Here is a 53,991-nt window from a genome sequence, read left to right on the forward strand (position 1 = left end):
GAGCTCAAGGGCTACGGCAATCTCGTGCTGATCCGCCACCCGAACGGCTATGTCTCGGCCTACGCCCACAACGGCGAGCTCAACGTCAAGCGTGGCGAGACGGTCAAGCGCGGCCAGGTCGTCGCCAAGTCCGGTCAGTCCGGCAACGTCAACTCGCCGCAGTTGCACTTCGAGCTGCGCAAGGGTTCGACCCCGGTCGATCCGATGCCCTATCTCAGCAGCAACTAGTCCCGGTCAGATTTCGACCGGCAATTGCGAGACCCCACCGGTCGAAACCAGGCGGGGCGGTCCCAGGAAAGGCCGCCCCGTTTTTCTTTTTTAGATGCGTCATGCTCGGGCTTGACCCGACCATCTCAGGCGGGACGGGCTCTGGTTGGCGCCTTTCTCGTCATGAGGTTCTCGGATCTACACTTCGCTCCGTCCGAGAATGACGCCCTTTCACCCCTCCAGCTTCGTTTCCAGCCGCCCCGCCAGGTCCTGGATGTACTGCCAGGCCGTACGCCCGGAGCGCGAGCCGCGCGTCGTCGCCCATTCCAGCGCCTCGCGCCGCAACTGCTCCGGCTCGATCGTCAGGCCGAAATGGCCGACATAGCCGTCGATCATCGAAAGGTACTCGTCCTGGCTGCACTTGTGGAAGCCGAGCCAGAGGCCGAACCGGTCCGACAGCGAGACCTTTTCTTCCACCGCCTCACCAGGATTGATCGAGGTCGAGCGCTCGTTCTCGACCATCTCGCGCGCCAGCAGATGCCGGCGATTCGAGGTCGCGTAGAACACGACGTTCTCCGGGCGCCCCTCGACGCCGCCGTCCAGGGCCGCCTTCAGCGACTTGTAGGAGGTGTCCTGCCCGTCGAAGGAGAGGTCGTCGCAGAAGACGATGGCGGGATGCGGATCGGCCTTAAGCAGCCCCATCAGCACCGGCAGGCTCTCGATGTCCTCGCGGTGGATCTCGATCAGCTTGAGGGGGAGGGCGCCAGGCGGCAGTCGCTTGTTGGTGTCGGCATGCACCGCCTTGACCAGCGACGATTTGCCCATGCCGCGCGCCCCCCAGAGCAGGACGTTGTTGGCCGGCAGGCCGCGGGCGAAGCGCTCGGTGTTCTCGGCCAGCGTATCGCGCACCCGGTCGACGCCGCGCAGCAGCGACAGCGCGACTCGGTTCACCTTGGCGACCGGAGCAAGTTCATGACCGGCGGCATGCCAGACGAAGGCGTCGGCAGACGAGAGATCGGGCTTGCGCTTGGCGGGCGGTGCGAGGCGCTCCAGCGCGTCGGCGATGCGCAGCAGGGTGGCGAGCGTCTGGTCGGGGGCGGTGTCGGTCATCGCAGCGGGTCCGCTAACATGGCGTACCGAACGGTACGGTACGCTCATAACTCCGCTGTGCTTGTGAAGGCAAGGCCATTGCGCGCAGGGCGGGGAGCGCTTAGCTGGGAGAACGGTCGCAGGACCGGTCGCTTTCGATTGATTTCATGACATCGCTGGCTATAGTCCGCGCGATTTTGCAACCCCCGCGCCGGCCGGCCGTCAATCGGCGGCGACGTGAAGGAGCCTTCCCGTGATCACCCCCGCTTTTGCCCAGGGCCTTGGAGGCGGCGGCACCAACGACGTGCTGATGTCGCTGGTTCCGTTCGTCCTGATCTTCATCATCATGTGGTTCCTGATCATCAGGCCGCAGCAGAAGCGGGTGAAGTCGCATCAGGAGATGATCAAGAACGTGCGCCGCGGCGACACGATCGTCACCTCGGGCGGCATCATCGCCAAGGTCTCGAAGGTGATCGACGACGCCGAGCTCGAGGCCGAGATCGCCGACGGCGTGCGCGTGCGCATCCTCAAGGGCATGGTTTCGGACGTGCGCGCCAAGGGCGAGCCGGTCAAGAGCTGAAGGCCGTGAGGCGCGGCTAGACGCCGCGCCCGCCAACAAGGCTGTTCATACAGATGCTTCGTCTCCAGGCCCGCAAGGTCATTCTCGTTCTGCTCGTGCTGGTCTTCGGCTGCGGGCTCGCCGTGCCGAACCTGTTCTCGCCCGAGACCCGCAAGGCGATCGAGCAAGGCGCTCCGGCCTGGATCCCGCGCTTCCTGCTGCCGATCCATGCGATGACGCTCGGCCTCGATCTGCAGGGCGGCTCGCACGTCCTGCTCGAGATCGACCGCGCCGACCTGATCCGCAGCCAGGTCACTCAGCTGCGCGACGACGTCCGCCGCATCCTGCGCGAGGAGCGCGTCGGCCTGCAGGGCGGCATCGGTCTGACCCCGCGCGGCGTGCAACTGCGGGTTCCCGACGCGGCCGACCGCGCCAAGCTGATGCCGAAGCTGCGCGAGCTCGCCCAGCCGATCGGCACCTTCGGCGCCTTCGGACCCTCCGGCAACCAGTCGATCGAGGTCAACGAGAACCCCGACGGCCTGATCCAGCTTAGCGTCACCGAGGCCGGCGCGAACGAGCGTATCCGCCGCGCCGTCGAGCAGGCGATGGAAGTGCTGCGCCGCCGCGTCGACGCGCTCGGCACCACCGAGCCGAACATCCAGCGCCAGGGCCTCGACCGCATCCTGGTCCAGGTGCCGGGTCTGCAGGACCCGCAGCGCCTGAAGCAGATCCTCGGCGAGACCGCCAAGCTGCAGTTCCGCATGGTCGCGGATGCGAATGCCGGCGATGTCGACATGCTGCCTTCGCAGGACCAGGGCGGCCAGCCGATCCCGATCAGCCGTCAGGTCATCGTCGAGGGCGAGGATCTGATCGACGCCCAGCCGGCGTTCGACCAGCGCACCAGCCAGCCGATCGTCAATTTCCGCTTCAACATCCGCGGGGCCCAGCGCTTCGGCCAGGCGACCACCGAGAATCTCGGCCGCCAGCTCGCCATCGTGCTCGACAACAAGGTGATCTCGGCCCCGGTCATCCAGTCGCCGATCACCGGCGGCTCCGGCCAGATCTCCGGAAACTTCACGGTCGAGGCCGTCAACAACCTCGCCATCCTGCTGCGCGCCGGCGCCCTGCCGGCGAAGATGACGATCGTCGAGGAGCGCACCGTCGGCCCCGGCCTCGGCCAGGACTCGATCCAGGCCGGCAAGATGGCGACGATCATCGCGACCGTGCTGGTCATCCTCTACATGATCGGCAATTACGGGCTGTTCGGCATCATCGCCAGCATCGCGCTGCTCGTGCACGTCTGCCTGATCCTCGGCCTGATGTCGCTGCTGGGCGCCACCATGACTCTGCCTGGCATCGCCGGAATCGTGCTCACCATCGGCACGGCGGTCGATTCGAACGTGCTGATCTACGAACGCATGCGCGAGGAATCGCATCTCGGCAGATCGCTGGTCTCGGCGCTGGAAGCGGGCTTCACGCGCGCCTTCGCGACGATCATCGACTCCAACGTCACCATGCTGATCGCCGCGGTCGCGCTGTTCGCGCTCGGCTCCGGCCCGGTGCGCGGCTTCGCCGTCGTCTTCATCCTGGGCATCCTGACCACGGTCATCACCGCGGTGACGCTGACGCGCATGCTGATTGCGCTCTGGTATCGCTGGGCGCGGCCGAAGGCCCTTCCGTTCTGATCCCGCAGGCCAGGAGATAACAGACCATGCGCCTGCTTCGCATCGTTCCCGACAACACCAAGTTCCGCATCGTCCACTGGCGCCGTCTCGCCTATCCGTTCTCGGCTGCCTATTCGGTGCTGGTGCTGGTGCTGTTCCTGACGGTTGGCCTCAATTTCGGCATCGATTTCCGCGGCGGCACGCTGATGGAGATGCAGGCCAAGAGCGGCAAGCCCGACATCGCCCAGGTCCGCCAGACCGCCAACAGCTTCGGCTTCGGCGAGGTCGAGGTCCAGGAGTTCGGCAATGCCGGTGACCTCTCCATGCGCTTTGCGCTCCAGCCCGGCGGCGAGGTCGCGCAGCAGGCGGTGGTGACCAAGGCGCGGGCAGCCTTCGCCAACGCCTACGAGTTCCGCCGCGTCGAGACCGTCGGTCCGCGCGTCTCGGGCGAACTGGTCCAGGCCGGCACGCTCGGCGTCGTGCTCGCGATCATCGGCGTGCTGGTCTATCTCTGGTTCCGCTTCGAGATGCAGCTCGCCATCGGCGCGATCGTCGGCACCATGCACGACATCGTGCTGACCATGGGCTTCTTCCTGATCACGCAGCTCGAATTCAACCTGACCTCGATCGCGGCGATCCTGACCATCGTCGGCTACTCGCTCAACGAGACCGTCGTGGTGTTCGATCGGACGCGCGAATTGCTGCGCCGCTACAAGACCATGCCGATCCCGGAGCTGCTCGACCTGTCCGTCAACTCGACGCTGTCGCGCACCGCCATCACCTCGACCACCACGATCCTGGCGCTGATCGCGCTGGTCTTCTTCGGTGGCACGGCGATCGAGGGCTTCGCATTGGTCATGCTGTTCGGCGTGATGGTCTGCACCTATTCGGCGATGTTCGTCTCGACACCGGTGCTGCTCTATCTCGACGTGCGCGCCGGCCGCCTCGACCAGAGCGAGGAACTGGCCGAGGCCAAGGCGCGGGTCTGAGGGCCGGTCGTTTATTCGCATATGGCGCAGGTCATCCCGGCCGGGGCGGCGTAGCCGCGGTTCCGGAATGGGTCACGGGTCTCCCTCCGGTCGCCCGGGACAACGCGCTTTGTCGGCAACCGCGAGAGGTAGTCATGGAGCGTCGCTTCGACGGCTTCGTACCCGGCCGCTACCAGCTCGACGCCTTCGGCGCCGGCGGCTTCCGCTTCGCCGGGATGAGCCACCGCGGCTCGATCCTGGCGACGCCGTCCGGCATCCGGATCTGGCCGGTCACATCCTTCGCGCAGGTCACGCTGGAGAGCCTGCAGCCGGTTCTCGACGAGGCCGAAACGATCGATTTCCTGATCCTCGGCATCGGCCATGACATCGCCTTCCTGCCGCCCGCGCTGCGTGATCCGTTCAAGGCCGCCGGCATCACCGTCGAGGCGATGGCGACGCCGGCCGCGGCACGCACCTACAACGTCCTCGTCGGCGAGGAGCGGCGCGTTGCCGCAGCTCTGATTGCGGTCGACTAGTCGGCGATCAAATCCAACCAGCCATGTCGCTCCCGCGTAGCCAAGGCCGCCGCCTGAGCCTAGACTGCCGCCGCTTCGACCCGCGTGACGGCGGGAGCGGGGAGGGCGCATGACCACGAGAACCGAGGACCGTGCCGGCACTGCGCCGGCCCCGCTCTCCCAGGCCTATGGCCATTGCCTGGCGCTGGTTCGGGAGCACGATCCCGACCGCTATATCGCCTCGCTTTATGCGCCCGAGGCGCTGCGGCCCGGCCTGTTCGCGCTCTATGCCTTCAGTCACGAGATCGCCCGCGTGCGCGAGCAGGTCAGCGAGCCGTTGCCGGGCGAGGTCCGCCTGCAATGGTGGCGCGACGTGCTCGAGGCCGGTTCGGACGCGCCCGTGTCGGGCCACCCGGTCGCCCAGGCTCTGCTCGACACCGTCAGGCGCTTTCGCCTGCCGATCGCCCCGCTTTCAGGCCTGGTCGAGGCGCGCGTCTTCGATCTCTATGACGACCCTATGCCCGCGCTCTCCGACCTCGAAGGCTATGCTGGCGAAACCTCGAGTGCGCTGATCCGGCTTGCGTCCCTCGTGCTGGGCCAAGGCCGCGATCCCGGCGGCGCGACAGCCGCCGGCCATGCCGGCGTCGCCTATGCGCTCTGCGGGCTGATGCGCGCCTTCCCCTGGCATGCGGCGCGCGGACAGGTTTATCTCCCGGCCGATCTGCTCGGCCGCAACGGCGTCACCCGCGAGGACATCGTGCGTGGCCGCGGCGGGCCGGGCCTGACCTATTCGCTGAAGGAGATGCGGGCGCTGGCGCGCATCCATCTGCGCAAGCTCAACGACCTCTCCGCCACCGTGCCGGCAGCGATCAGGCCAGCCTTCCTCCCCGTCGCGTTGGTCGAGCCCTATCTCAGGCAAATGGAGCGGCGCAGCTACGATCCCTACCGCACCATCATCGGCCTTTCGCCGCTCCGGCGGCAATGGACGCTGTGGCGGGCGGCACGGGCGTAGCAGAGCAGCGCGTCATGCTCGGGCTTGACCCGAGCCTCTCAGGCAGAAGGAGGCTCTGATCGGTGCCTTCTTGTCATGAGATTCTCGGATCTGCGCTTCGCTCCGCCCGAGAATGACGGCAGTTATTCCGCCGCCTCTACGCTCTTAGCCCCAACCCACCCATCCATCTCGATCTTCGCCCGCGCCGTCAGCGCCTGCTTGCGGGCGAGGCTCTTGGCCGGGCCCTTCAGGCGCTTGCCGTCCGGACCCGTGGTCGCGACACCCTCGATATGCGGGAACAGGCCGAAATTGATGTTCATCGGCTGGAAGGAGCGCGGGCCTTCGTCGATGGTGACGATATGACCCCCGGTGATGTGGTTGACCAGCGCGCCCAGCGCCGTCGTCGCTGGTGGCAGCTCCAGCGGCAGGCCGAGCCGCTCGGCCGCGGCGAGCCTGCCCGTCAGCAGCCCGATCGCGGCGCTCTCGACATAGCCCTCGCAGCCGGTGATCTGCCCGGCGAAGCGCAGGCGCGGATCGGCCTTCAGCCGCAATTGCGGATCGAGCAGTTCCGGCGAGTTGAGATAGGTGTTGCGGTGGATGCCGCCGAGCCGGGCGAACTCGGCATTCTCCAGCCCGGGGACCATCCGGAAGATCGCGGCCTGCTCTCCGTATTTTAGCTTGGTCTGGAAGCCCGTCATGTTGAACAGCGTGCCCAGCGCATTGTCCTGGCGGAGCTGGACGACGGCATAGGCCTTCACTGTCGGATTGTGCTTGTTGGTCAGGCCGACCGGCTTCATCGGCCCCCAGCGCAGCGTCTCGCGGCCGCGCTCGGCCATCACCTCGATCGGCAGGCAGCCGTCGAAATAGGGCGTGCCCTCCCACTCCTTGAACTCGGTCTTCTCCGCCGCGAGCAGCGCGTCGATGAAGGCCTCGTACCGGTCGCGGTCGAGTGGGCAGTTGATGTAGTCGGCGCCGGTGCCGCCTGGGCCCGCCTTGTCATAGCGCGACTGGAACCAGGCGACGTCCATGTCGATCGAATCGAAATGGACGATCGGTGCGATCGCGTCGAAGAAGGCGAGCTCCCCCGTGCCGGTGAGTGAGCGGATGCCCTCCGCTAGCGCCGGCGAGGTCAACGGGCCGGTCGCGACAATGACCTTGTCCCAATCGGCCGGTGGCAGGCCGGCGATCTCGCCACGTTCAATCGTGACATTGGGATGGGCTTCCAGTGCCGCGGTGACGGCCTGCGAGAAACCGTCGCGGTCGACCGCGAGCGCCCCGCCGGCCGGAACCTGGTGGGTGTCACCCTTCGCCATGATCAGCGAGCCGAGCCGGCGCATCTCCCAATGCAGTTGGCCGACGGCGTTGGAGGACGAATCGTCCGAGCGGAAGGAGTTGGAGCAGACCAGTTCGGCGAGCCCTTCCGTCTTGTGGGCGTCGGTGCCGCGCACCGGACGCATTTCGTGCAGGACGACCGGAACGCCGGCCTCAGCGATCTGCCAGGTGGCTTCCGAACCGGCGAGGCCGCCGCCGACGACGTGGATGGGTGCGATTGTCATGGTCGCGATGTGTCCGCGGCAGCGCGGAAGGTCAAGGGCGCTGGGCTGAATCCAGACCCAGAAACGCAAAATGCCCGCTCGGAAGCGGGCATTCGCTCTTCGACCAGACCCCGAGGGGAGGAACGCGGAGTCTAGGAGAAACTACTCGTCTAACCCAGGCGGTCAGAAATCAGGCCGCGTGGGTGCGGGCGACGTACTGGATGTCCGAGCGCGACAGGCCGAGATCGTCGAGCTCACGGTCGGTGAGGCGGGACAGCTCGCGGACGGTCTCGCGATAGCGAAGATAGGCGCGAATCTTGGCAGCGATCATGGTCAGGAACATGGTGATAACCTTTTGGTTTTGCGGGGCTTAGCCCCGACAGCGATGAATTCGTTGTGCACTGCATATAGAGCGATCAGGGTGCCTCTCACAGGTGCGCGGCGTCAGCTCTGTTATGCTTATGACGCATGACAAATTAAGAGATCGTTTGGAAACGGCACCAGACCCGCGCAGAGCGCTTAACGATTTTGTCAGAACAGTGAAAATTTGGCCTAATTCTTAGGCGTTCACTGGCGCGCGCTGGCGTCCGCTCGGAATATGGCGCTGATCTATGCAGAATCGGCGCGATGGGCCATGCAGTTTGCGCTGCAACATCGGTTGCCAAGCCCGGGGGCTGCGTAACGCGCTATTCACCATGGCTGGATTCGAAGAAAATTCCGCCCGGTTCGGCCGGCTCGTGTCATGCGTCGGCATGAGGTCGGTGGCATGATTCGACGATTCGAGCGGGCGCGGGACAGGGCATGCAGGGCGTGGGCTATTGCGAGCGGCTGAGCGGAGCCTTCTGGGCCGAGCCGCTCAATGCGATCAGCAATGCGGCCTTCCTGCTGGCGGCACTGGCTGCATTCCTCATGCTGCGCCGGCAGGGTCGTCGCGACCGGCCGGTCGAAGCGCTGACGATACTGGTCGGGATCATCGGCGTCGGCTCCTTCCTGTTCCACACCATGCCGCAGCGCTGGACGCTGCTGGCCGATGTCGTGCCGATCCAGCTTTTCGCGCTCTGCTATTTCGGGCTGGCGCTCAACCGGTTCCTCGGACTGTCGCCATTGCTGGCGGCGATCGGCGCGCTGCTCTTTCTCGGCGCCCGCTTCGGCCTTGCCTCCGGCGTTGCGCCATTGCTGCCGGCCGGCGTGCGCGGTTCGGCCGGTTATGCCGGCTTCCTCATCGGCCTCTTTGGTGTGGCGCTTGCGGCGAGGGGGCGCGGAGATGCTGCCACGGCTGGGCGCCTGGCCGTCGCCGGCCTCGTCTTCGCTCTATCGCTGACCTTCCGCTCGCTCGATTCCGTCCTGTGTGGTGCGGTTCCCTTCGGCCTGCACTGGGGCTGGCATCTGCTCAACGGGCTGCTGCTCTATCTGCTGCTGCGGGCGGCGATCCGCCATGCGCCGGCGATGGCTTGACCCGCCGCCGGCGTACCCGGAAGCTTCCTCTATAATAAGGAGAGGGGACGCGCGCATGCCGGATCTGGCCAGGGAACTCGATCTCGCCGAGCTGAAGGGCCGGCTCTATGCAGCGGTGCTCTCCGATGTGCTCGACGAGCTCGGCCATCCCGACCAGGCAGTGAAGCCCTTCGTGCGCCCGCTCGACGAGGCCAGCGTGCTCTGCGGCTTTGCCCGTACCGGGCTTTACATGAAACGCTACCATCTCCCCGAGGGCCATAACCCTTACGCCCTCGAGATGGACCTGATCGACAGCCTCAAGCCCGGCGAGATCCCGGTGCTCGCCTGCGACGGGCCGACCGACGGATCGCGCCCTGGGGCGAACTGCTCACCACCGCCTCGATGGTGAGAGGCGCCGCCGGCTGCCTCACCGATGGGCTGGTGCGCGATGTCCGCCGCATCCGCGAACTCGGCTTCCCGGTCTTCCATGGCGGCATCGGCCCGCTCGACACCAAGGGCCGGGCCGAGATGATGGCCGCCGACGAGCCTGTCGAGCTCGGCGGCGCCCGCGTCGCGCCGGGCGATTTCATCTTCGGCGACGTCGACGGCGTCGTCATCGTGCCCCGCGCGATCGCGCCCGAGGCGATCCGGCGGGCGCTGGCCAAGATCGAGGCCGAGGATACGACCCGCGAGGAACTGCTCGCCGGGAACAGTCTGCGCTCGGTCTTCGAGCGCCACGGCGTCCTGTAGCCGCGCGTCAGCCGCAGCGCTCCAGCAGCCGCGACGCCGCGGTCACGCCGTCGAGCGAGAAGGTGTAGCTGGTCTCGTTGCCGCGGGCCGAGCGCGCCGCCAGCACCATCTCGTCGCCGGCCTTCATCGCCGCGAGCAGCTCGCCCTCGCGCTCCAGCCGCTGCAGCCAGGCATTGTTGCCCGAGGTCAGCATGCGGAACGTCTCGTCGCCGATCGTCACGGTGACGGTCGAATCCTTGGCGAAATCATAGCCGGTCTGGAAGCTCGACTCGGTGCGGGCCTGCGCGTTCGGCGCGGTCTGAACGAAGAAGAACACGTCGCCATGACGCAACGTCGCAGGTGTCTCGGCGCTCGGCGAGGAGACGATATAGCAACGCTTGCCATTCGCATTGTCATAGGCCGCCGCATTCCACTGCTTGAACTGGCCGAGCGGCTGCGCCGGGGCGGCGAAAGCCGAAACCGTTGCCGAAAGAAGGCTGAGTGCCGCCAGAGGGGCCAGTCTGATCATCGGGTCATCTCCTGTTTGCATCGCAGGGATGAAAGTGCCGGGTTTAACAAGGCGTAAACAAGACCCTCACAAAGCCGTGCGACGCAAGGGCGCGGCTGGCTCCTCCTGCGGCCCCGCGCCCGCCGCTCCGGCCCGCCTTGCCGGCGCCGACGCGTTCGGCCAGTGTGGCGGGGCTGCTCCGCCGGCATGGGGCGGCTCGCGCTCATTGTCGCAGCCGGGGGCAGCCGTGGACGACGAGGGTCAGGATCTCCGCAGGACGCTGGAATACCGCATGACGACCAGCGTCGCCCGGCTGCTGCCGACCGGCCTGCTGCTGATCGTCATCGGGCTCGCCCTGCTCGTCCTCGCCGATGCCGACGACAAGCCTGCGTCGCGAGGCCACTTTGCCTTCATCGCCCTAGCGCTGGCGCTGGGCCTCGGCGTCATCGTGGTGGCGCTGCGGGCGCGCTACCGCCCCGGCAAGCCGGTCTTCACCCTCTCGCCGGCCGGCATTCAGCACCGCTGGGTCAGGCAGGTCCTGATCCCCTGGCACGAGGTGCAGGCCGTCGAGCGTGCCGATATCGTCACCAGGCTGTTCAATCCCGTCTGGCTGTTCTCCAGCGGCTCGACGCTGATGTACCGGCGCGCGCTCCATGCCGACGTCACCGTGATCGTGGTCTCCCGGCGGTTCTACGACGCCATGCTCCATGTCAAATCGTTCTGGCTGCGCGGCCCCGGCTGGAACGGCAACTTCATTCCCAATGGCGACACCGTGCAGGTCGCGCTCCACCACGAGCTCGTCGCGGCCGATCGCCAGCAGCTGCGCCAGGCGGTGACGCGCCGCTGGCTCGCCTTCCGCGACCGGCCGGCGGGGAAGGCGATCGGCATCGTCCCCGACGGCTCTGACCGCCGCCCCGCGCAGGTCGTCGCCATGGGCGACGATCCGCAGACGCTCCCGCTCTTCCAGCGGCTCCAGATCGCCGTCCTGCTGGCCGGCATCGCCGCTGCCGGCGCCAATCTCGCCGGGCTCTGGCAGCTGGACGGGCAGGGTCAAGCGAGACTGGCCCGTGCCAAGGCTCTCGAAGACCGCCGCGCGCGGGAGGTCGCCCAGAAGCGGGCGCTGGAGGAGGAGACCCGGCGCGCCGACGAGGACAGGAAGCGGCAGGAAGAGAACGAGGCGGTCCTGCGCCGGGCCTTCGGCCGCTGATGCGAAGCCTCTGCCTTCTCCCTTCGGGGGAGAAGGTCCCGGCAGGGGGATGAGGGCGGTACGACCGGGTGAGATGCTTGCCGCTCGCCCTGCATGGAGGCCCTCATCCGTCAGCGCTTCGCGCCGCCACCTTCTCCCCCGAGGGGAGAAGGAAGGCCCGCTCCAACGCCCGCCCGCAGGCCGGCCTGCGGGCGCGTCAAAATACGGGGCTGGCGGAGCGCCGCGAGGCGCGTCGAGTGGCATCCGCTTCCGTTGAGCCAGGAAGCGGCGCGGATGAAGCCTCATCCGCACGCCCCGTGGCGCTCCGCCTTCGGCTATTTCAGTCTCCGGGCCGCGCTTCTGCGGTTGGCCTGCCGGTCGTCCCGCTCCTGCCGGCGCCAGTGCCCCTCAACGGGTGGTCGCGCCGGCATGTGAACAGGGCGGCGCCTGGCGGGCCGTCCATCTAGCGAGCTCCTCGCACAGGGGTCGTATTGCCCCCAGGGCGGTGCCCCGAAGCCTCCCGGGAGCGGGGCGTAACCCCCGCCCGCAGGCGCCGACCCTCACCCAGCCTCTGGCATACCTCCGGACGGCCGCCCCGTATGGGTGATGGGCGAGGGGATTGTACGGGAGGTTTTGGGCGCGGGGATAAGGACCATTTGACTGCACAACGGCTCACTGCATGTTAGCAGGGAAGTGGTCGCTATCGACTAACGGGGGGTGACTGAGGCCTATGGTCGCGTCTGCTTGGAGACTGACGGAATCCTATTCGGATAGTGCCTTGCGTAGTTACAGAGCCGCTGTCCATCTGGCTGGGCACAGCGACCACGCGACCGCCGGCCACTTGTTCGGTATTGCCGCTGAGTGCGCCGCAAAGGCTGTTCTTGAGAGTGCTGGAATCACGATTGACCATCGATCGGGCTTCCGTTGTCACTTTCCTGCGCTTCGTGATGCAATCTTACTATCTGGAAGAACGAGGCACATGCGGGCTCTCTTAATTTGCCTTTCCACCACGCCGGCACCGCTTGCCGAATATATTATTGATACCCGATATGCTGCTGACGCGAGTGTAGACGGCGTAAGGTGCGAAAGTTGGCGTGCCGAGGCAGAGCAAATTCTAACCGCTTGTGGGTTCGCAGCATGATTGCGCAAAGGGTAGATCTCGAAGAGGCGATTTTTATTTTTGCGTCAGAGGTTCATCGGGTAATAGGGCCTGAGATCGAGCACGGACGTTTCGTGCGTGATATATTTGGGCGATTGAGCTTTATTACTCCGCGTCATGCGGACGATGAGCAGCTGGCCACGTTGTCAAAAATTGACTTTCGCCCGATCGAGTCGTTTTTGGATATGGGAAGCTCACCTATAAGGTCAGGATCCAGCCGCATTTCGGAGCAGTTGTTGAGCGAGAGAGGGCAAGTATTAGTCAGTGACGATGGAGCTTATAAGTTTTCGTTGCTTGATAGACGTTTGGCCGGGGATGATTGGCTTCAAGCTCCAAAGGGGCTCCAATCTTCTCCCCGAAGAATCGCTTTCTATGGCTTGAAGGGGGGAGTCGGAAGGTCAACGGCGCTGGCCATCTCTGCGGCAGATTTGGCTGCTTCGGGTAAGAATGTGCTTGTTGTAGATTTAGATCTAGAGGCTCCCGGGTTGGGAAGTATTTTGCTGCGGGAAGATTTTCAGCCCGAATTTGGTGTCTTAGATTGGTTGTCTTTCGCTGCTTCAGGTAGCGACCCAGCATCAATCATTGATGATATGATAGGTGGGAGCACCTTTACAACCGGCTCCGGAGTTGTCGATGTCATCCCCGCTGTTGGTAATGCGACGTTTCGGCGCCCCGCCGGTTATTTTAGCAAACTTGCGCGAGCGTACACGCCTGGTTCAGGATCAGGCAAGTTTGTAGGTTTGAGTTTTACAGATAAAATAGAAGAAATGTTGCGTATGCTTTTGGAGCGTAGGGTTTACGACGCAATTTTAATCGATGTTCGCGCCGGACTTCATGAGACTTCGGCCTCATCATTTTTTGGCCTCGGGGCATCTGTTCTTTTATTTGGGGTGGCGTCTTCGCAGACAATTTCTGATTATTCTATTCTGCTTTCTGGAATAAGACAGTCTATGGTCTCTTGGCGGGAGGCTCCGGACATCAGGCCAAATTTTCGGATGGTTCAGGGGCGGGCTGGAAATACGCTTGGCGATCAAGCCGCGTTCAAGGCTGCCTGCTGGCAACTATGGTTGGACACACTCTACGACGCTGTGGGGGAAGAGGCGGATTTGGATTCCTATAGTTTTGATATAGACGACCATGAAGGCCCCCACTTTCCGTGGGTGATTCCGAATGCCGATTCATTCTTAACTTTCGACCCGAGACGCTCAGCCGAATTTTTAGGTCAAGAGCGCTACGCGCCTGTGTTTGGAAGCTTTTTGGCAAATATCAGGCGTATGGTCGAAGCGGGATCTTTGGTGAAGGACGCGAACTAGAATGACGGCTTCGCTTATGCCGCTTGAGCCGACGCGGGCCGCGTTGCGAGAACTGAAGAACATGGGAGCGGACATCGGGTCTGCCGCCCCGTCCTGGGATCGAATCCTGACAGTTAGGGATCATGAAGGGGCGTTAGATCCCTCTCGGCCTATCGTCATAGGCGATCGTGGGACGGGTAAGAGCTTCTGGACGGCCGCTCTCGTTGATCCTGAGGGGCGTCGAAAGTTGGCAGGCGTGTACGGTCGGCTAGGGCTTACAAGTGTCGATGTCGCAATTGGGTTCGGTGCCGATGAATTCTCGGCTCAGCATCCCGTTGCCAGTGAACTGAAAAGGCTTTTGGACGATGGATATGAGCCAGAGGTAATTTGGCGCGCTGTTCTTTTGGCGCTTTTGCCAGATGGTATCGGTCCAAGTGCTATTCGCAATTTATCCTGGGACGCAAGGGCGAAGTGGGTCGCAGAGGATGCAGCGCTCCGACGTAATGACTTTGTTGCTGCTGATCGGCTCCTGGCTGCTCGTGGGCGGAAGTTCCTTTTTGTCTTTGATGCGCTCGATACGGTAGCTACGAGCTGGGCGGATATATCGCGCTTGGTGCGAGGGTTGCTTCAGATAGGATTGTTTCTGAGGTCGTCTCGTACGCTCAATGTAAAGCTTTTCCTTCGGCCCGACATGGCCGACGATCCGTCCCTGTGGGCTGTGGGTGATTCATCAAAGTTACGGCATGACGAGGTAACTCTTGCATGGACGAGGCGGGATCTTCATGCTCTACTGATCCAATATCTTTCTAACAATAGCGGTACTTTTCAGTTTGTAGATAAATTTTGTAAGAGAATGTACGGCGTTGGCCTGTCTGAGAGTGATGATCGTCGCGAAGCTCCATTTGATCTGATCGATGATGAGGGGGATCAGGAGATTTTTTTCGCCCTTATTGCGGGCAGCTACATGGGGACAAATGCGACCAAGGGAAAGACTTATACTTGGGTTCCAAATCATCTTGCGAACGCAAAGGGGTACGCTGCTCCACGGAGTTTTTTGCTTGCCTTGGCGGTTGCTGCTGAGCATAGCAAGAGCGCGCAATCTGCTCTTGATGTATCTGGTATTCAGGAAGGTGTTCGTCAGGCGTCAAAGCTCAGGATGAATGAGTTGAGGGAAGATTATCGTTGGATCGATGCCGTCTTTAGACCGCTCAAGGATATGCTTGTTCCTGTTGAAAAGGCAGAGGTCATTTCTAGGTGGCGTGATCAGAAGGTTATACGTAGCGTTTCAATTGAAATGACTGCAGATACTTCCGGAAGGTATTTGCCGCCCCCTCGGATATCAAATATGATAGACGACTCAAGTACTCACGCCGCTCTTTTGGAGACTCTGGATCATCTCGCGATTATCGAGACCACTGCAGACGGACGATTTAATATGCCAGATCTGTTTCGGCTCGCTGCGGGAGTTAAGCGGAAAGGCGGGGTTCGACTTAGGCCTTAGCATTTTTGCTGAGTTACCGCATATGAGGTTGCTCATTCCGCCGCCTGCCTCGCCCCCTTGCCCTTCAACGGTCGCCGCTCCAGCACCTCCTTGAGGAAGCGCGCGGTGTGGCCTTTGCCGATCCGGACGACATCCTCCGGCGTGCCTTGCGCCACGACCTCGCCGCCGCCGTCGCCGCCTTCGGGGCCCATGTCGATGATCCAGTCGGCGGTCTTGATCACTTCGAGATTGTGCTCGATCACCACCACGGAATTGCCCTGCTCGACCAATTCGTGCAGCACCTCCATCAGCTTGGCGACGTCGTGGAAGTGCAGGCCGGTGGTCGGCTCGTCGAGGATGTAGAGGGTGCGGCCGGTGGCGCGCTTGGAGAGCTCCTTGGAAAGCTTGACGCGCTGCGCCTCGCCGCCCGAGAGCGTCGTCGCCTGCTGGCCGACCTTGACATAGTCGAGCCCGACGCGGGCGAGCGTCACCATCTTGTCGCGGATCGAGGGCACGGCCTTGAACAGGTCCTTGGCCTCCTCGACCGTCATGTCGAGCACATCGGCGATCGAGCGCTCGCGGTATTTCACCTCGAGCGTCTCGCGGTCATAGCGCTTGCCCTTGCAGACGTCGCAGGTGACGTAGACGTCGGGCAGGAAGTGCATCTCGATCTTGATGACGCCGTCGCCCTGGCAGGCCTCGCAGCGGCCGCCCTTGACGTTGAACGAGAAGCGGCCGGCCTGATAGCCGCGCGCCTTGGCCTCGGGCAGGCCGGCGAACCATTCGCGGATCGGCGTGAAGGCGCCGGTATAGGTCGCCGGGTTCGAGCGCGGGGTGCGGCCGATCGGCGACTGGTCGATGTCGATGACCTTGTCGAGATGCTCCATGCCCTCGATGCGCTCATGCGGGGCAGGGTGCTCGATCGAACCGTTGAGCTTGCGCGCGATCGCCTTGTAGAGCGTGTCGATGACCAGCGTCGACTTGCCGCCGCCCGACACGCCGGTGATGCAGGTGAACAGGCCGAGCGGGATGTCGACCGTGACGTCCTTGAGGTTGTTGCCGCGGGCGCCGACGATCCTGAGGCTCCGGCCCTTCTGCGGCTTGCGGCGCTTCAGCGGCACCGGCACGCTCATCTCGCCGGTGAGGTATTTGCCGGTGAGCGAGTTCGGGTCGGCGAGGATGTCCTGCGGCGTGCCCTTCGAGACGATCTCGCCGCCATGGATGCCGGCGCCGGGGCCGACATCGACGACATAGTCGGCGGTGAGGATCGCGTCCTCGTCATGCTCGACCACGATCACGGTGTTGCCGAGGTCGCGCAGGCGGCGCAGCGTGCCGAGCAGGCGCTCATTGTCGCGCTGGTGCAGGCCGATCGAGGGCTCGTCCAGCACATAGAGCACGCCGGTGAGGCCGGAGCCGATCTGGCTGGCGAGGCGGATGCGCTGGCTCTCGCCGCCTGACAGCGTGCGCGAGCCGCGCGCCAGCGTCAGGTATTCCAGGCCGACATCGAGCAGGAAGGTCAGCCGGTCGCGGATCTCCTTGAGGATGCGCGGGGCGATCTCGTTCTGCTTCGCCGACAGGCGCGAGGGCAGGGCGCTGACCCAGGCGAGCGCGTCCTTGACCGAGAGCTGCGAGATCTCGCCGATATGGCGCATGTCGATCTTGACCGCCAGCGCCTCGGGCTTGAGGCGGAAGCCGTTGCACGCCGCGCAGGGCGTCTCCGACATGAAGCGGCCGATCTCCTCGCGGGCCCAGTCGCTCTCGGTCTCCTTCCAGCGCCGCTCCATATTGGTGATCACGCCCTCGAAGGGCTTCTTCACCTCGTAGGCGCGCAGCCCGTCATTATAGGCCATGCGCACGGCCTCGGTGCCGGTGCCGAACAGGATGGCGTCGCGCGCGCTCTGCGGCAGCTCGCTCCAGGGCTTGGTGGTCGAGAAGCCGAAATGCTTGGCGAGCGCATCGAGCGTCTGGCCGTAATAGGGCGAGGTCGACTTGGCCCAGGGCGCGATGGCGCCCTTCTTCAGCGAGAGCGAATGATCCGGGACGATCATCTCCGGATCGATCCGCATCTCGTGGCCGAGGCCGTCGCAGGCCGGGCAGGCGCCGAACGGGTTGTTGAACGAGAACAGGCGCGGCTCGATCTCGGGGATGGTGAAGCCGGAGACCGGGCAGGCGAATTTCGAGGAGAAGGTGACGCGCCTGGCCTCGCCGTTCTCCTCCTTCTCGTCGGCATATTCGAAGACGGCGATGCCGTCGGCGAGGTCGAGCGCCTGCTCCAGCGAGTCGGCGAGGCGGGCTCCTAAGTCCGGCCGGATCACGATGCGGTCGACGACGACATCGATGTCGTGCTTGAACTTCTTGTCGAGGGCGGGCGCGTCCGGGATCTCGTAGAACTCGCCATTGACCTTGACGCGCTGGAAGCCGCGCTTCAGCCAGTCGGCCATCTCCTTGCGGAACTCGCCCTTGCGGCCGCGCACCACCGGCGCCAGCAGATAGCCGCGCGTCTTTTCCGGCAGCTCGACCAGGCGGTCGACCATCTGCTGCACGGTCTGGCTCTCGATCGGCAGGCCGGTCGCCGGCGAATAGGGGATGCCGGCGCGCGCCCAGAGCAGGCGCATATAGTCGTGGATCTCGGTGACGGTGCCGACGGTCGAGCGCGGATTCTTCGAGGTCGTCTTCTGCTCGATCGAGATCGCCGGCGAGAGCCCGTCGATCTGGTCGACATCGGGCTTCTGCATCATCTCGAGGAACTGGCGGGCATAGGCCGAGAGCGACTCGACATAGCGGCGCTGGCCCTCCGCATAGATCGTGTCGAAGGCGAGCGAGGATTTTCCGGAGCCGGAGAGCCCGGTGAACACCACGAGCTTGTCGCGCGGAATCGCGAGATCGACATTCTTGAGATTGTGTTCGCGCGCGCCGCGCACGGAGATGACGCGGGCGTTCCGATCGGCCGCCGAGTCCTGTGCGGACTTGCGGTCGAACATGTCTTCCAGCGTCGCGGCCTGTTCGGCGAGCGTGGTCTTGCGGGCCATGGTGGTGTCCGGTTCGGGCTAAGCCGTAGAGATAGGGCAATCGCCGGCTCGTGCCAGTGCAGCCGGGCGGGAGGCGGGCATGAGTAGCACGCAGCCGCCGATGTTGCCGCATTGTTCCTGCGAGGTGTGCTGACAGAGATTGTCAGGAGCGTGGCAGGCTGTGGAAGCGCGCTCTGAGCAGGATGGCCGAGACCAGCATGGCCAGCGCCAGCGTCCCCGACAGGATCAGCGCCGCCGCGGCGCCGAAGCGCTCTATCAGCAGGGCATAGGCGAGCGGCGCCGCGGCCGAGAGGAAAAAGCCCGGCGCCAGCAAACGCCCGACAGAGGCGCCATAGCTCTTCGGATCGAACAGCATCAGGGGCAGCGTGCCGCGCGTGATCGTCAGCACACCGTTGCCGGCGCCATAGCAGAAGGCGAAGGCCAGTGCCGCGATGGCGCTCGCCCCGCCGGCGAGGCCGACAACGAAGCAGAGCGGCAGGACCAGGCAGGCGACGAGGTTGAGCTCGAACGGGCTGGTCTTCGCCCCGAACAGGACTTCGCCGAGCCGCGCCAGCGATTGGCCGATGCCGCGGGTCGCGCCGATCCAGACCGCGGCCGCGGCGGGCAGTCCGAGCCCGGCGAGAATGCCGATCATATGGGCGGACATGCCGGCGTTGAGGACGCCGGCGAAGGTGACGATCAGCGCGTAGAGCAGGCCGGCGAAGCGGGTATCGGCCGGGCTGAGCGTGACGACGGGCTTCGCCGCGGCCGCGTCGGAGAGAGGCCGCGCTGACACAGCCGGCAGCGTCAGATGCAGCGGCAAGGTGAGTAGCGCGAAGCCGGCATAGGCGATGAGGGCGCCGCGCCAGCCGAATTGCTCGGCGAGCACATGGCCGAGCGGCCAGAACACGGTCGAGGCCAGGCCCCCGAGCAGGGTGATCTGGGCGATCGGCCGGCGCGCGGCGCTGCCGCCGATCCGGGCCAGCGCCGCAAAGGCGGCGTCATAGAGGCTGAGCCGCATGGCGAGGCCGAGGCAGAGCCAGGCGGCGTAATAGGCCGCGATCGTATGGGCGAAGGCGAGGCCGAGGCAGCCGGCGGCCGTGAGCAGCGAGCCCAGGCACATCACCGTGCGGCCGCCATGGCGGTCGATCAGCCGGCCGATCGCGCCGGAGGTCAGCCCCATCACCAGCAGGCCGGCCGAGAGCCCGCCATGGATGATCGCCTGCGACCAGCCGAGCTCTTTACCGATCAGTTCACCGAAGGCGCCGACGAGATAATAGGACACGCCCCAGGAAATGAGCTGCGCCAGCCCGAGGCAGAAGACCGTGCTGCGGGAGATCACCCGGCCGATCCGGCCGTCCATGGCTGTGGCAACGTCTGGTCTCCCGGCCCGAGGCTGCGCTGCATCAGCACGGTGTCGACCCAGCGGCCGAACTTGAAGCCGGCCGAGCGCAAGGTGCCGACCGGCTCGAAGCCGAAGCGGCGGTGCAGGCCGATCGAGCCTGCATTGCCGCTGTCGCCGATCACCGCCAGCATCTGCCGCCAGGGCCCGGCCTCGCAGCGGGCGATCAGTGCCGCGAGCAGCGCGCCGCCGATGCCGCGCCCGGCCTGTCCCTCGGCGACATAGACCGAATCCTCGATCGTGTGGCGGTAGGCCGGGCGGGGCCGGTAGCTGCTGGCATAACTGTACCCGACGATCCGGCCGCCCTGCTCGGCAGCGAGATAGGGCAGGCCGAGTGCCAGCACCGCCCGCCGGCGCGCCAGCATCTCCTCGACGCTCGGCGGCGTCTCCTCGAAGCTGGCGAGGCCGGTTAGGACATGATGGCTGTAGATCGCCTGGATCGCAGCCATGTCGGCTTCTTCCGCGTCGCGGACGACGACGGGGGGCGTGGAGGGGGAGGAGTCGATTCTTGTCATCACCGCGATCTTGCGCTTTGCCGTGCCATAAATGAAGCTTCTCGAAGTTATGCAGAGTATGAGAAATTCTTTGATATGAGGGACCTCCGCCTCGACCAGCTCAACAGCTTCCGCCAGGTGATCGCGCTCGGCAGTTTCTCGGCGGCGGCCGAGAGACTGGGCCTGAGCCAGCCGGCGGTCAGCCTGCAGATCCGTGAACTGGAGCGCCGGCTCGGTACGGTGCTGATCGAGCGCGTCGGGCGCCGGGCGCAGCCGACCCTGGCGGGCACTGAACTGCTCGACCATGCCGGCCGGATCGAGGCGGCGGTGGCGGCCGCGCAAGAGGCGATGGCGCGCCATGCGACCGGGGCGATGGGCCGCGTGCGGATCGGCACCGGCGCCACCGCCTGCATCTTCCTGCTGCCGCCGGTACTGCGCGAACTGCGCCAGCAACACCCGACACTGGAAATCACGGTCAGCACCGGCAACACCTCCGACATCGTCAAGGCGATCGAGGACAATCAGATCGATATCGGCCTGGTCTCGCTGCCGGCCGCCGGGCGCAGCCTCGACGTCACGCCGCTGCTGGAGGACGAGTTCGCCGTGATCGCGCCGCCCGGCATGGAGTTGCCGGCGCGATTGACGCCCGAGGCGATGGCGCGCCTGCCGGTGCTGCTGTTCGAGCCGGGCGGCATTACCCGCCGCATCGCCGACGAATGGTTCGCCCGCGCCGGCGTGACGCTGAAACCGGTGATGTCGCTCGGCAGCGTCGAGGCGATCAAGCGGCTGGTCGGCGCCGGCCTCGGCTGTGCCATCCTGCCGGGCATGGCAGTGTATGGCGAGAACGACGGGCTGAGCGTTCGGTCGTTGTCGCCCCGGGTGCATCGCACCCTCGGCCTCGTCCTGCGCAAGGACAAGCCGTTGCATCGCGGCCTGCGCGAGACGCTGAAGGCCTTGCGGGCGCTGGGCACGCTTGGTTGAGCCTGCACTGCTGACAGGTCCGGTCAGGACGGCTGATTGCTCCGTATCAGGCCGGAGGGCAGGCTGCGGCCGGACTTAAGGAGATGCCTGCCATGTACGGATTGATCGGGAAGATGCGGGCCACGCCCGGCGAGCGCGAGGCGCTGATCGGCTACATTCTGGAGAGCAGCGGCACCATGCCTGGCTGCCTGAGCTACATCGTCGCTCGCGATCCCGGCGATGCCGACGCGATCTGGGTGACCGAAGTCTGGGACAAGGAAGAGAGCCACAAGGCTTCGCTCGCTCTGCCGGCGGTGCAGGCGGCGATCGCCAAGGCCAGGCCGATCATCGCTGGTTTCGACAGCCATGTCGTCACGCAGCCGGTCGGCGGGCTCGGGCTGGCGAAGGACTGAAGGCCCGCGGACGCGGCTTCCGCTCGGCGGCGGCACGGTCTAAGACCCTCGCGACCGAGCCGCGAGCCTGCCATGACCAACTCCGCCCTGAGCAAACTCACCATCCTGCCGACGACGGCCGCCCTGACCGGCCGCGTGATGCCGCCCGGCTCGAAATCGATCACCAATCGGGCGCTGCTGGTCGCGGCTCTGGCGAAGGGCACCAGCCGGCTCAGCGGCGCGCTCAAGAGCGACGACACCCGCTATATGGCGCAGGCGCTGCGCGACATGGGCGTCACGATCGACGAGCCCGACGCGACCAGCTTCATCGTCACCAGCGACGGACGGCTCAAGGCGCCGGCCGGACCGCTTTTCCTCGGCAATGCCGGCACCGCGACCCGCTTCCTGACCGCGGCGGCGGCTTTGGTCGACGGCACGGTCGTCGTCGATGGCGACGAGCATATGCGCAAGCGGCCGATCCTGCCTTTGGTCGAGGCGTTGACCCGGCTCGGCGTTGCGATCAGCGCGCCGAGCGGCTGCCCGCCGGTCACTATCCAGGGGCAGGGCGGTTTCGAAGGCGGGTTGGTCGAGGTCGATGGCGGGCTCTCCAGTCAATATGTCTCTGCACTGCTGATGGCCGGCGCCTGCGCCCGCAGCCCCGTCGATGTCGTCCTGACCGGCCAGGAGATCGGCGCGCGCGGCTATGTCGACCTAACGCTGGCGACGATGCGCGCCTTCGGCGCCGAAGTCTCCGAGCCTGCGAGCGGCGGCTGGCGGATCCCCCCGACCGGCTACGCTGCGACCGACTACCTGATCGAGCCGGACGCTTCGGCCGCGACCTATCTCTGGGCGGCGGAGGTGCTGACCGGCGGCGCGATCGATCTCGGCGTGCCGGCTTCCGCCTTCACCCAGCCCGACGCCAGGGCGCATGAGCTGATCGCCGCCTTCCCCAACCTGCCGGCTGAGATCGACGGCTCACAGATGCAGGATGCGGTGCCGACGCTCGCCGTGCTCGCCGCGTTCAACCGGAAGCCGGTGCGCTTCACCCGCATCGCCAATCTGCGCGTCAAGGAATGTGACCGGGTCGCGGCGCTGGCGCAGGGCCTGTCGCGGATTCGCGCAGGGCTCGGTGTCGAGGAGGGCGACGATCTCCTCGTCGCCTCCGATCCGGCGCTGGCCGGCCAGACGCTGCCGGCCGAGATCGACACCTTCGCCGACCACCGCATCGCCATGAGCTTCGCGCTGGCCGGGCTGAAGATCGGCGGCGTCACCATCCTCGATCCCGGCTGCGTGGCGAAGACCTATCCGGATTACTGGCGCGCGCTCGGTTCGCTCGGCGTGCGCTTCGAGGGCGATGTGCCGTAGGGCGTCAGGCTGCTTCCTTCGCCGCTGCCGACGAAAGCTCGTTCAGCCGCTGCTCCGCCGCGGCCTTGACGCGTTCCACGGCGGCATCCTTGACCGGGCCATAGCCGCGAATGTCCATCGGCAGGGCGGCGATCGGCGCCAGGGCATCCGGTCCTCGTGTAGTCAGCCGCGCCAGCAACTCTTCGACCAGCCCCTCGTACCAGCCGATCAGCGCGCGCTCCATCTTGCGCTCCGCCGTGTAGCCGAACGGGTCGAAGGCGGTGCCGCGCAGGCCCTTGAAGCGCGCCAGCAGCCGCAGCGGCGTCTGGATCCACTGGCCGAAGCAGCGCTTCAGCGGGCGTCGGCGCGCATCTTTCTCGCCGCCGAGGAAGGGCGGGGCGAGATGGTAGTTCACCGTGAAGTCGCCCTCGAAGCGCTGTTTCAGCTCGTCGAGGAAGCCGGTCTGCATGTGCAGCCGCGCGACCTCGTATTCGTCCTTGTAGGACATCAGCTTGAACAGCGAGCGGGCGACGGCCAGCGTCAGCGCTTCGCTGCCGAACGGCCGCTCGGCGGCGCGGACCTTGTCGACAGCAGCCCGGTAGCGCCGCGCCCAGGCCTCGTCCTGGTAGTCGGCGAGGAAGCGCTCGCGACGGGCGATCACCGCATCGAGGCCTTCCGTCTCGAAGGCGACAGGTGCCGGCGCGAAGGCTGTCGGGTCGGCAGCCGCGAGCCGGCCGGCGGCGAATGCCTGCCGGTTGCGCTCGACCGCGACCCCGTTGAGCGTGATGGCGCGGTGAAGAGCCTCCAGCCCGACCGGAACCAGCCCCTGCTGCCAGGCATGGCCGAGCATGACGATGTTGGCGAAGACGGCATCGCCGAACAGCGTCTCGGCGAGGGCATTGGCATCGATGGCGCGGACGTTGTCGGCGCCCATCGCCGCCTCGATCGCCTTGAGCCGGCGGCGCGTCGCGAGGTCGGCGTCGCGCTGGCGCACGATGTCGCCGGTCGGCATCTCCGCCAGGTTGACGACAGCGCGCATGCCGGCGCGATACGTCGCCGAGGCCTTGGGCGAGGACGACACCACGATATCGCAGCCGATCAGCGCGTCGGCCGCGCCGGCGTCGATGCGGACCTGGTTTATCGCCTCGGGCGTTGCGGCGATCCGCATGAAGGAGAGCACCGGCCCGAATTTCTGGGCGAAGCCGGTGAAGTCGAGGACCGAGCTGCCTTTGCCTTCGAGATGGGCCGCCATTGCGATCAGCGCGCCGATAGTGACGACGCCGGTGCCGCCGACGCCGGTGACGAGCAGGTCATAGGGCCTGTCGAGCGCCGGCAGAGCCGGTTCAGGCAACGCCGCCGCCCGCCCGGCGAAGTCGTCCGCGCTCGCCTGCCGCTTGCGGCGAGTGGCGCCTTCGACCGTCACGAAGCTCGGGCAGAAGCCGTCGAGGCAGGAGAAGTCCTTGTTGCAGTTGGAGAGGTTGATCTGCCGCTTGCGGCCGAAGGGCGTCTCCTTCGGCTCGACGCTGAGGCAGTTCGACGCCACCGAACAGTCGCCGCAGCCCTCGCAGACGAGGTCGTTGATGACCGCGAAGCGCTGGGGATCGACCATCGTGCCGCGCTTGCGCCGGCGGCGCTTTTCGGTGGCGCAGGTCTGCTCGTAGATCAGCACCGAGACGCCCTTGATCTCGCGCAATTCGCGCTGGACCGCATCGAGTTCGCGGCGGTGATGGATTGTCACGCCATGGGGGAGGCTGCTCGGCGCGAACTTCTCAGGCGCGTCCGAAACCAGCGCGATCCGCTCGACACCCTCGGCGCGGACCTCCTGCGCGATGGCGTGTACGCTGATTGGCCCGTCCACGGGCTGGCCGCCGGTCATGGCGACGGCGTCGTTGAACAGGATCTTGTAGGTGATGTTGGCTTTCGCCGCGATCGCCTGGCGGATCGCCATCGAGCCGGAATGGTAATAGGTGCCTTCGCCGAGGTTCTGGAAGATGTGGCCCTTGCCGGTGAACAGCGACGACGCTGCCCAGTTGACGCCTTCGCCGCCCATCTGGATCAGCGAGCTGGTCTCGCGGTCCATCCAGCTCGCCATGAAATGGCAGCCGATCCCGGCCAGCGCCTTCGAGCCCTCCGGCACCTTGGTCGACGAGTTGTGAGGGCAGCCGGAGCAGAAATACGGCGTCCGCGTCGCGCCCGGCACCTGGATCAGCCGGCTGGCTTCGGGCGCGAGCGCCGCGGCCCGCTCGGCAAGGCGCAGATCCGGGAACAGCGCGTCCAGGCGTTTCGCCACGATCGGCGCGAGCAGGCGCGGCGACAGCTCGCCGATCCAGGAAATCAGGCGATGGCCGTCCTCGTCGCGCTTGCCGACCATCGAATGCGGCTTGTGCCCGGGATAGTCGTAGAAATACTCCTTGAGCTGGCTCTCGATGATGCCGCGCTTTTCCTCGACGACGAGGATCTCCGCCTTGCCACGCACGAATTCCAGCGCCGCCCGGCGCGCCAGCGGCCAGACCATGCCGACCTTGTAGATGTCGATGCCGTGGCTGCGGCAGGCCGCCTCGTCGAGGCCGAGCAGGCGCAGCGCCTCCATCAGGTCGAGATGCGCCTTGCCGGTGGTGACGATGCCGAAGGAGGCGTCGGGGATGTCGTAGATGCGCCGGTCGATCGGGTTCGCCTCGGCGAAGGCGAAGACGGCCATCTTCTTGGCCTCCATCCGCTCCTCGATCTGGGGACCCGGCAGATCCGGCCAGCGATAGTGCAGCCCGGTGGCCGGCGGCGTGTAGTCGGGATCGTTGAACTGGCGCGGCGCAGGCAGCTCGACGGACTGGCCGCTCTCGACCGTCTCCGAGATCGCCTTGAAGCCGACCCACATGCCGGAATAGCGCGACAGCGCGTAGCCGTATTCGCCAAAGGCGAGGTATTCGCCGATCGAGGCCGGGTTCAGCGTCGGCATGAACCAGGCCATGAAGGCGACGTCGGACTGATGCGGCATCGACGATGATACGCAGCCGTGATCGTCGCCGGCGACGACCAGCACACCGCCATGCGGCGAGGAGCCATAGGCGTTGCCGTGCTTGAGCGCATCGCCGGCACGATCGACGCCGGGGCCCTTGCCGTACCAGAGGCCGAAGACGCCCTGCACCGTCCGGTCCGGATTGGTCTCGACCTGCTGCGAGCCGAGGACGGCAGTGGCGGCGAGGTCCTCGTTGACGGCCGGCAGGAATTCGATGCCGTGCTGCTTCAGGAGATCGCCGGAGCGCCAGAGTTCGAGGTCGACACCGCCGAGCGGGGAGCCGCGATAGCCTGAGATGAAGCCCGCCGTATCGAGCCCGGCGGCGCGGTCGCGCCGGGCCTGATCGAGCGCGATCCGCACCAGCGCCTGCGTGCCGGTCAGAAAGACACGGCCGCTGCTGCGGGTGTAGCGATCACCCAGCGCGTAGTCGGAGAGTGGGCCGATCGGCGTGATGGCATTCATGGCGCGGACCTCCCGGCAAGTCTCGCGGCGAGTCTAGGCCGCCTGCTCTGGAAAGATCTGTCTCGTTTACCGGAATTGGTTGCTCGATCGGTCGATTCCACCGAAAATGGCCTCCTCACAGGATGATCCTTCCGGAGCCCGGCGGATGCAACTTACCGATCAGGATCGCAAGCTCGTCGCTCTGTTGCAGGGCGACGCCCGCATCTCGAACCAGGATCTGGCCGAGCGCGCCGGCATGTCGGCGTCCGCCTGCTGGCGGCGCGTGCGGGCACTGGAGGAGGCGGGCGTGATCGCGAGTTATCGCGCCATCGTCGATCCGGCTAAAGCCGGGCTCGCCTTCAGCGCGATCGTGCATGTCGGGCTGGTGCGGCACGAGGCCGACCACGTCTCGACCTTCATCTCACGCGTGGCCGAGCGGCCGGAGGTGCTGGAATGTTTCGCGACCACCGGCGAGGCGGATTATCACCTGCATATCGTCTGCCGCGACAAGGACGCCTACAACGAGTTCCTGGATCATTTCCTGTTCAGGCTGCCAGGCATCGCGCATGTCCGCACCAACCTCGTCCTGAAGGAGATCAAGGTGCACGGCGCGGTGCCGGTGTGAGGATCGACCGCGGGTCGGCTCTCAGGCGTGCGCCGCCGCGCCGAGGCGAAGCTCCCGCGCCTTCTGCACGACGCCGCGATTCTCGATCGACAGGCGCCGCTCGAGCTTGCGCAGCAGCCAGCTCAGCGTCGTCGTGATGCAGAAATAGATCGCTCCGGCGGTGAGGAAGACCTCATAGGGTGCGAAGGTGTTCGACACCTCCAGCCGGGCCGCGCCGGTGAGGTCCAGCAGGGTGATGGTGCTCGCCAGCGAGGTCGCCTTCACCGTCAGGATGATCTCGTTCTCATAGGCGGGCAGGGCCAGGCGGGCCGCGAGCGGGATAATGATCTTGCGCTGCGTCTGGAACCAGGACAGGCCGAGCGCCCGCGCCGCTTCGTTGAGCCCCTTCGGCACGAGCCTGAGCGCGCCGGCGATGATCTCGGCGGTATAGGCGGCCGAGTTCAGCCCGAGCGCGATGATCACGCACCAGAACGGGTCGCGGAAGATCGGCCAGAGCGCCGAGGTCCGGATGAATTCGAACTGCCCGAGCCCGTAATAGACCAGGAAGACCTGCAGCAGCGACGGGACGCCGCGAATGACGAAGATGTAGGCGCTCGCCGGCCCATGCAGCCAGGCCGAGTGTGCATTGCGCGCATAGGCCAGCGGGATCGCGATCACCATGCCGAAGATCAGGATGAGGATGGCGAGCCTGCCCGTCAGCCCGACGCCCTGGAGCAGGTTCGGGAAAGCCTCGGCCATGATCTGGAGGTCAAGCATGGGATCGCTCAGGCAAAGCCGCGATTGGAGCGGATACGGGCGCGGTGCAGCCCCCAGGACGCGGTGCTGGTGATGGCGAGATAGAGCAGCGCGGCGACGGCGTAGACGAAGAACGGTTCTCGCGTCGCGCCGGAAACGACGGCGGAGGCCCTGAGCAGTTCCTCCAGCCCGATCACCGAGATGAGCGATGTCTGCTTGATCAGGATGATCGAAAGATTGCCGAAGCCCGGCAGCGCGATCCGCCAGGCCAGCGGCAGCACCACCTTGAAGAAGGTGACGCTCCGCGGCAGGCCGAGCGCATGCGCCGCCTCCGACTGTCCGCGCGGGACCTGCCTGATCGCGCTGCGGAATATGTCGCTGGCATATGCCGCGAAGATGAAGGCCAGCGCCGCCACGCCGGCGGCGAAGCCGTTGATGTCGACATAGTGCCCGGTCAGCCGGGTGAGGGCGATCGTGCCGCCGAAATAGATGAGGTAGATGACGATCAGGTCGGGCACGCCCCTGACGATCGCGGTATAGGCTTCCGCGACATAGCGAAACGGCCTGCTGCCATAGGTCTTGAGCGCGCCGAGCGACAGGCCGAAGGCCGTTCCGAACAGCAGCGCCACCGCTGCGACCGACAACGTCACCCCCGCTCCGTAAAGCAGTTGCAGCCCATAGCCGGAGAGCCAGGCCAGCGTCATGGCAGCGCGGCTCCCGCATCCTCGGCGGCGCGGCTCGCGACCTTCTGGCGGATCAGCTCGCGGACAGGCCCGTCCCGCCAGGCCTGGAGCTTGCCGCCGGAGGTCCGCTCGTCGGCATAGACGATCCAGACATCGTCGGGCGAGCCGAGGATCTCGTCGACGCGGACGCGGTCCGGATACTGCTCGGCATATTCGAGATAGACCAGCGCCGAGTCGTATTTCCCCGCGAGCAGGTTCTGGAAGATGATCGGCAGCGAAGGATCCGAGACGCGCGTCTCCCAGCGGCCGATGTCGATATAGCTCTCGGTCGCCGGCGCCAGCAGGCCGATCGATTTGGGCTGCTCGACCTCCGAGCGCGTCAGCACCGCCAGCTCCTTGCTGCGCGAGATGAAGCTGTCGACGGCGAAGACCTTGTGGAAGTGCGTGCCGAGCGTCGGCGGCGTGTCCGGGTGGACGGCGCATTGGACGACGAAATCATAGTCGCCCCGCATCAGCCCGCTGGTCGCCATGTCGAAATCGGGCACCAGCACGATCTCGCTGTCGGGAATCTCGTGGAACTTGATGTATTCCCTGGTCACGAGTTCATGGTTGGTGCCGCTCGGGCCGAGTGTCGCAAAGGTGATCATCGGGTCGGTCTCGTTCTTCCCAGCCGAAGGCAGGCCAGGCCCGCCTTCGGCACAGCGTGTCGATTCACATCAGCTTGAAGTCGAAGTACTTCCTGGTGATGCTGTCATAGGTGCCGTTGGCGATCAGCGTATCGATGGCGGCATTGACCTCTTCGAGCAGCTTGGCGTCGTCCTTGCGCAGGGCGATGGCGTTGCCTTCGCCCAGCAGGCCGCCGCTGTATTCCGGGCCGACGAGCGCGAAGCTCGCCGCTTCCGGCCGCTTCAGGAAGCCGAGCATCGAGGTCACCTTGTTGGCGAGCAGCAGGTCGACGCGGCCGGCGATGAGGTCGAGCTCGACATCGGTGGTCTTGTCGTAGCGCACGATCTCCGATTTCGGATAGGTCGCGGTCAGATAGGCATCCTGGATGCTGCCGCGCTGGACACCGATCCGCTTGCCCTTGAGCGCGTCGGGGCTGGTGTCGGCGGGCGCATCCTTCTTCCCGACGAACTGGCTCGCCGTGTTCTTGTATTTCTTGGAGAAGGCGACCTGCTGCTTGCGCTTTTCGGTGACGCCCATGCTGGCGACGATCAGGTCGTATTTCCTGGCGTTGAGGCCGGGGATGATGCCGTCCCATTCCTGCGCCATGATCGTGCACTTGGCCCTAATCGCCTCGCACAGGGCGTTGGCGATATCGACGTCCCAACCCGTCAGCTTGCCGCTGGCGTCGACGAAGCTCCACGGCGCATAGGTTCCCTCGGTGGCGATGCGCAGGTCTTTTGCTTGTGGTGCTCCGGCGAACACGCTCGAAAAAGCGGCGCAGAGAAGAATAGTTCTGAATTTGTGCTTATTGAGCATGATCCCCTCACGATGGTTATTATCGCTCGTTGCAGGGATTGTTCTGTCGCACCCGCAGCTTGTCAACGCGCTGGCAAATATTTTCATCTCATGAAAATGTGGCGGCCGAGGCAAGTGCGGATGGCCTGTCCGGATGGCGCCATGCCGGCTCCAAACCGATCCGCGAAGGCTGGGAGGTTCTGCTTTGGTCGATCGCAAACGCGACAGCAAACCGCCGGACGGAAAACGTGTCAGACGTGGCGCGCTCTCGATGATGACGCGAGCCGGCCGCACGGCCACGCGGGAAGAACCGTCGGCCAGCACGGCCGGCGAGCCCGATGGCGGGCAGGGCGGCCAGGCCCTCGCCGCGGCGGTCGGCCAGGAGATCAGGAGCCTGCGATTGAGTCTCAGCATGGCCGCCAACCAGCTGGCCGAAGCGGCGAGGCTGTCGAACGGCATGCTCTCCAAGATCGAGCGCGGTTCGGCCACGCCGTCCTTTACGACGCTGGTCTCGATCGCGGCAGCGCTCAAGGTGCCGGTCGCGCGGCTGTTCGCTTCCTATAACCAGCAGGCCGACTATTCGCTCGTGCGTGCAGGGCAGGGTATCGCCGTGCAGCGCCGCGGCCAGCGCGCCGGCCTGAGCTACGAACTGCTCGGCCACCTGCTCTCGGGCGAGAAATACATCGAGCCCTATCTGGTGACGCTGACCAGCGAGGCGGCGGACCACCCGGGCTTCCAGCACACCGGGATCGAGTTCATGCATATGCTCGAAGGCGCGATGGTGTACCGCTATGCCGACGCGTCGATGGAGCTGCGGCCCGGCGATACGCTCGTCTTCGATGCCAATTTCGTCCATGGCCACGAGCGGCTGCTGACGCCGACCGTCCGCTTCCTGTCGGTCGTGTTCAACCTGCGCACATAAATCATCATCGCGCCCGGCAGGACGCGATGATGATTTATGTGATTGTGATCGCATCGGATCAGGCTTGGGCCTGCCCCGGAAGAGTACGGCACAGCACAGGCCGGATCGCCCGGCTGCCCGCGGGGGCTTAATCTTACAGTTAGAGACGGATTCGCCGACCAGATTGCTTCAATCTGGTCGGATCCGCTCTAGAACGGGATGTCGTCGTCGAGATGGCTCGACGAGCGCGAACCGCCGCTGCTGCCACCACCGCTTGCCATCGCCGGCTGGCGCGAACCGCCACCGACCGGGCTCGACCGGCCGAAGGAGCTGCCACCCGACGATCCCTCGTCGCCATAGCCACCGCTGCCGCCGCCGAACTCGTCGCCGCCCTGGCCGCGGCTGTCGAGGATGGTGAGCTCGCCGCGGAAACGCTGCAGCACGATCTCGGTCGTGTACTTCTCGACGCCCTGCTGGTCCTGCCATTTGCGGGTCTGCAGCTGGCCCTCGATGTAGATCTTCGAGCCCTTCTTCAGATACTGCTCGGCGACCTTGGCGAGGTTCTCGTTGAAGATCACCACGGAGTGCCACTCGGTGCGCTCCTTGCGCTCGCCCGACTGCTTGTCGCGCCAGGTTTCCGAGGTGGCGATCCGCAGATTGACCACCGGCTCGCCGCTGCCGAGGCGCCGCACCTCGGGGTCGCGCCCGAGATTGCCGACCAGAATGACCTTGTTGACGCTACCAGCCATGACAGGCTCCGTTTCCTGCGCACTTCATCACGAACCCGGCCGAATGACCGGATGCGGACCCTAGCGGTCCGTGCCGGCACTATCAATGATGTTCCTGTTTTGTTCAAGGGGCCTTTCGTAGCTTGTCCCCGTTAAAATTTGCGAATGTCGCGAAGGTGCAGAGGCCTGACGGGTGCCGGCGGGGCCAGGTATTGCCGCTACGAGCGGCCTCCGCTGCGCCTCAATACCCGAACTGCTCGCGCAGGATGCGCTCGTCCAGGCTGTGGCCGGGGTCGTGCATCATGACGAGATCGAGCGAGCGGTCGATCGCGATCTGCACCGAGATGACGTTGTCGATCTGGGTATGGTCGGCGACGGCGCTGACCGGCCGCTTTTCGGCCTCCAGAACCGCGATCGTCACCCGGGCATGGTCGGGCAGCAATGCGCCACGCCAGCGCCTGGGCCGGAACGGCGAGAGCGGGGTCAGCGCCAGGAGCGGCGCGTCGAGCGGCAGGATCGGGCCATTGGCGGAGAGATTGTAGGCGGTCGAGCCGGCCGGGGTCGCGAGCAGCACGCCGTCGGCGACGAGCTCGGACAGGCGCACCTGCCCGTCGACGGAAATGCGCAGCTTGGCCGCCTGGTATGAGCGGCGGAACAGCGAGACCTCGTTGATCGCGCGCGCCTCGATGCGCTTGCCGTTGCAGTCGACCGCCGTCATCACCAGCGGATGGACGACGCTTCGATGCGCCGCCTCGAGCTTCTGGCGCAGCCCGCGCTCGCGGAACTCGTTCATCAGGAAGCCGACCGAGCCGCGATTCATGCCGTAGATCGGCTTGGCCGTGCCCATGAAGCGATGGAGCGTCTGCAGCATCAGGCCGTCGCCGCCGAGAGCGACGACGACCTCGGCCTCGGCCGGATCGGCATCGCCATAGCGCTCGACCAGCTTGGCGCGCGCGGCCTCAGCCTCGGGCGTCTCGCTGGCGACGAAGGAGATGGCGGTAAAGCGCTCGGTCATCGCTGGTATCCGGCAGGCATGGCAGCGACCGGTCTAGCATGGCCGCGGACAGGATCGCGAGCCGCCCGGCGAGCACGCCGCAAAAAGAAAGGCCGGGGCGCGTGCCCCGGCCTTTCCCAGCGGAAGCGCGAGGGTCTCAGATCGCGCTGCTCCACTGCACCGGTACGAGCTCGAAGCCGTTGCCCGCCTTGGCGATATGGCCGGTGGCGGGGAAAGGGGCGTGGTAGAAGCAGACCTGCATCTTGTCGGCGACGGCCATGTCGAGCAGCTTGCGGCGGGTGGCGGCGGCCTGCGGCCCGTCCATGTCGAACACCGCCGACCAGTCGGGATTGCGCACGAACAGGGCCGGGTGGTTGGTGGTGTCGGACAGCACCATCAGCTTGCCGCTGCCGGAGGAGACGGCGAAGACGGTATGGCCGGGGGTATGGCCGGGGGCGGCGATCGCGGTCACGCCCGGGACGATCTCCTTGCCCGCCTCGTATTGCTTCACATCCTTGGCGACCGGGCCGAAAACGCGGCGCACGCCGGCGAAGGCACCCTTCATTGCCTCGGGCGCGGCATTCATCTTGGCGTCGTCCATCCAGAAGGCCCATTCGGCCGCTGGCACCATCACTTCGGCGTTCGGGAACACGGCGGTGCCGTCTTTCAGCCGGAAGCCGTTGATGTGGTCGCCGTGGAAATGGCTGAAGACCACGGTCGAGACATTCTTCGGGTCGAGCCCGGCAGCCTGGAAGTTCTTCATCCAGGCGCCCGAGGTCGGCGCGCCGGAATCGCCGTTACCAGTGTCGATCAGGGTGATCTTGTCGCCGATCTGCAGCGCCAGCGTGGTGAAGGTGATCGAGAGGGCGTCGCTCGGCAGATACGCCTGCTCCATCGCCTTCTTGACGTCCGCGAGCTCGGCATTGCGCACGAAGCCTTCGAGCGGGCGCTTGGCGAAGCCGTCGTTCAGGGCGGTGACGGTGATGTCGCCGACCTTGTAGCGGTAGAAACCCGGGTTCTGGTTCACGGACGCTCCTTGCGCGTGGGCCGGCGCGATGCCGGCGGGCAGGTCGAGCGCGGCAGCTGCAGCGAGCGCGCCGGCGCCCGCCATGACAGTGCGGCGCGAGGCTTCGAAACGGGCCATCGATCAGGCTCCAACAACGAGAAGGGCACGACCTCTCCCGGATGGCGCCCCGCCAGCCGGATTCGTGCCCTGGGCATTGCTCGCCCGAGCGTCAAACTAACTGGGCAAACAACGCCTTCAACCGGCGTTTAGTTGCCTCGGGTCAATTGTCCGTGAGTTTGTCGTCGCTGTGCGGCTTCGCCGGGGCGGGTTGATTCGATCTCTTCGCCAGATCGGCCTTGCCCTTGAAATCGGGATGGTTTCAGCGCTCGCCCTGGGTCGGGGGCTGATCGGAGCGGCTGCGCGCGAATGCCTTGAGCAGGGCGGCGCAGAGCGCGAGCGAGGCGAGCGCGCCCTGGCCGGAACAGCCGGCGACCAGCGCCTCATAGGTCTGCTCCTCGGTCGCAACCGACTGCAGGCTCCAGTTCCAGTCCGGGGCCTTCTGCCGGATGACGCCGACCGCGACGTCGATCTCGGCGCTGATCCGGCCGATCGCCTTCCAGAGCGAGCCCTGCTGGTAGATGCCGCCGGGCGGCGTGCGCGGGGCGAGCAGGGTGGTCGGCTTGCGCCGCACGGTGAAGCCAAGCGCCTCGTAGATGTCGGCGTCGAGATTGCGGTCGGGGCGGCCGGTGCGCTCGCAGCGTTGCGCGAGGGCGAGCAAGTGGTCGCGCTGGTCGGCAGAGGTCATCGCTCGGTGGGCTCCGGTCGTCCTCGTCGTCGCGGCGGCATGGCAAGCAAGCGACAGGCCACCGAAGTCGGATGGTGCCGGCGGAGAGGATCGAACTCCCGACCTTCGGTTTACAAAACCGCTGCACTACCGCTGTGCTACGCCGGCCCTTTGCGCTGCGGTATCAGGCCGGGGAGGCGAGGGCAAGGCCGGCGGTGAGCTGGCCGGCTCCGCCATGATCGCCGGCGCATCCCCCAAGGCTATGTTCGCGGCGGCACCGCTCTCGGCCCGACGTACGCCGCCGCCATCGGCGAACGCTCCAGAGACCACGCCCTCAAGGGACGTCGAGATGCGGTTCTGAAGCGCGGCGGAAACTCACGCCCCGGCATTCACCGGCTCGTAACCATCTAAGTCGATGCTTTTGCAAAAGCCTTGTCTGAGATGTGCCCATGCTGAGCCGCCGATCCTTTACCATGTCGTCCCTGTCGCTCCTTGCCCCCGGTCTCGCCGGCTGCGGCGGAGGGGGCAGCATCGTGGCGCTGCCGGAGATCGCCGCTCCGAGAGGACCCAGCCTGACGCGCACGCTGGCACGCCCGAATTATGCGCAAGTCTATGTGGAATATCCGGGCGAGCGCTTTGCGGTACCGGCGATCGACTACCAGAGCATCGAGCCGCGTTATCTGCGCCAGACGGTCGAGTTCCGCCGGCCGGAGCCGCCTGGCTCGATCGTCGTGGATCCCGGCTCCTACCATCTCTATTTCGTCGAATCGCAGGGCGTCGCGACGCGCTATGGTGTCGGCGTCGGCCGTGAGGGCTTCGGCTGGACGGGCCAGGCGAAGATCAACATGAAGCGGGACTGGCCCGACTGGGTGCCGCCGCAGGAGATGATCGATCGCGACCCGCAGATCAGGGCCCAGCTCGAGCCGACGTCGCGCGGCCCCGGCGTCCGCGGCGGGCCGAAGAGCCCGCTCGGAGCCCGCACCCTCTATCTCTTCGGCGAGGGGCGCGATCTCGGCTACCGCATCCACGGCACGACAGAGCCCTATACCGTCGGCACGAATGTCTCCTCGGGCTGCATCCGGATGATCAACCAGGACATCATCCACCTTTACGCCCGCGTCGCGTTGGGAACGCCGGTCACGGTGCTGCCGGTGTGATGGCAGCGTGACGTCCGAGGGGCTCGCGGACCGTTGCCGAGGCTCACGCCGCGGCTGCGATCCTTACGGGTTCCGCAAGCTCGATGCGGTTGCGCCCGAGCAGCTTGGCCTTGTAGAGGGCGCGGTCAGCGGCGGCCAGCAGCTCGGAGAGGTCGACCCGATCGGCGATCGTCTCCACCAGCCCGACGCTGACAGTGGCGGCCATGGCGAGACCGTCGCTGCGCGCCGCCGCCTCCGTGAAGCGCCAGGTGATGGCCTCTGCGATCTTTCGGGCTTCGTCGACGCTTGCGCCTGGCAGCAGCAGCGCGAACTCCTCGCCGCCGAGTCGGGCACAAACGGCCTTGTGGCCCGCCGCGTCTCGTGCGATTCCAGCGAACAGCTTCAGCACCTGATCGCCGACATCGTGCCCATGGGTGTCGTTGATCGCCTTGAAGTGGTCGAGATCGAAGGCGAGCAGTGCATGCGACGCCTTCTCGCCATCGCGGCGCAAACACTCGGGACCGAGCTCGAAGAAGCCTTGCCGGTTGTTGAGGCCGGTCAGAAAGTCGGTGCGCACATTCTTCAGGAGCCGGGCCCGGTCCTCCTCGCGCACGAGGGCGATCAGGGCCATGGGCATCGTCATCGTGAACAGCACGGCCTCGTACATCGTCAGCTTGGCAACGATGGGTAGAACGCTGTCGCCGTGAGCCGAGACGATGACCGGCACGACGAAGCTGCGGACCGCATAGGTCAGGCCGTGGCAGGCGAAGACGACGACCGCGAGCAGACGGGAGCGCAATCCCTGCGCCATCGGACTGCGGAACAAGGCGAGAGCGGTCAGGGCAGACAGAACAGCGATGGGGAATGCGCTTGCATGGTTCCAGAGCAGGTTCGCCCAGCCGGCGCCGGCGGTGAACCATGCCGCGCCGATCGCGACGAGGAAGCCCGCGGCGAGAGCGGGGCGCAGGGATCGGCCATCGAGCAGCAGAACCCCGTGCAGGACCAGAAGGTAGCCGAGGAGCATGACAACATTGGTTAGCGCGGGGCCGGACACACCGGGCAGCAGGGTCCGGGACATGGCGAGGAGGCAGCCCAGGGCGAAGACGACATAGGCAGCCGTCCAGATGCCGAGTTCCCGCGATCGCCGGGCGTGCGCCTGCCGCTCCCACAGGGTCATGGCCGCTGCGACGAGCAGCGTTCCGATCGTCAGGTACCAGAGGGTCGCAAGGTCCATCGCGATCGTCGTCAACGATGCCCGGATTCGGTTTCAGGCATGATCAAGCGCTCCCACCCTGCCTCGCGACAGCAGAAGCTAGCCCAAGTGAGTTAATATCAGATTGTGACGGTCTGCCGTGGCTAGCTCATCTTGCGTTGAGCAATGAGCCGCCGACATTCAGGTGCTCGACAACAGTCGCTTTGCTCTACGTTGATTCGCGACGGGCTCGAAGAATTCGATTCGACTTGACGCGACGGGTTTTCGATATCGGGATCCTCCAGTTAGGGCAGCTGGAAGTATCCGGTTCCAGATCCATCGATGCAGCGCTTGCCGCCCATCCAGGATGATCACTCGGCTCGCGCTGTCCAACGAAAAACCCCGCCCTCGCGGGCGGGGTTCGAAGGTCGATTGGGCCGATCCCAGCTTGGGGGATCAGTCGTTGTCGTGTGTCAGGATGTCGCGATCCTTGGTCTCGGGCACGAAGAGCATGCCGATGACGAAGGTCATCATCGCGATCACGATCGGGTACCAGAGGCCGTAGTAGATGTCGCCGGTGCCGGCCACCATGGCGAACGAGGTCGCCGGGAGGAGGCCGCCGAACCAGCCGTTGCCGATATGGTAGGGCAGCGACATGCCGGTGTAGCGGATGCGGGTCGGGAAGAGCTCGACCAGCGCCGCAGCGATCGGGCCGTAGACCATCGTCACATAGATGACGAGCACGGTCAGGATCGCGATGACCGTCAGCGACTGCGCGCCGAACAGGGCACTCAGGAAGCCGGTCTTGACGATGCGGGCGTCGCCTGCAGCCGGGTAGCCGGCCGCGACCGCCTCCTTGGCGAGGTTCGCTGCGAAGGTCGCATCGATCGCCAGGTCCTTGCCGTTGACCGTAACCTTGGCAGGCGTGCCGGCCGGGGCCGGGGCCTGGGTGTAGACGATCGCCTGCGTGGCCAGCGTGCGGCGAGCGATGTCGCAAGGCTGGGTGAAGGTGCGCACGCCGACCGGATCGAAGACCGAGCCGCAGGTGGCGGGATCGGCGACGACCTGGACCTTGACGTTCTCATGCGCTGCGGCGAGGCCCGGGTTCGCCGCCTTGGTGAGCGCGCCGAACAGCGGGAAATAGGTCAGCGCCGCGATCAGGCAGCCGGCCAGGATGATCGGCTTGCGGCCGATCCTGTCGGACAGCGAGCCGAAGATGACGAAGCCGGCGGTGCCGATGATCAGCGACCAGGCGATCAGCACGTTGGCCGTGTAGAGATCGACCTTGAGGATGCTCTGGATGAAGAACAGGGCGTAGAACTGGCCGGTGTACCAGACGACAGCCTGGCCGGCGGTCAGGCCGAACAGCGCAAGCAGCGCGATCTTGGCGTTCTTCCACTGGCCGAAGGCCTCAGACAGCGGCGCCTTCGACCCCGTGCCTTCTTCCTTCATCTTCTGGAAGGCCGGCGATTCCTGCATCTGGAGCCGGATGTAGACCGAGATGGCGAGGAGGAGGATCGAGGCGAGGAACGGAATGCGCCAGCCCCAGGCGGCGAACTCGGCCTCGCCCATGGTGGTGCGGATGCCCAGGATGACGATCAGCGACAGCAGCAGGCCGAGCGTCGCCGTGGTCTGGATGAAGGAGGTATAGAAGCCGCGCCGCCCCGGGGGAGCGTGCTCGGCGACATAGACCGCCGCGCCGCCATATTCGCCGCCCAGCGCCAGGCCCTGCAGCATGCGCAGCGCGATCAGGATCACCGGCGCGATCCAGCCGATGCTGTTGTAGCTCGGAAGCAGGCCGACCAGAAAGGTCGAGGCGCCCATGATCAGGATGGTGACGAGGAAGGTGTATTTGCGGCCGATCAGGTCACCGAGCCGGCCGAAGAACAGCGCGCCGAACGGGCGCACGAGGAAGCCGGCGGCGAAGGCGAGCAGGGCGAAGATGGCGCGCGTGTTGGCATCGAAGGCCGAGAAGAAATGCGCGCCGATCATCACGGCGAGCGAACCGTAGAGGTAGAAATCGTACCATTCGAAGACCGTGCCCAGCGAGGAGGCCAGAATGACCTTCTTCTCCTCCCTGCTCATCGGCCGTGGCCCTGCGGCCGCCGATGCGTGTGCCATGCTCATGAAGCGCTCCCGTTTTTCGTTCCCCCAGGCGCTACAGACCATCTGCTGCGCCCTCGTGCCGCCTTTCAGGCGGTTCTTCGCTTGGAGTCGGCGCCAACGCCGACTCAGGACAAAAGGCCTTTGAAAAGCCAAGTTTGATCGGCTAGGAATGCGTCCACCCCTGGCAATCTTCAACCGAGCACTTGGTCTTGCACCGAAAGGCGTAAGACGAAGGATTGAGCATTCGGCAGGGGCGGCTCGGCTCCCACCCCATCATGACTCGCCTTGCCGCGCGCAAGCCGCTAACCTTTCGCTGACCATGTCGGCCCGTGTCGGCGATGAACGCAGGAAGGGGAGGTGGCGATGAAACTTCGCCTCGGAATTCCTCTGGGTATCGTGTTCGCGGGGCTATGCGTCGCCGCGTCTTCGGCCGTGGCTGCTCCCGGTTTCGGCGCAGTGCCGGTCAGTGGCGGATTTTCCGCTCCGGCGCCGCGCCTTTCACCGATGCGGCCCGCCGCGAAGTCCGGCTACGGCCGTCACGGCCGCGTGGGCGTCTACGGCGCCGGCTATCCCGGCTTCTACGGCGGATCCGGCGATCAGCGGGTCATCGTCGTGCTGCCGGAGGCAAGCGAGCCGCCCCCGGACAAGGAGCGCTCGATTCCCGTCGCGATCGGCATCGCACGTCCCCCGGCGGCCGATCCGTTGCTGTATCGGATCGAGACGCGGCAGGGGCAGCCGGTGGTCCGGGTCATGCGCTTCAGCAGCGACGGCCGTGTGGCGCGGCGCTGAGGGGCGGATCAACGGCGTCGCAGCCGATTCGTCCGAAAAATGGTTTCAACGTTTCGGTCCAATGCTCTAATTCATTGAGAGACGGATCCGGTTCTAGCGCCGTGTCGCGGCGTAGAGTGCGATCGCGGTCGCGTTCGAGACGTTGAGGCTCTTGATCGCGCCGGGCATGTCGAGCCGGGCGAGATGGTCGCAAAGCTCGCGCGAGCGCTGGCGCAGGCCCTTGCCCTCGGCGCCCATCACCAGTACCAGAGGACGGCGCAGCGGGACCTCGTCGAGCGAGATCTCCCCTTCCGAATCGAAGCCGAGCCGCAGGAAACCGCGCTCGCCCAGCTTGTCGAGCGCATCCCCCAGATTCTTCACCGCGACCAGCGGCACATGCTCCAGGGCGCCGGAGGCCGATTTCGCCAGCACGCCCGTCGCCGCCGGCGAATGGCGGATGGTGACGATCACTGCGGCGACCGCGAAGGCAGCGGCCGAGCGCAGGATCGCCCCGACATTGTGCGGGTCGGTGATCTGGTCGAGCGCCAGGACGATCGCATCGTCCGGCAAGCTGTCGAGATCGGGCGAGGGCAGGGGATCGCAGACGAGATAGAGCCCCTGATGCACCGCGTCGGGCGTCAACAGCCGGTCGATCTGCGACGGCCGGACCATTTCCGGCTCGATCGGCAGTTCGCCGATCTCCTCGCTCAGGCGCTTCAGTGCATTCTCGGTGGCGAGCAGCTTGCGGAAGCGTCGGCGCGGGTTGCGCAGCGCCTCGATCACGGGATGGGCGCCATAGAGGATCGCCTCGTCGATCTCGCCGGGCCGGTGCGGCGGCGGGCCGTCCCGGTCCGGACGGCCGCGGCGATTCTGGAAACGGGGGCGGGGCGGGGCGGACATCATGGCTCCGGAAAGGTGATGCCATGCCCTGCCATGGCGCGGCCGGCTTGGCCAGCCCGAAGGCGGGGAGGCGGGATTTTCAACGCATTCATGTACGGGGAACAATGCCGATGACGAAGACGGATCGACGCCTGTTTGTCCTCACCGGCGGGCCGGGGGCCGGCAAGACCACTCTGCTGACGGCGCTGGCTGCGGCAGGCCACATGATCGCCCCTGAAGCCGGGCGGGCGATCATCCGCGACCAGCTTGCCATCGACGGGCCGGCCTTGCCCTGGCGCGACCGGGCCTTGTTCGCCGAGCTGATGCTGAATTTCGACCTGCGCTCCCATGCCGAAGCGCAGGCGGGGATGGCTCCGGTCTTCTTCGATCGCGGCGTGGCCGACAGCATTGGCTATCTGCGGCTGTGCGGGCTGCCGGTGCCGGAGCATGTCGAGCGCGCGGCCCGTGCCTTCCGCTATGCCCGCATTGTCTTCGTCGCACCGCCCTGGCGCGAGATCTACGCGCAGGATGCCGAGCGCAAGCAGGACTTTGCCGAGGCCGAGCGCACCCATGAGGCGGTCACGGCGGCCTATCGCGACCATGGCTATGAGCTGGTCGAACTGCCGCGCGCCGATGTCGAGACGCGTGCCGCCTTCGTGCTGGAGCGGGTCCGAGGTCTCGCTTCCGACAGGTCATGATCCGCGCTAGATTCGGCCGTTCGTCGCTGCCCGGGAGGCGCGCCATGGCGGAGAGTTCGCAGGCCGGCACGATGCGCTCCGGCCGGACGCTCAACCATCTCGTGCCTGGACGCGATTGCGGCGTCTGCGTCGCCTGCTGCGAGGTGCTGCGCATCGTCGATTCCGCGGTCGGCAAGCCGGCTGGCATCATGTGCCGCCACAACACGGGCAACGGCTGCGGCATCCATGCGACGCGGCCGGAGATCTGCCGGCGCTGGTTCTGCCTGTGGCGGCGCATCGACGCCATGCCGGACGAGGCGCGGCCGGATCGTTGCGGCGTGATCTTCTGCCTGGAGGGCGAGGGGGATCATTCAAATCCGTTCGCGCGCTTCTGCGTGGTGGCGCGGCCCGTCGGCAGTTCGCGGGCGCTGCGCAGCGAGCTGGTCAGGCAGGTCATCGCCATGTTCGCCCGGCAGGGGGAATTGCCGGTTTGGGTGCATCGCCATGGCGTGCGCAGCCTAATTTATCCTCCACCCGATCTCGCCGACGCGATCGAGCGGCCGGAAAAAACGCCGTTCCAGGCCTTCGTGCCTGCTGCGATGGACTGGCGCAGGCGCCATCGTGCTGCTTGGCCGCAGGATTGAGTGGGCGCCGCGACGATTGCTGTCGGCGAATGCTTTTTGGCGTTGACAGGCGGCGGCCCTCTCCTCATAAGTCCGCCCGCGCCTGCCGCCCTTCACAAAAGTGAAACAGGCGGTTGCGGCCAGCTCTCGGGTTGGCCTGCGGCAAGGCGGGGGAATGTCCCGAGCGGCAAAGGGGGCGGACTGTAAATCCGCTGGCTATGCCTTCGCAGGTTCGAGTCCTGCTTCCCCCACCACCTTGCTCTTTGAGGGCTGTCTTCCTTCCATTCTTCATCTTTCTGCCCGCATCCGCCACGCGGTGATGTCTGCAAGGCGAGAGTGCCGGATACTCTGCCTTCCCCGAATCCGGGCGAGCTGATAGCCTCGGCGGATCGGCTATTCGGGTATGACGGTGCAGTGACAGCAAAGACCCAAGGGGGCGGTTCTGTCGCCGCGCTCGGCGCCATCGTTGCAGGCGCATTGATCCTGCAGGTCGCCGGGACGATCGTGAACACGGTCGTGCCGTTGCAGATGGCGATCGCGAAACAGCCGCCGCTGCTGATCGGCCTCGTCGCCTCGGCCTATTCGCTTGGGTTCCTGATCGGCTGCTTCGTCAATCCCTCGCTCGTCCGCCGCGTCGGCCACATCCGTGGCTTTGCCGTGTTTGCCGCGCTCCAGGCGGTCTCGACGCTGAGCTTTCCCTTGCTGCCGGAAGCCTGGTGGGGGATTTCGCGCCTGGTCATGGGCCTGGCAGCGGCCGGCCACGGCATCTGCATCGAGAGCTGGATCAGCGGGCAGGCCAACCGGTCGCAGCGCGGCCGCATCTTCGGCATCTACCAGATCCTCAACCGCGTCGCGCTGATCGGCTCGCAGATCGGCATCGGCTATGTCGCGATCCAGTCGCAGGACGTCTTCCTGTTCGCCAGCATGGCCTTCTCGATCGCGCTGATCCCGGTGGCGCTGACGCGGGCGAGGGGCCCCGAATCGAGCGAGATCGTCTCCGTCGGCCTGCGGACGCTGTGGCAGCAGGCGCCGGCCGCGGTGGTCGGCTGCCTCTATGTCGGCATGGTCGGCGGCCCATTGACCAGCGTCGCCCCCGCCTACGGCATTCTCTCCGGCCTCGACCTGCGGGCCACCATCCTGCTCACCGCCGGCATCCAGATCGGCGCGCTGCTGCTGCAATGGCCGATGAGCCTGCTGGCGGACCGGGTCGCCAGCCGCCTGATCATGCTGGTCGCCACCAGTATCGTCGCGGTGGCCGCGGCCGGGCTGGCGACATTGCTGGAGGTCGACGCCGCCCATGGCCGCATCTGGCTCTTCGGTCTGTTCGCCCTGATCGGCGGCTGCAGCATCCCGCTCTATACGGTCGCGGTCACGCACGCCTATTTCCGCATGGGACGCGACCAGGCCGTCGGGCTTTCGGCCCAGCTCCTCTTCCTCTGGGGCACCGGCTCGGCGATCGGGCCGCTGGCCGCGACCTTGCTGATGCAGCTCAGGGGGCCGCAGGGCATGCTGATCTATCTCGTCACGCTCTCTGTCGCGGTCGCGATCTATATCGCGCTGCGGATCTCGCGGAATCCATCGCCGCCCATCGTGGAAGGCGAGCGTGGCGCCAGCGGACCGACGATCCCCGATATCGAGATGGCCAAACGCTGAAGTTGCGGCAGGGCGGCGCCGGGCATCATGTCGCGGCGGCGGCGAACGCGCGGCGGCGAATCAGAACTCGAGAAATAGCAGGGCCAACATGCCCATGCCGTGGATCAGCATGACCAACGGTCGCGGCATCGCCGAAATAATCTCGGCCCTGAACGGGCAGCAGAGCTCGTCGAGGTTGGACATGAGGTTCCCCTGCGGCTGATGGGTATCAGGCTCGAGGGGCTCCTTCGCCCCCCATTTGGGGGGAATCGACGCTCACTTTTCGTTCAACGGGACTCGAAATCGGCTCTTCCTCCCCCAAATGGGGGCTGCCGTGGGGCGCGGCCTGGCTAATTTTCCGTTGGGGAGAATGACGATGGGAATTGCGCTTTTCAGCACGGCCGTCGCTGCGGCCGGCGCGCTGGCCTTCGGCACGCTCGTCGGTGGGGCGGCGCTCGGCCTGTTCACCGGCGCGGCGATCTGGCTCGGCCAGCGTGCCTTGAGCGATACGTGAGCTTGCGCGCGCACGCCTCAGGTGGATGAGACCATCTTCTTCGCCGGAATGGGTTGACACTGACCGGCCTGATGCGGAATTTGGCGGCCGACGCGGGTGTAGCTCAATGGTAGAGCAGCAGCCTTCCAAGCTGAATACCCGGGTTCGATTCCCGGTACCCGCTCCAATCCCTTCACGACCAGCTTAGGCCATGGCCGGCGCCGCGCTGCGGGGAAGGCATCGACGTCTCGCGAAACCATGGATCCTGGCTCGTGGCCTAATCGTGGCCAGATTGCGGCGTGTTGCGGGTAGCAAAGCCGCAAGCTCATCTGCTATGCCTTCATGGGGGAAGAACGGTGATCTGCCTGCCGATCCGGCTGCTCACCATGGATAAACATGCGGGGCGCGCGCGAAAACCGCACTGACCGACGCAAGCCTCGTCGGCGGTGCTGGACATATTTCCGCCGCAAGACAGGAGAAATGCCATGCTCAAGATCGCCATCGCCGCAGCAGGGTTCGCTGCTCTCAGCCTCGCGGCCGCTCCGGCCTTCGCCCAGGGCAAGAAGGGCAAGGACGAATTCCTTGGCGTCGACCTGGATACCGGCCGGACCTATTACGACGGCCGCAACGACGGCAAGTACTGCCTCTACAAGACGGTGCGGGTGTTCAACCGCTACACCGGCTACTACGAGAACCGGCGCGTGCGCCGCTGCGGCCGCGGCCTCTATATGTGAGCGGCTGCCATGACCCGTACCGCGAAGTTCATCGTCGCCCTCGGCCTTGCGTCCGCAGCAGCGGCCTGCGGCCCGACCGTCGTCGCCGATCCCAACGGCCGACTCATCAACACCGGGCTGGTGCAGGATGGCGACTGCCTGACGCGCACCGTCATGGTCTATGACCGCGAGCTCGGCTACGAGCGTGCGGTCGAGCAGCAGTTCTGCGGCGGACGCCCCCGCATCGCGCGCTGATACTGCAGGCCCTGCTTCCGCCGAGGGGGCGGGGCCTCCGTTTTTTGCTAGGCTCCGGTGAATCGTTCGGTCGTCCCGGAGAGACCCCGTGCCAAAACTCTGCAAGTTCACCTCGCCCAGCGACGGCAAGCCGGTCTACGTCAATCCCGACCAGGTCAGCGTCGTCTACACCTTCAAGGGCCAGCCCCCTGACACGATCATCGCCTTCCGCAAGGACTTCCAACTCGGCGTGAAGGAAAGTTTGGAAGAGACTGTCAGGATTCTCGAAAGCGCTGCCGAGAGGACTGACCGCTGACTCCTCGAGACAGCGCAGCTCTCCCACTATCGGGGCCGGATTGTCGCCCCAAAGCAGCCATGCCGCACTTCCATCCTCGCCAGAATCTCGGCCGGGCTGTTCTGTTGGGCGTATGATCCATCGATCCCAGCTCGTGACGGCGCGTCTCGTCGTGCGCCCCTTCGTCGCCGCAGATGCGCCCTTGCTCGTCGACCTCTTTGCCGACCCGGAGGTTCATCGCTTCGTCGACGATGGCCAGCCGCTTGCGCCTGATGTCGCTGCGCTCTGGATCGAGCGCTCGGCCGCCAATCTCGAACGCTTCGGCTATGGCACCGGCGCGGTGGTCGAGCGCGCTGGTGGCGATTTGATCGGCTGGGCCGGCTTCGCCCGTCCGGGCGATGGTACACAGGAGGTGATATACGGGCTGAGACGCGCCAGCTGGGGCCGGGGTCTAGGCTCGGAGCTGCTCGCTGGCCTCGTCGCCTTCGCCGCGGAGCGCGGCGTCACGCCAGTGAGGGCCACGGTCGATCCGGCCAACGGCGCCTCGGTGCACCTGCTGCGACAAGCCGGGTTCGTGCTGGCCGAAGCGCGCTATCGCGGCGATGTGGCGGCCGATCTTTATCTGCATGGCGGCTGAGCGCCCGGGTTGCCCAAAAAAGCAAGATATTGCTCTTGGTGGCCGGCTTGCAGTTCATTCTTCTCCGCGACGCGGGCGCCATGCGAAGCCCCTTCGTTGCCGGGCGCGCCGCGCCGCCGTCATGCGCCGATCGCAGGCTGGGCCGAAGTCGCGCCGGTTGGGCTTTGCCATGAAGACGGCTACTGATCGCTCGCCGCTATGCGGTTCTTGCCGTTTGCCATGAGGGATTGGGATGATCCTCGACGAGCGCACCTACGCCATCAAGCCCGCCCATGTGCGCGACTATCTCGACCTTTATGTCGCCGAGGGGATGGAGCTGCAGATCTCGCATCTCGGCCATCTGATCGGCTGGTTCACCACCGACACGGGCGTCGTCAACGAGGTCGTGCACATGTGGCGCTTCGAGGATGCCGGCGATCGCGAGCGCCGACGCGCCGCGATGGAGGCCGATCCGCGCTGGCAGGTCTTCCGCGCCAAGGCAGCCCCTTACGTTCTCGAGATGCGCAGCCGGATCCTGCGGCCGACGCATTTCTCGCCCTTGCGCTGATCAAGGTGCCGGGCGCTGCCATGGCCGCTGCGCTGCCCCGATCCTCCGCTCGTCTGATGAGTGAGCGTGGGCTGGCCGTACTCGTCACCCTGCTGGAATGGCTGGGCGCGGCGATACTCGCCGTGCTTTTCCTTGTGGTGATGGCCGCGGTTGCGCGCCGTTATCTGCTCGGAGACGGCCTCGTCTGGTCGGACGAGCTTGCGATCTGGCTCAATGTCGCCCTGGTCGCGGTCGGCGCGCCGCTCGCGGCGACCAGCGCGCTCGCCATGCGGCTCGACGTCGTCGTCAGCCTGTTGCCCGCGGCGGGACGACGCGTCGCCGCCATTCTGGCGGAAGCGATCGCCGTCCATGGCGCGCTGGTGCTGGCGCTGGGCGGCGCCAGCGTCGCGGCGCTCGTCGGCGGCACCTCGACCGTGCTCGGACTGCCCGAAAGCCTGCGCTTTGCGACCTTTGCGGTGGGTGGGGGGCTGACGCTCGTCGTCGTGCTCTGGCGGGCGGCACTGACGCAGTCCTGGCCGGCGGCGCTCGGTGCGCTCGTGATCGGTGCAGGTCTCTATGGGCTGGCGAACAGCGCGACCGACCTTTTCATAGCAACGCCGAGCCTGGTTGCCGGGCTTGCCGCAGCAGCAAGCCTCCTGCTCGGTGCGCCACTGCCCTTTGCCCTCCTCGCTGGCGTCTCACTCTCGGGCGCCTTCGGCGGCCTGCTGCCGGAACCGGCCATCGTCCAGAACACGGTGGCGGGCGTCTCGAAGTTTCTGCTGCTGGCGATCCCGTTCTTCCTGCTCGCGGGTGAACTCTTGACCGCGGGCGGTCTCGCAGAGCGGCTGGTGCGCTTTGCCGCCGCGCTGGTCGGGCATCTTCGGGCCGGGCTGGCCCAGACTGCGCTGGTCGCAAGCGTGTTGTTTTCGGGCGCCTCCGGTTCTTCGGTCGCCAATGCCGCCTTCGGCGCAAAGGTGATGGCGCCGGCTCTGGTGGCGCGCGGCTATCCGCCGGCCAATGCGGCGGCGATCGTCGCGGGCGTCTCGATGCTGGACAACATCATCCCGCCTTCGATCGCGTTCCTGATCCTTGCGGCGGCGACCAATCTCTCGGTCGGCTCCTTGCTGGTCGGCGGCTTCGTCGCTGGCGCGGTCCTGACGGCGGCGCTCGCCATCGGGATCCATCTGAGCGTGCGCGGCGTCGTCGATTCCGCGCCTCGTGCCAGCGGCGCGGAGCGCGCACGGTCCTTTGTCGGGGCGCTGCCGGCGATCGGGCTCGGCATCGTCGTCGTTGTCGGCATCCGCTTCGGCGTGGTCACGGTGACCGAAGCCTCGGCGCTCGCCGTCGCCTATGCGCTCGTCGCCTGCCTGCTGCTGCGCAGCCTGAACGGCGCGACCGTGCTGGCCTCCTTGCGCAAGGCGGCGGGGGAGGCGGCGGCCGTCGGCTTGCTGATCGGTGCCTCCGCGCCCTTCGCCTTCCTTCTCGCAGTCGATCGCGTCTCCGAGCAGATGGCCGGGCTGGTGACCGCGCTGGGCGGTGGGCCGCTCGCGGTGATGCTGCTTTCCAATCTCGTCCTGCTGATCGCCGGCCTGTTCCTCGATATCGGCGCCGCGATCCTGCTGCTGGCACCGCTGCTGCTGCCGGCGGCCATCGCCGCCGGGCTCGATCCGATCCAGTTCGGCGTCGTGCTGGTGGTCAATCTGATGATCCACGGGCTGACGCCGCCGCTCGGCATCCTCGTCTTTGTCGCCAGCGGCATCATGCGCTTGTCGCCGGCCGCGGTGTTCCGCGCAGTGCTGCCCTTGCTGGCGAGCCTGCTCGTCGCGCTCTTCGTCCTCTGTCTTGCGGTGGCGGCCTGGCCGTCGCTACCTCTGCCCTACAAGGAGTTGTTCCGATGGCTTTGACCCGCCGCGCTTTCGCTGCCGCCTCGATCGCGGCACCAGCCATCCTCGCGGGCCGCGCCGTCGCCGCCGGCCGGCCGGTCACGGTCGCCTCGCTGCTCGGCGAGGACAAGCCGGAGACGAAGATCTGGCGCCGTGTCACCGAGAAACTCGCGCAGAGCGCTGCCGGCCGCTTCGACCTGCGCGTCGTCCCCAATGCCGCGCTCGGCGGCGAGAAGGAGGTCGCCGAGGGCTTGCGTCTCGGCTCGGTCCAGGCCTCGCTGTTCACGATCTCGGCGCTGTCATCCTGGGTGCCGGACGGCCAGCTGCTCGATCTGCCTTTCCTGTTCCGTGACCGCGCCCATCTAAAGCGCGTGCTGGCCGGGCCGCTCGGCGAGGAGCTCAAGCGCAAATACGAGGCGCAAGGCTTCGTCGTGCTCGGCTTCATCAATTATGGCGCCCGCCATCTCCTCGCCAGGGAGCCGCTGACCACCCCCGCCAGCGTCAAGGGCAAGCGCATCCGCGTCATCCAGAGCCCGCTGCACACCGAGCTCTGGTCGGGCTTGGGCGCCCATCCGACGCCGATCCCGATCCCGGAGACCTACAACGCCCTGAAGACGGGCGTCGTCGATTGCATGGACCTGACCAAATCGGCCTATGTCGGCTTCAAGCTGCACGAGGTCGTGCCCTATCTGATCGAGACCGGTCACATCTGGGCGACCGGTGTTGTGGCGGTCTCGGCCAGCTTCTGGAAGGGCCTCTCTGCTGAGGACACGACGGCCTTCGCTGCGGCGGCTGGGGAAGCGGCGGGCTATTTCGACGAGCTCATCGTCGCCGACGAGGACGCTTCGATGGCCAAGGCCAAGGCCGAGGGCGGCAGGGTCGTGCAGCCGGAGGACCGCCCCGGCTGGGAGGCCGGCGCACGCAAGGTCTGGGCTTCCTTCGCGCCGAAGCTCGGCGGGATCGAGAAGATCGAGGCGATCGCCAGCAGCGCCTGAGGCTCGGCCTCCATCCAAACCTCGCACTGACTTCACAGGAGAGCCGTCCGCATGTCCGACCGTCCCGTCCTTCTCGTCACCGGCGGCAGCCGCGGCATCGGCGCCGCGATCTGCCGCTTTGCCGCCGAGCGCGGCTATGACGTTGCCGTCAACTATCAGGGCAATGCGCAGGCAGCGGCCGATGTCGTCGCAGCCTGCGGCCGGGCGGGGGCGAGGGCGGTCGCGATCCAGGGCGACATGGGAAACCTCGCCGACATTGCCCGCGTCTTCGCGGAGGCCAAGGCGGCGCTCGGCCCGCTGACTGCGGTCGTCAACAACGCTGCGATTACCGGCAAGAGCAGTCCGCTCGCCAAGTCGGATCCGCAGGTCATCCGCGCCTGCATCGACCTCAACGTCACCGGCGCGATCCTGGTGGCACGCGAGGCGGCACAGGCCCTGCTCGCCAACGATGGCGCGAAGAACCGCGCCATCGTCAACATCTCCTCGATTGCGGCTGGGCTCGGCTCGCCCAACGAATACGTCTGGTACGCCGCGTCGAAGGCGGCGGTCGATTCCATGACGATCGGCCTCGCGATCGAGCTCGCTCCGGCCGGCATCCGTGTCAACGCAGTGGCACCTGGCATGACGCAGACGGATATCCACGCGCTTTCGACCGGCGATGCCGGCCGCGTCGACCGCATCGCCCCCACGATCCCGCTGAAGCGGGTCGCCGAGCCGGAGGAGATCGCCGAAGCCGTGCTGTTCGCGCTCTCCGAGGCTGCGTCCTACATGGTCGGCTCGATCATCCGGGTCGGCGGCGGTCGCTAAGTCAGTTGCAGACTTCGACCTGCCGCATCCGCCCTTCGACGAAGGCCTCGGTGAAATGGCAGGGCATCCGGTTCATCGGCGGCGAGTACCAGGTTGCCGTCGGCGAGTCGTGGTAGACCGGGTAGGCCTGCGTCTGCGGGTCCGCCGGGGGCTGGGTCATGTGCTGGTTCTGCATCGTCCGGTTGCTCGCGGCGGTGGTGATCAGGCCGTGAGTGCCTGAGCCGCCGACGGCAGCCGATGCCGGCGATTGGAGCGCGAAACTCCCGAAGGAGCCGGCCAAAGCGAGTGCTGCGATCAGGGTCTTTGTCATGACAGCCTCCAAAGTCGCGATAGCAAGTGATCAAGGCCATAGGCCGCGCCTGGTGGGCGGCAACCGACTCTGCCGCCTCCAAATCGACCAAGCTGTGGCCTTGTCGTGAGGCCCTAATCACGAAGCCGTGCCGCGGCACTCACGAGGCGGTGAGGCAAGGTCGGGCGGCTCAACGACAGAATCGGCTGCGACAGCAGCCGCAGACGGCTGGAGCTGCAAGCTGGCCGTGCTAAATCGGCTGCCGTCCTGTTCAACCGGAAGCCGCCAACGGAAGCCCCCAATGCGCGCCCTGTTCGTCCTGATCGCCTTCGGCATGGTCGCGGTGCCGGCGTTGCTCGCGCTGGCGCGCAGCGACCTGCCGCGCGGCCGTCGCATCGTCAATGCACTGATCGTCTTCCTGGCGCCGGCCTTCGCGCTCGGCCTGATCCATGGCGTGCCGGAGCTCGACGGCAGGGCGCTGCAATATCCGGTCGCCTGGACGACGCTGCGGCTCGTCCTGACCGGGCTCGCCCTGATCCTGCCCTGGTGCCTCTATGTCTGGCTGAACGGCCGGCGCTGACTTCCCGACGGATTTTTCGAGATGACCGAACCTGCCGAAACCCCGACGATCGACCACGCCTTCACCGGCGACCGCAAGGGGCCGGCCCACGACCCGACCTATGCCGGCGCGCTCTCCTTCATGCGGCGCCGCTACAGCAAGGACGTCGCCGGCTGCGATGCCGTGGTCTGGGGCGTGCCCTTCGATCTTGCGGTCTCGAACCGGCCCGGCACCCGCTTCGGACCGCAGGCTATGCGCCGGGTCAGCGCGATCTTCGACGGCGATGCGCAATACCCCTCGCGGATTGACCCGTTCGAGACGCTCGCCGTGGTCGACTATGGCGACTGCCTGCTGCCGCGCAGCGACCTGCAGGGGTGCGCCCGCGCCATCGAAAACGAAGCGGCGGCGATCATTGCCAGCGGTGCCCAGCTCGTCACCCTCGGCGGCGACCATTTCATCACCTTGCCGCTGCTGCGCGCCCATGTCGCCCGCCATGGCAAGCTCGCCATCGTCCAGTTCGATGCCCATCAGGACACCTGGGACGACGGCGTCGGCGCGATCAGCCACGGTACCTTCGTGCTCGAGGCGGTGCGCGAGGGGCTGATCGACACCGAGCGCTCGATCCAGGTCGGCATCCGCACAGTCGCGCCGCGCGATTGCGGGATCACGGTGATCGATGCCTATCAGGCGCATGCGCTCGGCGTCGACGGCATCGCCGCGCGGATCAGGGAGCGCGTGGGGCAGGGGCCGGCCTATCTCACCTTCGACATCGACGCGCTCGATCCGGCCTTCGCGCCGGGTACCGGCACGCCGGTCGCCGGCGGCTTCTCTTCGGCGGAAGCGCTGCGCCTGGTCTGGGCGATCCGCGATCTCGACTTCCGCGGCATGGACATCGTCGAGGTCTCGCCGCCCTACGACCATGCCGATGCGACCGCGATCGCGGGCGCGGCGGTGGCGCAGCACTATCTCCAGGCGCTGGCGCTGAAGAAGGCGGGTTGAATCGAGTTGCGAGGCGCTTGAATCATCCCGACAAGGATAAGCATCAAGCGCTTTCTACGACTGGAAAAATCAGCCTCGAACGAGCGGGGACATCCGTGCTGATCGTCTTCAGTGGACTTCCCGGCACGGGCAAGACGACTCTTGCCCGCGAGCTCGCGACGAGGCGGTCGGCGGCTTATCTGCGCATCGACAGCATCGAGCACGTGATGCGCAAGGCACTGCCGGGCAACGACATCGGCGCAGCGGGCTACACTATGGCCTTCGCTATCGCCGGCGAGAACCTTTCGCTCGGCGTCGCCGTCGTGGCCGATTGCGTGAACCCGGTCGCCGAGAGCAGGGCGGCATGGCGCCAGCTTGGTCGCGCCTCGGCCGTGCCGCATCTCGACATCGAGGTCGTCTGTTCCGACAAGGCGGAGCATCGCCGCAGGGTCGAGCAGCGGCAGCCCGATGTTCCGGGATTTGTCCTCCCGGACTGGGCTTCGGTGGAGACACGTGATTATCAGCCCTGGACGGGCGACCGGCTGATCGTCGACACGGCTGTCCTTTCGGTCGAGGACGCCCTGCGCCTGATCGAGGACCGACTGGCGTCCTTGGTGTACAGCGCCGATTGACAGGCCGCCAGGCAGGGAACATATAGCCCCGGCATGACCACGAACCCGACCCGACGTCGCAGTGAACAGGCCGCTCCGGCGCGCCCGCGATGACGCTCGGCTTCCAGCCCGAACGCCCGCGACCGCGCCCCGAGCGCGGTTTTTTTATGCCCGTCGCAAAACTGATGTCCGCTCTTGCGACAAGGCCAAGTTCCAGAGCCAGCCAACCAGTTCCGTCCGCTTCCACCAGACGCCTTGCGAGGGTCCGATGAGCCAGAACCTGAAATCCATCTTCATCGACGGCGAAGCCGGCACGACCGGGCTCGGAATCCGCGAGCGTCTCGCCGATGTGGCGGAAGTCGTGGTCAAGAGCATCGATCCCGACAAACGCAAGGACCCTGCCGCCCGCAAGGCGATGATGGCCGATGTCGATCTCGTCGTGCTCTGCCTGCCCGACGATGCGGCCAAAGAATCCGTCGCGCTCGCTGACGAGCTCGGCAGCAGCGCGCCGAAGATCGTCGACGCCTCGACCGCCCATCGGGTCGCAGCCGGGTGGACCTATGGCTTCGCCGAGCTCGAGCCGGGCTTCGCCCAGAAGGTCGCCAACGCCAACCGGGTTGCCAATCCCGGCTGCTACCCCACCGGCGGCATCGCGCTGCTGCGCCCGCTCGTCGATGCCGGGCTGCTGCCGGCCGACTATCCCGTTAGCGTCAATGCGGTCTCCGGCTATTCCGGCGGCGGCAAGAGCATGATCGAGGCCTATGAGGCCGGCACGGCGCCCGATTTCGAGCTCTACGGCCTCGGTCTCAAGCACAAGCATCTGCCCGAGCTGCAGGTCTATTCGCGGCTGGAGCGGCGGCCGATCTTCGTGCCCTCGGTCGGCAATTTCCGGCAGGGCATGCTGGTTTCAGTGCCGCTGCATCTCGACACGCTGCCCGGCAAGCCGACGCCTGCCGATCTCGAAACGGCCTTGGCCGAGCGCTATGCCGGCTCGACCTATGTCAGCGTCCTGCCTGCCGATCCGAGTGGCAAGCTCGAGCCGGAGGCCCTCAACGACACCAACAAGCTCGAGCTGCGCGTTTACGGCAATGCCGATCTCGGCCAGGCCGTACTCGTCGCCCGCCTCGACAATCTCGGCAAGGGCGCGTCCGGCGCCGCTGTCCAGAACATCCGCCTGATGCTCGGCCTGCCGGAGGGCTGACGCCAGCCTCCAGGTCCGCTCGAATCCTGCCTTCGCTCATGGCGAAACAATGGCTGCACCCCCCAAATGGGGGATGCGGCCATGTCTGCTTGCGATCATAGCTGGATCAGGCGGCAGGAGAGCGGGGGCGATTCGATGCCGGGATTCGATACGTTGGGGGCGCGCCTCGCGCGCAGCCGGCGCAGGTTTGAGCGCGAGCGCGCCGGGGTGAACATCGAGCGGCCGGCTCAGGACGGGCTCGATCTCGCCGTCCGGCGAGACGATGCGTCTGACACCCCGGCCGGCATGCCGATGCCGGCATCGGCGAAAGTGCTCAGGTTTCCAAGCCCGGATGGGCGTCTTAGAGACTGAAGCAGCCGTGCCAGGGTACGGCTGCCAGCGCTGCCGGGGTGAGGTCGAACAGCCCCGGCAGCGCTTTTTCTTGCGACCTGTCCAGGCCGGATCCGGTCAAGGATCCTCCGTCGGGCGGT

Annotated in this window: 56 protein-coding genes and 3 tRNA genes (1 of these 59 cut by a window edge); 37 read left to right on the forward strand and 22 right to left on the reverse strand. The window is 66.2% G+C overall.

Annotated features, from left to right (window positions below; translation table 11 throughout):
- A protein-coding gene (locus CXY91_RS00655) for a LysM peptidoglycan-binding domain-containing M23 family metallopeptidase (RefSeq protein WP_100958896.1) crosses the window boundary here: on the forward strand, window positions 1-228 show its end. 1,140 nt of this gene lie to the left of the window's left edge; only the last 228 of its 1,368 coding nucleotides appear in the window; the start codon falls outside the window, past its left edge; its stop codon occupies window positions 226-228.
- Between the two features lie 210 nt (window positions 229-438).
- Here the strand turns inward: CXY91_RS00655 and CXY91_RS00660 are convergent, their stop codons facing one another.
- Window positions 439-1,317: an ATP-binding protein gene (locus CXY91_RS00660; RefSeq protein WP_100958897.1), complete on the reverse strand. Its 879-nt coding sequence runs from the start codon at window positions 1,315-1,317 to the stop codon at window positions 439-441.
- 289 nt (window positions 1,318-1,606) lie between these two features.
- Here CXY91_RS00660 and yajC point away from each other — a divergent pair, with 289 nt between their 5' ends.
- The 5 genes from yajC (at window position 1,607) to CXY91_RS00685 (ending at window position 6,014) form a co-directional block, all read left to right on the forward strand.
- Window positions 1,607-1,876 carry a preprotein translocase subunit YajC gene (gene yajC / locus CXY91_RS00665; RefSeq protein WP_091830596.1) on the forward strand — a complete coding sequence of 90 codons (270 nt, stop codon included), beginning with the start codon at window positions 1,607-1,609 and terminating at the stop codon, window positions 1,874-1,876.
- 53 nt (window positions 1,877-1,929) lie between these two features.
- Window positions 1,930-3,540 carry a protein translocase subunit SecD gene (gene secD / locus CXY91_RS00670; RefSeq protein WP_091829935.1) on the forward strand — a complete coding sequence of 537 codons (1,611 nt, stop codon included), beginning with the start codon at window positions 1,930-1,932 and terminating at the stop codon, window positions 3,538-3,540.
- 26 nt (window positions 3,541-3,566) lie between these two features.
- Window positions 3,567-4,508 carry a protein translocase subunit SecF gene (gene secF, locus CXY91_RS00675; protein WP_100958898.1) on the forward strand — a complete coding sequence of 314 codons (942 nt, stop codon included), beginning with the start codon at window positions 3,567-3,569 and terminating at the stop codon, window positions 4,506-4,508.
- 134 nt (window positions 4,509-4,642) lie between these two features.
- A complete protein-coding gene (locus CXY91_RS00680) occupies window positions 4,643-5,023 on the forward strand; it encodes an Mth938-like domain-containing protein (RefSeq protein WP_091829931.1) in 381 nt (126 codons plus the stop codon).
- Window positions 5,024-5,132: 109 nt separating this feature from the next.
- On the forward strand, window positions 5,133-6,014 hold the full coding sequence (locus tag CXY91_RS00685; RefSeq protein WP_091829929.1) for a phytoene/squalene synthase family protein: 882 nt from the start codon (window positions 5,133-5,135) through the stop codon (window positions 6,012-6,014).
- Window positions 6,015-6,136: 122 nt separating this feature from the next.
- Here CXY91_RS00685 and trmFO read toward each other — a convergent pair whose 3' ends face one another.
- Both trmFO and CXY91_RS00695 read right to left on the reverse strand, forming a co-directional pair.
- Window positions 6,137-7,549 (reverse strand): methylenetetrahydrofolate--tRNA-(uracil(54)-C(5))-methyltransferase (FADH(2)-oxidizing) TrmFO, encoded by a 1,413-nt coding sequence (gene trmFO / locus CXY91_RS00690; RefSeq protein WP_100958899.1) that lies wholly within the window; start codon window positions 7,547-7,549, stop codon window positions 6,137-6,139.
- Between the two features lie 169 nt (window positions 7,550-7,718).
- A complete protein-coding gene (locus CXY91_RS00695; protein WP_091829925.1) occupies window positions 7,719-7,871 on the reverse strand; it encodes a DUF1127 domain-containing protein in 153 nt (50 codons plus the stop codon).
- A gap of 458 nt (window positions 7,872-8,329) precedes the next feature.
- Between CXY91_RS00695 and CXY91_RS00700 the strand changes: the two genes are divergently transcribed.
- Genes CXY91_RS00700 through CXY91_RS30760 form a run of 3 tightly spaced genes read left to right on the forward strand, consistent with a single transcriptional unit; the run spans window position 8,330 to window position 9,712 of the window.
- Window positions 8,330-8,983 (forward strand): ceramidase domain-containing protein, encoded by a 654-nt coding sequence (locus CXY91_RS00700; RefSeq protein ID WP_100958900.1) that lies wholly within the window; start codon window positions 8,330-8,332, stop codon window positions 8,981-8,983.
- Between the two features lie 55 nt (window positions 8,984-9,038).
- Window positions 9,039-9,371: an RraA family protein gene (locus CXY91_RS30755; protein WP_248307296.1), complete on the forward strand. Its 333-nt coding sequence runs from the start codon at window positions 9,039-9,041 to the stop codon at window positions 9,369-9,371.
- Complete coding sequence (locus CXY91_RS30760) at window positions 9,365-9,712, forward strand: RraA family protein (protein ID WP_248307297.1); 348 nt, start codon at window positions 9,365-9,367, stop codon at window positions 9,710-9,712. Before CXY91_RS30755 ends, CXY91_RS30760 begins: the two co-directional genes overlap by 7 nt.
- A 7-nt stretch (window positions 9,713-9,719) precedes the next feature.
- Here CXY91_RS30760 and CXY91_RS00710 read toward each other — a convergent pair whose 3' ends face one another.
- Window positions 9,720-10,220 (reverse strand): invasion associated locus B family protein, encoded by a 501-nt coding sequence (locus CXY91_RS00710; protein WP_100958901.1) that lies wholly within the window; start codon window positions 10,218-10,220, stop codon window positions 9,720-9,722.
- 271 nt (window positions 10,221-10,491) lie between these two features.
- On the opposite strand from CXY91_RS00710, the gene CXY91_RS00715 reads away from it, so the two are divergent.
- The 3 genes from CXY91_RS00715 (at window position 10,492) to CXY91_RS29955 (ending at window position 15,337) form a co-directional block, all read left to right on the forward strand.
- Window positions 10,492-11,406, forward strand: coding sequence for a cell envelope integrity TolA family protein (locus CXY91_RS00715; protein ID WP_100958902.1), 915 nt, complete (start codon window positions 10,492-10,494; stop codon window positions 11,404-11,406).
- 1,116 nt (window positions 11,407-12,522) lie between these two features.
- Complete coding sequence (locus CXY91_RS00720; RefSeq protein ID WP_100958903.1) at window positions 12,523-13,857, forward strand: ParA family protein; 1,335 nt, start codon at window positions 12,523-12,525, stop codon at window positions 13,855-13,857.
- 1 nt (window position 13,858) lies between these two features.
- Complete coding sequence (locus tag CXY91_RS29955) at window positions 13,859-15,337, forward strand: hypothetical protein (RefSeq protein ID WP_158673210.1); 1,479 nt, start codon at window positions 13,859-13,861, stop codon at window positions 15,335-15,337.
- A 32-nt stretch (window positions 15,338-15,369) separates the two neighbouring features.
- Here the strand turns inward: CXY91_RS29955 and uvrA are convergent, their stop codons facing one another.
- The 3 genes from uvrA to CXY91_RS00735 form a co-directional block, all read right to left on the reverse strand.
- On the reverse strand, window positions 15,370-18,297 hold the full coding sequence (uvrA, locus tag CXY91_RS00725) for an excinuclease ABC subunit UvrA (protein WP_248307310.1): 2,928 nt from the start codon (window positions 18,295-18,297) through the stop codon (window positions 15,370-15,372).
- 190 nt (window positions 18,298-18,487) lie between these two features.
- A complete protein-coding gene (locus CXY91_RS00730) occupies window positions 18,488-19,666 on the reverse strand; it encodes an MFS transporter (RefSeq protein WP_100959054.1) in 1,179 nt (392 codons plus the stop codon).
- The gene (locus CXY91_RS00735; protein WP_100958905.1) at window positions 19,663-20,241 is read right to left on the reverse strand and encodes a GNAT family N-acetyltransferase; all 579 of its coding nucleotides are present in this window, start codon (window positions 20,239-20,241) and stop codon (window positions 19,663-19,665) included. The genes CXY91_RS00730 and CXY91_RS00735 overlap by 4 nt, the downstream gene beginning before the upstream one ends.
- Before the next feature lie 75 nt (window positions 20,242-20,316).
- Here CXY91_RS00735 and CXY91_RS00740 point away from each other — a divergent pair, with 75 nt between their 5' ends.
- The 3 genes from CXY91_RS00740 (at window position 20,317) to CXY91_RS00750 (ending at window position 22,937) form a co-directional block, all read left to right on the forward strand.
- Window positions 20,317-21,201 (forward strand): LysR family transcriptional regulator, encoded by an 885-nt coding sequence (locus CXY91_RS00740; protein WP_100958906.1) that lies wholly within the window; start codon window positions 20,317-20,319, stop codon window positions 21,199-21,201.
- Between the two features lie 92 nt (window positions 21,202-21,293).
- Complete coding sequence (locus CXY91_RS00745; RefSeq protein ID WP_100958907.1) at window positions 21,294-21,593, forward strand: putative quinol monooxygenase; 300 nt, start codon at window positions 21,294-21,296, stop codon at window positions 21,591-21,593.
- Between the two features lie 72 nt (window positions 21,594-21,665).
- The gene (locus CXY91_RS00750) at window positions 21,666-22,937 is read left to right on the forward strand and encodes a 3-phosphoshikimate 1-carboxyvinyltransferase (protein WP_100958908.1); all 1,272 of its coding nucleotides are present in this window, start codon (window positions 21,666-21,668) and stop codon (window positions 22,935-22,937) included.
- Window positions 22,938-22,941: 4 nt separating this feature from the next.
- Here the strand turns inward: CXY91_RS00750 and CXY91_RS00755 are convergent, their stop codons facing one another.
- Window positions 22,942-26,391, reverse strand: a complete 3,450-nt coding sequence (locus CXY91_RS00755) for an indolepyruvate ferredoxin oxidoreductase family protein (protein WP_100958909.1) — start codon at window positions 26,389-26,391, stop codon at window positions 22,942-22,944.
- A gap of 145 nt (window positions 26,392-26,536) precedes the next feature.
- Between CXY91_RS00755 and CXY91_RS00760 the strand changes: the two genes are divergently transcribed.
- On the forward strand, window positions 26,537-26,995 hold the full coding sequence (locus tag CXY91_RS00760; RefSeq protein ID WP_100958910.1) for an Lrp/AsnC family transcriptional regulator: 459 nt from the start codon (window positions 26,537-26,539) through the stop codon (window positions 26,993-26,995).
- Between the two features lie 21 nt (window positions 26,996-27,016).
- Here CXY91_RS00760 and CXY91_RS00765 read toward each other — a convergent pair whose 3' ends face one another.
- From CXY91_RS00765 to CXY91_RS30480, 4 genes are all read right to left on the reverse strand, one after another.
- Window positions 27,017-27,751, reverse strand: coding sequence for an ABC transporter permease (locus CXY91_RS00765; protein WP_100958911.1), 735 nt, complete (start codon window positions 27,749-27,751; stop codon window positions 27,017-27,019).
- 8 nt (window positions 27,752-27,759) lie between these two features.
- Window positions 27,760-28,434: an ABC transporter permease gene (locus CXY91_RS00770; RefSeq protein ID WP_199777322.1), complete on the reverse strand. Its 675-nt coding sequence runs from the start codon at window positions 28,432-28,434 to the stop codon at window positions 27,760-27,762.
- A complete protein-coding gene (locus CXY91_RS00775; RefSeq protein ID WP_091829897.1) occupies window positions 28,431-29,060 on the reverse strand; it encodes a hypothetical protein in 630 nt (209 codons plus the stop codon). Before CXY91_RS00775 ends, CXY91_RS00770 begins: the two co-directional genes overlap by 4 nt.
- Before the next feature lie 64 nt (window positions 29,061-29,124).
- Window positions 29,125-30,333 carry an ABC transporter substrate-binding protein gene (locus CXY91_RS30480; protein WP_199777323.1) on the reverse strand — a complete coding sequence of 403 codons (1,209 nt, stop codon included), beginning with the start codon at window positions 30,331-30,333 and terminating at the stop codon, window positions 29,125-29,127.
- Here CXY91_RS30480 and CXY91_RS00785 point away from each other — a divergent pair.
- Window positions 30,287-30,796, forward strand: coding sequence for a helix-turn-helix domain-containing protein (locus tag CXY91_RS00785; RefSeq protein ID WP_158673211.1), 510 nt, complete (start codon window positions 30,287-30,289; stop codon window positions 30,794-30,796). The genes CXY91_RS30480 and CXY91_RS00785 overlap by 47 nt on opposite strands.
- Before the next feature lie 188 nt (window positions 30,797-30,984).
- Here the strand turns inward: CXY91_RS00785 and ssb are convergent, their stop codons facing one another.
- From ssb to CXY91_RS00810, 5 genes are all read right to left on the reverse strand, one after another.
- On the reverse strand, window positions 30,985-31,524 hold the full coding sequence (ssb, locus tag CXY91_RS00790; RefSeq protein WP_091829889.1) for a single-stranded DNA-binding protein: 540 nt from the start codon (window positions 31,522-31,524) through the stop codon (window positions 30,985-30,987).
- Between the two features lie 220 nt (window positions 31,525-31,744).
- On the reverse strand, window positions 31,745-32,518 hold the full coding sequence (locus CXY91_RS00795) for an NAD kinase (RefSeq protein WP_091829887.1): 774 nt from the start codon (window positions 32,516-32,518) through the stop codon (window positions 31,745-31,747).
- Between the two features lie 136 nt (window positions 32,519-32,654).
- A complete protein-coding gene (locus CXY91_RS00800) occupies window positions 32,655-33,641 on the reverse strand; it encodes an MBL fold metallo-hydrolase (RefSeq protein ID WP_091829885.1) in 987 nt (328 codons plus the stop codon).
- A gap of 241 nt (window positions 33,642-33,882) precedes the next feature.
- A complete protein-coding gene (locus tag CXY91_RS00805; protein ID WP_100958914.1) occupies window positions 33,883-34,308 on the reverse strand; it encodes a hypothetical protein in 426 nt (141 codons plus the stop codon).
- A gap of 72 nt (window positions 34,309-34,380) precedes the next feature.
- Window positions 34,381-34,455 (reverse strand) — tRNA-Thr (locus CXY91_RS00810).
- A 305-nt stretch (window positions 34,456-34,760) separates the two neighbouring features.
- Here CXY91_RS00810 and CXY91_RS00815 point away from each other — a divergent pair.
- The gene (locus CXY91_RS00815; RefSeq protein ID WP_091829882.1) at window positions 34,761-35,444 is read left to right on the forward strand and encodes a L,D-transpeptidase; all 684 of its coding nucleotides are present in this window, start codon (window positions 34,761-34,763) and stop codon (window positions 35,442-35,444) included.
- A gap of 43 nt (window positions 35,445-35,487) precedes the next feature.
- Here the strand turns inward: CXY91_RS00815 and CXY91_RS00820 are convergent, their stop codons facing one another.
- A complete protein-coding gene (locus CXY91_RS00820) occupies window positions 35,488-36,657 on the reverse strand; it encodes a GGDEF domain-containing protein (protein ID WP_158673212.1) in 1,170 nt (389 codons plus the stop codon).
- 414 nt (window positions 36,658-37,071) lie between these two features.
- On the reverse strand, window positions 37,072-38,742 hold the full coding sequence (locus CXY91_RS00825) for an MFS transporter (protein WP_244543683.1): 1,671 nt from the start codon (window positions 38,740-38,742) through the stop codon (window positions 37,072-37,074).
- A gap of 342 nt (window positions 38,743-39,084) precedes the next feature.
- On the opposite strand from CXY91_RS00825, the gene CXY91_RS00830 reads away from it, so the two are divergent.
- Window positions 39,085-39,510, forward strand: a complete 426-nt coding sequence (locus CXY91_RS00830) for a hypothetical protein (protein WP_158673213.1) — start codon at window positions 39,085-39,087, stop codon at window positions 39,508-39,510.
- Between the two features lie 93 nt (window positions 39,511-39,603).
- Here the strand turns inward: CXY91_RS00830 and rlmB are convergent, their stop codons facing one another.
- Window positions 39,604-40,392, reverse strand: coding sequence for a 23S rRNA (guanosine(2251)-2'-O)-methyltransferase RlmB (rlmB, locus tag CXY91_RS00835; RefSeq protein ID WP_100958917.1), 789 nt, complete (start codon window positions 40,390-40,392; stop codon window positions 39,604-39,606).
- A 107-nt stretch (window positions 40,393-40,499) separates the two neighbouring features.
- Here rlmB and CXY91_RS00840 point away from each other — a divergent pair, with 107 nt between their 5' ends.
- The 4 genes from CXY91_RS00840 (at window position 40,500) to CXY91_RS00855 (ending at window position 43,321) form a co-directional block, all read left to right on the forward strand.
- Window positions 40,500-41,066, forward strand: a complete 567-nt coding sequence (locus CXY91_RS00840; RefSeq protein ID WP_100958918.1) for an AAA family ATPase — start codon at window positions 40,500-40,502, stop codon at window positions 41,064-41,066.
- A 44-nt stretch (window positions 41,067-41,110) separates the two neighbouring features.
- Window positions 41,111-41,689, forward strand: a complete 579-nt coding sequence (locus tag CXY91_RS00845; protein WP_100958919.1) for a hypothetical protein — start codon at window positions 41,111-41,113, stop codon at window positions 41,687-41,689.
- Window positions 41,690-41,837: 148 nt separating this feature from the next.
- Window positions 41,838-41,922 (forward strand) — tRNA-Tyr (locus CXY91_RS00850).
- 160 nt (window positions 41,923-42,082) lie between these two features.
- Window positions 42,083-43,321, forward strand: a complete 1,239-nt coding sequence (locus CXY91_RS00855) for an MFS transporter (protein WP_158673214.1) — start codon at window positions 42,083-42,085, stop codon at window positions 43,319-43,321.
- A 60-nt stretch (window positions 43,322-43,381) separates the two neighbouring features.
- On the opposite strand, the gene CXY91_RS31085 is transcribed toward CXY91_RS00855, so the two are convergent.
- A complete protein-coding gene (locus tag CXY91_RS31085) occupies window positions 43,382-43,504 on the reverse strand; it encodes a hypothetical protein (protein ID WP_282569349.1) in 123 nt (40 codons plus the stop codon).
- A 172-nt stretch (window positions 43,505-43,676) separates the two neighbouring features.
- Here CXY91_RS31085 and CXY91_RS29960 point away from each other — a divergent pair, with 172 nt between their 5' ends.
- From CXY91_RS29960 to CXY91_RS00900, 10 genes are all read left to right on the forward strand, one after another.
- Window positions 43,677-43,814, forward strand: coding sequence for a hypothetical protein (locus CXY91_RS29960; protein ID WP_158673215.1), 138 nt, complete (start codon window positions 43,677-43,679; stop codon window positions 43,812-43,814).
- Between the two features lie 92 nt (window positions 43,815-43,906).
- Window positions 43,907-43,980, forward strand: a tRNA-Gly gene (locus CXY91_RS00860).
- A gap of 298 nt (window positions 43,981-44,278) precedes the next feature.
- Window positions 44,279-44,527 (forward strand): hypothetical protein, encoded by a 249-nt coding sequence (locus CXY91_RS00865; RefSeq protein ID WP_091829866.1) that lies wholly within the window; start codon window positions 44,279-44,281, stop codon window positions 44,525-44,527.
- A 9-nt stretch (window positions 44,528-44,536) separates the two neighbouring features.
- Window positions 44,537-44,761, forward strand: a complete 225-nt coding sequence (locus tag CXY91_RS00870) for a hypothetical protein (RefSeq protein WP_091829864.1) — start codon at window positions 44,537-44,539, stop codon at window positions 44,759-44,761.
- A gap of 88 nt (window positions 44,762-44,849) precedes the next feature.
- Window positions 44,850-45,056: a hypothetical protein gene (locus CXY91_RS00875; protein WP_100958921.1), complete on the forward strand. Its 207-nt coding sequence runs from the start codon at window positions 44,850-44,852 to the stop codon at window positions 45,054-45,056.
- Window positions 45,057-45,189: 133 nt separating this feature from the next.
- Complete coding sequence (locus tag CXY91_RS00880; RefSeq protein ID WP_158673216.1) at window positions 45,190-45,672, forward strand: GNAT family N-acetyltransferase; 483 nt, start codon at window positions 45,190-45,192, stop codon at window positions 45,670-45,672.
- Between the two features lie 232 nt (window positions 45,673-45,904).
- A complete protein-coding gene (locus CXY91_RS00885) occupies window positions 45,905-46,219 on the forward strand; it encodes an NIPSNAP family protein (protein ID WP_057192325.1) in 315 nt (104 codons plus the stop codon).
- 56 nt (window positions 46,220-46,275) lie between these two features.
- Entirely contained in the window at window positions 46,276-48,102 is a 1,827-nt protein-coding gene (locus tag CXY91_RS00890) for a TRAP transporter large permease (protein WP_248307299.1), read from the forward strand.
- Window positions 48,093-49,076 carry a TRAP transporter substrate-binding protein gene (locus tag CXY91_RS00895; RefSeq protein WP_100958924.1) on the forward strand — a complete coding sequence of 328 codons (984 nt, stop codon included), beginning with the start codon at window positions 48,093-48,095 and terminating at the stop codon, window positions 49,074-49,076. The genes CXY91_RS00890 and CXY91_RS00895 overlap by 10 nt, the downstream gene beginning before the upstream one ends.
- Window positions 49,077-49,127: 51 nt before the next feature.
- On the forward strand, window positions 49,128-49,883 hold the full coding sequence (locus CXY91_RS00900; RefSeq protein ID WP_100958925.1) for an SDR family oxidoreductase: 756 nt from the start codon (window positions 49,128-49,130) through the stop codon (window positions 49,881-49,883).
- Window position 49,884: 1 nt separating this feature from the next.
- Here the strand turns inward: CXY91_RS00900 and CXY91_RS00905 are convergent, their stop codons facing one another.
- A complete protein-coding gene (locus tag CXY91_RS00905; RefSeq protein WP_091829850.1) occupies window positions 49,885-50,193 on the reverse strand; it encodes a hypothetical protein in 309 nt (102 codons plus the stop codon).
- A 280-nt stretch (window positions 50,194-50,473) separates the two neighbouring features.
- On the opposite strand from CXY91_RS00905, the gene CXY91_RS00910 reads away from it, so the two are divergent.
- From CXY91_RS00910 to argC, 4 genes are all read left to right on the forward strand, one after another.
- Window positions 50,474-50,752 carry a hypothetical protein gene (locus CXY91_RS00910; RefSeq protein WP_091829848.1) on the forward strand — a complete coding sequence of 93 codons (279 nt, stop codon included), beginning with the start codon at window positions 50,474-50,476 and terminating at the stop codon, window positions 50,750-50,752.
- Window positions 50,753-50,773: 21 nt separating this feature from the next.
- The gene (gene speB, locus CXY91_RS00915) at window positions 50,774-51,730 is read left to right on the forward strand and encodes an agmatinase (protein WP_091829846.1); all 957 of its coding nucleotides are present in this window, start codon (window positions 50,774-50,776) and stop codon (window positions 51,728-51,730) included.
- Between the two features lie 17 nt (window positions 51,731-51,747).
- Window positions 51,748-52,341 carry a P-loop nucleotide/nucleoside kinase family protein gene (locus CXY91_RS00920; RefSeq protein ID WP_248307300.1) on the forward strand — a complete coding sequence of 198 codons (594 nt, stop codon included), beginning with the start codon at window positions 51,748-51,750 and terminating at the stop codon, window positions 52,339-52,341.
- Window positions 52,342-52,588: 247 nt separating this feature from the next.
- On the forward strand, window positions 52,589-53,521 hold the full coding sequence (gene argC / locus CXY91_RS00925; protein ID WP_100958927.1) for an N-acetyl-gamma-glutamyl-phosphate reductase: 933 nt from the start codon (window positions 52,589-52,591) through the stop codon (window positions 53,519-53,521).
- The last annotated feature ends 470 nt before the right edge of the window (window positions 53,522-53,991 follow it).

It is taken from the genome of Allobosea sp. FBZP-16 (genome assembly GCF_002831785.1).
In the GTDB taxonomy this organism is placed as follows: Bacteria; Pseudomonadota; Alphaproteobacteria; order Rhizobiales; family Beijerinckiaceae; genus Allobosea; species Allobosea lupini.

What these genes read in the sequence shown, in the direction of transcription:
- CXY91_RS00660 (WP_100958897.1), bottom strand. Translation starts at nt 1,317, where the DNA reads ATGACCGACACCGCCCCCGACCAGACGCTCGCCACCCTGCTGCGCATC.
- yajC (WP_091830596.1), top strand. Translation starts at nt 1,607, where the DNA reads ATGTCGCTGGTTCCGTTCGTCCTGATCTTCATCATCATGTGGTTCCTG.
- secD (WP_091829935.1), top strand. Translation starts at nt 1,930, where the DNA reads ATGCTTCGTCTCCAGGCCCGCAAGGTCATTCTCGTTCTGCTCGTGCTG.
- secF (WP_100958898.1), top strand. Translation starts at nt 3,567, where the DNA reads ATGCGCCTGCTTCGCATCGTTCCCGACAACACCAAGTTCCGCATCGTC.
- CXY91_RS00680 (WP_091829931.1), top strand. Translation starts at nt 4,643, where the DNA reads ATGGAGCGTCGCTTCGACGGCTTCGTACCCGGCCGCTACCAGCTCGAC.
- CXY91_RS00685 (WP_091829929.1), top strand. Translation starts at nt 5,133, where the DNA reads ATGACCACGAGAACCGAGGACCGTGCCGGCACTGCGCCGGCCCCGCTC.
- trmFO (WP_100958899.1), bottom strand. Translation starts at nt 7,549, where the DNA reads ATGACAATCGCACCCATCCACGTCGTCGGCGGCGGCCTCGCCGGTTCG.
- CXY91_RS00695 (WP_091829925.1), bottom strand. Translation starts at nt 7,871, where the DNA reads ATGTTCCTGACCATGATCGCTGCCAAGATTCGCGCCTATCTTCGCTAT.
- CXY91_RS00700 (WP_100958900.1), top strand. Translation starts at nt 8,330, where the DNA reads ATGCAGGGCGTGGGCTATTGCGAGCGGCTGAGCGGAGCCTTCTGGGCC.
- CXY91_RS30755 (WP_248307296.1), top strand. Translation starts at nt 9,039, where the DNA reads ATGCCGGATCTGGCCAGGGAACTCGATCTCGCCGAGCTGAAGGGCCGG.
- CXY91_RS30760 (WP_248307297.1), top strand. Translation starts at nt 9,365, where the DNA reads ATGGTGAGAGGCGCCGCCGGCTGCCTCACCGATGGGCTGGTGCGCGAT.
- CXY91_RS00710 (WP_100958901.1), bottom strand. Translation starts at nt 10,220, where the DNA reads ATGATCAGACTGGCCCCTCTGGCGGCACTCAGCCTTCTTTCGGCAACG.
- CXY91_RS00715 (WP_100958902.1), top strand. Translation starts at nt 10,492, where the DNA reads ATGACGACCAGCGTCGCCCGGCTGCTGCCGACCGGCCTGCTGCTGATC.
- CXY91_RS00720 (WP_100958903.1), top strand. Translation starts at nt 12,523, where the DNA reads ATGATTGCGCAAAGGGTAGATCTCGAAGAGGCGATTTTTATTTTTGCG.
- CXY91_RS29955 (WP_158673210.1), top strand. Translation starts at nt 13,859, where the DNA reads ATGACGGCTTCGCTTATGCCGCTTGAGCCGACGCGGGCCGCGTTGCGA.
- uvrA (WP_248307310.1), bottom strand. Translation starts at nt 18,297, where the DNA reads ATGTTCGACCGCAAGTCCGCACAGGACTCGGCGGCCGATCGGAACGCC.
- CXY91_RS00735 (WP_100958905.1), bottom strand. Translation starts at nt 20,241, where the DNA reads ATGACAAGAATCGACTCCTCCCCCTCCACGCCCCCCGTCGTCGTCCGC.
- CXY91_RS00740 (WP_100958906.1), top strand. Translation starts at nt 20,317, where the DNA reads ATGAGGGACCTCCGCCTCGACCAGCTCAACAGCTTCCGCCAGGTGATC.
- CXY91_RS00745 (WP_100958907.1), top strand. Translation starts at nt 21,294, where the DNA reads ATGTACGGATTGATCGGGAAGATGCGGGCCACGCCCGGCGAGCGCGAG.
- CXY91_RS00750 (WP_100958908.1), top strand. Translation starts at nt 21,666, where the DNA reads ATGACCAACTCCGCCCTGAGCAAACTCACCATCCTGCCGACGACGGCC.
- CXY91_RS00755 (WP_100958909.1), bottom strand. Translation starts at nt 26,391, where the DNA reads ATGAATGCCATCACGCCGATCGGCCCACTCTCCGACTACGCGCTGGGT.
- CXY91_RS00760 (WP_100958910.1), top strand. Translation starts at nt 26,537, where the DNA reads ATGCAACTTACCGATCAGGATCGCAAGCTCGTCGCTCTGTTGCAGGGC.
- CXY91_RS00765 (WP_100958911.1), bottom strand. Translation starts at nt 27,751, where the DNA reads ATGCTTGACCTCCAGATCATGGCCGAGGCTTTCCCGAACCTGCTCCAG.
- CXY91_RS00770 (WP_199777322.1), bottom strand. Translation starts at nt 28,434, where the DNA reads ATGACGCTGGCCTGGCTCTCCGGCTATGGGCTGCAACTGCTTTACGGA.
- CXY91_RS00775 (WP_091829897.1), bottom strand. Translation starts at nt 29,060, where the DNA reads ATGATCACCTTTGCGACACTCGGCCCGAGCGGCACCAACCATGAACTC.
- CXY91_RS00785 (WP_158673211.1), top strand. Translation starts at nt 30,287, where the DNA reads ATGGCCGCCAACCAGCTGGCCGAAGCGGCGAGGCTGTCGAACGGCATG.
- CXY91_RS30480 (WP_199777323.1), bottom strand. Translation starts at nt 30,333, where the DNA reads ATGCCGTTCGACAGCCTCGCCGCTTCGGCCAGCTGGTTGGCGGCCATG.
- ssb (WP_091829889.1), bottom strand. Translation starts at nt 31,524, where the DNA reads ATGGCTGGTAGCGTCAACAAGGTCATTCTGGTCGGCAATCTCGGGCGC.
- CXY91_RS00795 (WP_091829887.1), bottom strand. Translation starts at nt 32,518, where the DNA reads ATGACCGAGCGCTTTACCGCCATCTCCTTCGTCGCCAGCGAGACGCCC.
- CXY91_RS00800 (WP_091829885.1), bottom strand. Translation starts at nt 33,641, where the DNA reads ATGGCCCGTTTCGAAGCCTCGCGCCGCACTGTCATGGCGGGCGCCGGC.
- CXY91_RS00805 (WP_100958914.1), bottom strand. Translation starts at nt 34,308, where the DNA reads ATGACCTCTGCCGACCAGCGCGACCACTTGCTCGCCCTCGCGCAACGC.
- CXY91_RS00815 (WP_091829882.1), top strand. Translation starts at nt 34,761, where the DNA reads ATGTCGTCCCTGTCGCTCCTTGCCCCCGGTCTCGCCGGCTGCGGCGGA.
- CXY91_RS00820 (WP_158673212.1), bottom strand. Translation starts at nt 36,657, where the DNA reads ATGGACCTTGCGACCCTCTGGTACCTGACGATCGGAACGCTGCTCGTC.
- CXY91_RS00825 (WP_244543683.1), bottom strand. Translation starts at nt 38,742, where the DNA reads ATGAGCATGGCACACGCATCGGCGGCCGCAGGGCCACGGCCGATGAGC.
- CXY91_RS00830 (WP_158673213.1), top strand. Translation starts at nt 39,085, where the DNA reads ATGAAACTTCGCCTCGGAATTCCTCTGGGTATCGTGTTCGCGGGGCTA.
- rlmB (WP_100958917.1), bottom strand. Translation starts at nt 40,392, where the DNA reads ATGATGTCCGCCCCGCCCCGCCCCCGTTTCCAGAATCGCCGCGGCCGT.
- CXY91_RS00840 (WP_100958918.1), top strand. Translation starts at nt 40,500, where the DNA reads ATGACGAAGACGGATCGACGCCTGTTTGTCCTCACCGGCGGGCCGGGG.
- CXY91_RS00845 (WP_100958919.1), top strand. Translation starts at nt 41,111, where the DNA reads ATGGCGGAGAGTTCGCAGGCCGGCACGATGCGCTCCGGCCGGACGCTC.
- CXY91_RS31085 (WP_282569349.1), bottom strand. Translation starts at nt 43,504, where the DNA reads ATGTCCAACCTCGACGAGCTCTGCTGCCCGTTCAGGGCCGAGATTATT.
- CXY91_RS29960 (WP_158673215.1), top strand. Translation starts at nt 43,677, where the DNA reads ATGGGAATTGCGCTTTTCAGCACGGCCGTCGCTGCGGCCGGCGCGCTG.
- CXY91_RS00865 (WP_091829866.1), top strand. Translation starts at nt 44,279, where the DNA reads ATGCTCAAGATCGCCATCGCCGCAGCAGGGTTCGCTGCTCTCAGCCTC.
- CXY91_RS00870 (WP_091829864.1), top strand. Translation starts at nt 44,537, where the DNA reads ATGACCCGTACCGCGAAGTTCATCGTCGCCCTCGGCCTTGCGTCCGCA.
- CXY91_RS00885 (WP_057192325.1), top strand. Translation starts at nt 45,905, where the DNA reads ATGATCCTCGACGAGCGCACCTACGCCATCAAGCCCGCCCATGTGCGC.
- CXY91_RS00890 (WP_248307299.1), top strand. Translation starts at nt 46,276, where the DNA reads ATGAGTGAGCGTGGGCTGGCCGTACTCGTCACCCTGCTGGAATGGCTG.
- CXY91_RS00895 (WP_100958924.1), top strand. Translation starts at nt 48,093, where the DNA reads ATGGCTTTGACCCGCCGCGCTTTCGCTGCCGCCTCGATCGCGGCACCA.
- CXY91_RS00900 (WP_100958925.1), top strand. Translation starts at nt 49,128, where the DNA reads ATGTCCGACCGTCCCGTCCTTCTCGTCACCGGCGGCAGCCGCGGCATC.
- CXY91_RS00905 (WP_091829850.1), bottom strand. Translation starts at nt 50,193, where the DNA reads ATGACAAAGACCCTGATCGCAGCACTCGCTTTGGCCGGCTCCTTCGGG.
- CXY91_RS00910 (WP_091829848.1), top strand. Translation starts at nt 50,474, where the DNA reads ATGCGCGCCCTGTTCGTCCTGATCGCCTTCGGCATGGTCGCGGTGCCG.
- speB (WP_091829846.1), top strand. Translation starts at nt 50,774, where the DNA reads ATGACCGAACCTGCCGAAACCCCGACGATCGACCACGCCTTCACCGGC.
- argC (WP_100958927.1), top strand. Translation starts at nt 52,589, where the DNA reads ATGAGCCAGAACCTGAAATCCATCTTCATCGACGGCGAAGCCGGCACG.